This is a genomic window from Bordetella hinzii LMG 13501, from assembly GCF_001548475.1.
Taxonomy (GTDB): Bacteria; Pseudomonadota; Gammaproteobacteria; order Burkholderiales; family Burkholderiaceae_B; genus Bordetella; species Bordetella hinzii.
This window is the reverse complement of the sequence record NZ_LRUJ01000002.1, coordinates 56,316-112,704: the sequence shown is the minus strand read 5'-3', so window position 1 is coordinate 112,704 and position 56,389 is coordinate 56,316. Positions and strand designations below refer to the sequence as shown.

The 56,389-nt window shown below is 65.9% G+C and carries 54 protein-coding genes and 1 tRNA gene (2 of these 55 only partly in view); 24 read left to right on the top strand and 31 right to left on the bottom strand.

The annotated features are described in order from the left end of the window. Window positions 1-1,255, top strand: the 3' portion of a protein-coding gene (locus AXA74_RS01935; RefSeq protein WP_029579641.1) for an FMN-binding glutamate synthase family protein. 404 nt of this gene lie to the left of the window's left edge; only the last 1,255 of its 1,659 coding nucleotides appear in the window; the start codon falls outside the window, past its left edge; its stop codon occupies window positions 1,253-1,255. A 9-nt stretch (window positions 1,256-1,264) separates the two neighbouring features. On the opposite strand, the gene cls is transcribed toward AXA74_RS01935, so the two are convergent. Both cls and AXA74_RS24600 read right to left on the bottom strand, forming a co-directional pair. Beyond that, the gene (cls, locus tag AXA74_RS01930) at window positions 1,265-2,635 is read right to left on the bottom strand and encodes a cardiolipin synthase (protein ID WP_032964528.1); all 1,371 of its coding nucleotides are present in this window, start codon (window positions 2,633-2,635) and stop codon (window positions 1,265-1,267) included. Then, window positions 2,623-3,189 carry a hypothetical protein gene (locus AXA74_RS24600; RefSeq protein WP_029579643.1) on the bottom strand — a complete coding sequence of 189 codons (567 nt, stop codon included), beginning with the start codon at window positions 3,187-3,189 and terminating at the stop codon, window positions 2,623-2,625. Before AXA74_RS24600 ends, cls begins: the two co-directional genes overlap by 13 nt. Before the next feature lie 261 nt (window positions 3,190-3,450). On the opposite strand from AXA74_RS24600, the gene egtD reads away from it, so the two are divergent. From egtD to AXA74_RS01890, 7 genes are all read left to right on the top strand, one after another. Then, the gene (egtD, locus tag AXA74_RS01920) at window positions 3,451-4,461 is read left to right on the top strand and encodes an L-histidine N(alpha)-methyltransferase (RefSeq protein WP_032977643.1); all 1,011 of its coding nucleotides are present in this window, start codon (window positions 3,451-3,453) and stop codon (window positions 4,459-4,461) included. Between the two features lie 10 nt (window positions 4,462-4,471). Beyond that, a complete protein-coding gene (gene egtB / locus AXA74_RS01915; RefSeq protein ID WP_032977632.1) occupies window positions 4,472-5,791 on the top strand; it encodes an ergothioneine biosynthesis protein EgtB in 1,320 nt (439 codons plus the stop codon). A gap of 99 nt (window positions 5,792-5,890) precedes the next feature. Continuing rightward, a tRNA-Met gene (locus AXA74_RS01910) sits at window positions 5,891-5,967 on the top strand. Window positions 5,968-6,169: 202 nt separating this feature from the next. After that, a complete protein-coding gene (locus tag AXA74_RS01905; RefSeq protein ID WP_032977629.1) occupies window positions 6,170-6,547 on the top strand; it encodes a YkvA family protein in 378 nt (125 codons plus the stop codon). A gap of 127 nt (window positions 6,548-6,674) precedes the next feature. Next, window positions 6,675-7,091, top strand: coding sequence for a gas vesicle accessory protein GvpU (gene gvpU / locus AXA74_RS24535; protein ID WP_029579647.1), 417 nt, complete (start codon window positions 6,675-6,677; stop codon window positions 7,089-7,091). A 691-nt stretch (window positions 7,092-7,782) separates the two neighbouring features. Then, window positions 7,783-8,940, top strand: coding sequence for a GGDEF domain-containing protein (locus AXA74_RS01895; RefSeq protein WP_126623591.1), 1,158 nt, complete (start codon window positions 7,783-7,785; stop codon window positions 8,938-8,940). A gap of 39 nt (window positions 8,941-8,979) precedes the next feature. Then, a complete protein-coding gene (locus AXA74_RS01890) occupies window positions 8,980-10,338 on the top strand; it encodes a diguanylate cyclase (RefSeq protein WP_029579649.1) in 1,359 nt (452 codons plus the stop codon). Here the strand turns inward: AXA74_RS01890 and AXA74_RS01885 are convergent. The 5 genes from AXA74_RS01885 to AXA74_RS01865 form a co-directional block, all read right to left on the bottom strand. After that, window positions 10,335-10,712, bottom strand: coding sequence for a hypothetical protein (locus AXA74_RS01885; protein WP_029579650.1), 378 nt, complete (start codon window positions 10,710-10,712; stop codon window positions 10,335-10,337). The genes AXA74_RS01890 and AXA74_RS01885 overlap by 4 nt on opposite strands. 63 nt (window positions 10,713-10,775) lie before the next feature. Continuing rightward, window positions 10,776-11,357 (bottom strand): spermidine N1-acetyltransferase, encoded by a 582-nt coding sequence (gene speG / locus AXA74_RS01880; protein WP_029579651.1) that lies wholly within the window; start codon window positions 11,355-11,357, stop codon window positions 10,776-10,778. Window positions 11,358-11,376: 19 nt separating this feature from the next. Continuing rightward, complete coding sequence (locus tag AXA74_RS01875; protein ID WP_029579652.1) at window positions 11,377-12,012, bottom strand: nicotinamidase; 636 nt, start codon at window positions 12,010-12,012, stop codon at window positions 11,377-11,379. Window positions 12,013-12,038: 26 nt separating this feature from the next. Next, the gene (locus tag AXA74_RS01870) at window positions 12,039-13,145 is read right to left on the bottom strand and encodes an AI-2E family transporter (RefSeq protein WP_029579653.1); all 1,107 of its coding nucleotides are present in this window, start codon (window positions 13,143-13,145) and stop codon (window positions 12,039-12,041) included. Beyond that, complete coding sequence (locus AXA74_RS01865) at window positions 13,142-13,927, bottom strand: DUF3053 family protein (RefSeq protein WP_032977626.1); 786 nt, start codon at window positions 13,925-13,927, stop codon at window positions 13,142-13,144. The genes AXA74_RS01870 and AXA74_RS01865 overlap by 4 nt, the downstream gene beginning before the upstream one ends. 664 nt (window positions 13,928-14,591) lie before the next feature. On the opposite strand from AXA74_RS01865, the gene AXA74_RS01860 reads away from it, so the two are divergent. Both AXA74_RS01860 and AXA74_RS01855 read left to right on the top strand, forming a co-directional pair. Then, window positions 14,592-14,873, top strand: coding sequence for a hypothetical protein (locus AXA74_RS01860; protein WP_029579655.1), 282 nt, complete (start codon window positions 14,592-14,594; stop codon window positions 14,871-14,873). Between the two features lie 57 nt (window positions 14,874-14,930). Beyond that, entirely contained in the window at window positions 14,931-15,605 is a 675-nt protein-coding gene (locus tag AXA74_RS01855) for a cytochrome b/b6 domain-containing protein (protein WP_029579656.1), read from the top strand. Between the two features lie 68 nt (window positions 15,606-15,673). Here the strand turns inward: AXA74_RS01855 and AXA74_RS01850 are convergent, their stop codons facing one another. Beyond that, window positions 15,674-16,117, bottom strand: a complete 444-nt coding sequence (locus AXA74_RS01850; RefSeq protein WP_029579657.1) for a c-type cytochrome — start codon at window positions 16,115-16,117, stop codon at window positions 15,674-15,676. Window positions 16,118-16,178: 61 nt separating this feature from the next. After that, entirely contained in the window at window positions 16,179-17,555 is a 1,377-nt protein-coding gene (purB, locus tag AXA74_RS01845) for an adenylosuccinate lyase (RefSeq protein ID WP_029579658.1), read from the bottom strand. A gap of 145 nt (window positions 17,556-17,700) precedes the next feature. On the opposite strand from purB, the gene AXA74_RS01840 reads away from it, so the two are divergent. Next, window positions 17,701-18,309, top strand: a complete 609-nt coding sequence (locus AXA74_RS01840; RefSeq protein WP_029579659.1) for a glutathione S-transferase — start codon at window positions 17,701-17,703, stop codon at window positions 18,307-18,309. A 64-nt stretch (window positions 18,310-18,373) separates the two neighbouring features. On the opposite strand, the gene AXA74_RS01835 is transcribed toward AXA74_RS01840, so the two are convergent. From AXA74_RS01835 to gcvA, 3 genes are all read right to left on the bottom strand, one after another. Continuing rightward, window positions 18,374-19,195, bottom strand: a complete 822-nt coding sequence (locus AXA74_RS01835) for a sulfite exporter TauE/SafE family protein (RefSeq protein WP_029579660.1) — start codon at window positions 19,193-19,195, stop codon at window positions 18,374-18,376. Between the two features lie 87 nt (window positions 19,196-19,282). After that, window positions 19,283-20,395, bottom strand: coding sequence for a tRNA 2-thiouridine(34) synthase MnmA (mnmA, locus tag AXA74_RS01830; RefSeq protein ID WP_029579661.1), 1,113 nt, complete (start codon window positions 20,393-20,395; stop codon window positions 19,283-19,285). 8 nt (window positions 20,396-20,403) lie between these two features. Continuing rightward, the gene (gene gcvA, locus AXA74_RS01825) at window positions 20,404-21,324 is read right to left on the bottom strand and encodes a transcriptional regulator GcvA (RefSeq protein WP_029579662.1); all 921 of its coding nucleotides are present in this window, start codon (window positions 21,322-21,324) and stop codon (window positions 20,404-20,406) included. Between the two features lie 146 nt (window positions 21,325-21,470). Here gcvA and AXA74_RS01820 point away from each other — a divergent pair, with 146 nt between their 5' ends. The 5 genes from AXA74_RS01820 (at window position 21,471) to AXA74_RS01800 (ending at window position 26,446) form a co-directional block, all read left to right on the top strand. Beyond that, window positions 21,471-22,454: a tripartite tricarboxylate transporter substrate binding protein BugE gene (locus AXA74_RS01820; protein WP_029579663.1), complete on the top strand. Its 984-nt coding sequence runs from the start codon at window positions 21,471-21,473 to the stop codon at window positions 22,452-22,454. A gap of 59 nt (window positions 22,455-22,513) precedes the next feature. Next, on the top strand, window positions 22,514-23,380 hold the full coding sequence (locus tag AXA74_RS01815) for an N-formylglutamate amidohydrolase (RefSeq protein ID WP_029579664.1): 867 nt from the start codon (window positions 22,514-22,516) through the stop codon (window positions 23,378-23,380). Between the two features lie 189 nt (window positions 23,381-23,569). Then, window positions 23,570-24,688 carry a Re/Si-specific NAD(P)(+) transhydrogenase subunit alpha gene (locus AXA74_RS01810; protein WP_029579665.1) on the top strand — a complete coding sequence of 373 codons (1,119 nt, stop codon included), beginning with the start codon at window positions 23,570-23,572 and terminating at the stop codon, window positions 24,686-24,688. 1 nt (window position 24,689) lies between these two features. Beyond that, window positions 24,690-25,004, top strand: a complete 315-nt coding sequence (locus AXA74_RS01805; protein WP_029579666.1) for an NAD(P) transhydrogenase subunit alpha — start codon at window positions 24,690-24,692, stop codon at window positions 25,002-25,004. Next, window positions 25,001-26,446: an NAD(P)(+) transhydrogenase (Re/Si-specific) subunit beta gene (locus tag AXA74_RS01800; RefSeq protein WP_029579667.1), complete on the top strand. Its 1,446-nt coding sequence runs from the start codon at window positions 25,001-25,003 to the stop codon at window positions 26,444-26,446. Before AXA74_RS01805 ends, AXA74_RS01800 begins: the two co-directional genes overlap by 4 nt. Here AXA74_RS01800 and glcF read toward each other — a convergent pair. The 6 genes from glcF to tldD form a co-directional block, all read right to left on the bottom strand. Next, a complete protein-coding gene (gene glcF / locus AXA74_RS01795; protein ID WP_060833133.1) occupies window positions 26,443-27,687 on the bottom strand; it encodes a glycolate oxidase subunit GlcF in 1,245 nt (414 codons plus the stop codon). The two genes, AXA74_RS01800 and glcF, sit on opposite strands and share 4 nt — an antisense overlap. 10 nt (window positions 27,688-27,697) lie before the next feature. Beyond that, window positions 27,698-28,801, bottom strand: coding sequence for a glycolate oxidase subunit GlcE (gene glcE, locus AXA74_RS01790; RefSeq protein ID WP_029579669.1), 1,104 nt, complete (start codon window positions 28,799-28,801; stop codon window positions 27,698-27,700). A gap of 11 nt (window positions 28,802-28,812) precedes the next feature. Beyond that, the gene (locus AXA74_RS01785) at window positions 28,813-30,312 is read right to left on the bottom strand and encodes an FAD-linked oxidase C-terminal domain-containing protein (protein WP_029579670.1); all 1,500 of its coding nucleotides are present in this window, start codon (window positions 30,310-30,312) and stop codon (window positions 28,813-28,815) included. A gap of 124 nt (window positions 30,313-30,436) precedes the next feature. Next, window positions 30,437-31,846: an FAD-binding oxidoreductase gene (locus AXA74_RS01780; RefSeq protein WP_029579671.1), complete on the bottom strand. Its 1,410-nt coding sequence runs from the start codon at window positions 31,844-31,846 to the stop codon at window positions 30,437-30,439. Window positions 31,847-31,960: 114 nt separating this feature from the next. Beyond that, window positions 31,961-33,034: a 3-deoxy-7-phosphoheptulonate synthase AroG gene (aroG, locus tag AXA74_RS01775; protein WP_029579672.1), complete on the bottom strand. Its 1,074-nt coding sequence runs from the start codon at window positions 33,032-33,034 to the stop codon at window positions 31,961-31,963. 259 nt (window positions 33,035-33,293) lie between these two features. Further along, complete coding sequence (tldD, locus tag AXA74_RS01770) at window positions 33,294-34,754, bottom strand: metalloprotease TldD (RefSeq protein WP_029579673.1); 1,461 nt, start codon at window positions 34,752-34,754, stop codon at window positions 33,294-33,296. 558 nt (window positions 34,755-35,312) lie between these two features. Here tldD and AXA74_RS01765 point away from each other — a divergent pair. Continuing rightward, window positions 35,313-35,675: an H-NS histone family protein gene (locus tag AXA74_RS01765; RefSeq protein ID WP_029579674.1), complete on the top strand. Its 363-nt coding sequence runs from the start codon at window positions 35,313-35,315 to the stop codon at window positions 35,673-35,675. Between the two features lie 58 nt (window positions 35,676-35,733). On the opposite strand, the gene AXA74_RS01760 is transcribed toward AXA74_RS01765, so the two are convergent. After that, window positions 35,734-36,384: a DUF4136 domain-containing protein gene (locus AXA74_RS01760; RefSeq protein WP_029579675.1), complete on the bottom strand. Its 651-nt coding sequence runs from the start codon at window positions 36,382-36,384 to the stop codon at window positions 35,734-35,736. 139 nt (window positions 36,385-36,523) lie between these two features. Between AXA74_RS01760 and pepN the strand changes: the two genes are divergently transcribed. Beyond that, entirely contained in the window at window positions 36,524-39,232 is a 2,709-nt protein-coding gene (gene pepN / locus AXA74_RS01755) for an aminopeptidase N (RefSeq protein WP_029579676.1), read from the top strand. Between the two features lie 8 nt (window positions 39,233-39,240). Then, window positions 39,241-40,260 (top strand): class 1 fructose-bisphosphatase, encoded by a 1,020-nt coding sequence (locus AXA74_RS01750; RefSeq protein ID WP_029579677.1) that lies wholly within the window; start codon window positions 39,241-39,243, stop codon window positions 40,258-40,260. A gap of 53 nt (window positions 40,261-40,313) precedes the next feature. On the opposite strand, the gene AXA74_RS01745 is transcribed toward AXA74_RS01750, so the two are convergent. The 4 genes from AXA74_RS01745 to alaC all read right to left on the bottom strand — a co-directional run bounded on the left by AXA74_RS01745 (window position 40,314) and on the right by alaC (window position 44,630). Further along, window positions 40,314-40,535, bottom strand: coding sequence for a YgdI/YgdR family lipoprotein (locus AXA74_RS01745; protein WP_029579678.1), 222 nt, complete (start codon window positions 40,533-40,535; stop codon window positions 40,314-40,316). A 200-nt stretch (window positions 40,536-40,735) separates the two neighbouring features. Then, entirely contained in the window at window positions 40,736-42,145 is a 1,410-nt protein-coding gene (gene thrC / locus AXA74_RS01740; protein WP_029579679.1) for a threonine synthase, read from the bottom strand. Then, a complete protein-coding gene (locus AXA74_RS01735; RefSeq protein WP_029579680.1) occupies window positions 42,142-43,446 on the bottom strand; it encodes a homoserine dehydrogenase in 1,305 nt (434 codons plus the stop codon). The genes thrC and AXA74_RS01735 overlap by 4 nt, the downstream gene beginning before the upstream one ends. Beyond that, window positions 43,443-44,630, bottom strand: a complete 1,188-nt coding sequence (gene alaC / locus AXA74_RS01730; RefSeq protein WP_029579681.1) for an alanine transaminase — start codon at window positions 44,628-44,630, stop codon at window positions 43,443-43,445. Before alaC ends, AXA74_RS01735 begins: the two co-directional genes overlap by 4 nt. A gap of 223 nt (window positions 44,631-44,853) precedes the next feature. On the opposite strand from alaC, the gene AXA74_RS01725 reads away from it, so the two are divergent. The 5 genes from AXA74_RS01725 (at window position 44,854) to AXA74_RS01705 (ending at window position 49,631) form a co-directional block, all read left to right on the top strand. Then, window positions 44,854-45,315: an Mth938-like domain-containing protein gene (locus tag AXA74_RS01725; protein WP_029579682.1), complete on the top strand. Its 462-nt coding sequence runs from the start codon at window positions 44,854-44,856 to the stop codon at window positions 45,313-45,315. Next, window positions 45,312-45,776, top strand: coding sequence for a peroxiredoxin (locus tag AXA74_RS01720; RefSeq protein ID WP_029579683.1), 465 nt, complete (start codon window positions 45,312-45,314; stop codon window positions 45,774-45,776). The genes AXA74_RS01725 and AXA74_RS01720 overlap by 4 nt, the downstream gene beginning before the upstream one ends. A 49-nt stretch (window positions 45,777-45,825) precedes the next feature. Then, entirely contained in the window at window positions 45,826-47,478 is a 1,653-nt protein-coding gene (locus tag AXA74_RS01715) for a PhoH family protein (protein ID WP_029579684.1), read from the top strand. 128 nt (window positions 47,479-47,606) lie between these two features. Further along, window positions 47,607-48,584 carry a 4-hydroxythreonine-4-phosphate dehydrogenase PdxA gene (gene pdxA, locus AXA74_RS01710; RefSeq protein WP_029579685.1) on the top strand — a complete coding sequence of 326 codons (978 nt, stop codon included), beginning with the start codon at window positions 47,607-47,609 and terminating at the stop codon, window positions 48,582-48,584. Between the two features lie 87 nt (window positions 48,585-48,671). After that, window positions 48,672-49,631 (top strand): bile acid:sodium symporter family protein, encoded by a 960-nt coding sequence (locus AXA74_RS01705; RefSeq protein ID WP_029579686.1) that lies wholly within the window; start codon window positions 48,672-48,674, stop codon window positions 49,629-49,631. Window positions 49,632-49,691: 60 nt separating this feature from the next. Here AXA74_RS01705 and AXA74_RS01700 read toward each other — a convergent pair whose 3' ends face one another. From AXA74_RS01700 to dxs, 8 genes are all read right to left on the bottom strand, one after another. Beyond that, window positions 49,692-51,065, bottom strand: coding sequence for a replicative DNA helicase (locus AXA74_RS01700; RefSeq protein ID WP_029579687.1), 1,374 nt, complete (start codon window positions 51,063-51,065; stop codon window positions 49,692-49,694). Further along, the gene (locus tag AXA74_RS01695; RefSeq protein WP_032977623.1) at window positions 51,062-51,898 is read right to left on the bottom strand and encodes a BUD32 family EKC/KEOPS complex subunit; all 837 of its coding nucleotides are present in this window, start codon (window positions 51,896-51,898) and stop codon (window positions 51,062-51,064) included. Before AXA74_RS01695 ends, AXA74_RS01700 begins: the two co-directional genes overlap by 4 nt. A 113-nt stretch (window positions 51,899-52,011) precedes the next feature. Continuing rightward, entirely contained in the window at window positions 52,012-52,467 is a 456-nt protein-coding gene (rplI, locus tag AXA74_RS01690) for a 50S ribosomal protein L9 (RefSeq protein ID WP_029579689.1), read from the bottom strand. A 14-nt stretch (window positions 52,468-52,481) separates the two neighbouring features. Further along, the gene (gene rpsR / locus AXA74_RS01685) at window positions 52,482-52,754 is read right to left on the bottom strand and encodes a 30S ribosomal protein S18 (RefSeq protein ID WP_029579690.1); all 273 of its coding nucleotides are present in this window, start codon (window positions 52,752-52,754) and stop codon (window positions 52,482-52,484) included. An 83-nt stretch (window positions 52,755-52,837) separates the two neighbouring features. After that, on the bottom strand, window positions 52,838-53,161 hold the full coding sequence (priB, locus tag AXA74_RS01680; protein ID WP_029579691.1) for a primosomal replication protein N: 324 nt from the start codon (window positions 53,159-53,161) through the stop codon (window positions 52,838-52,840). A 74-nt stretch (window positions 53,162-53,235) separates the two neighbouring features. Beyond that, the gene (rpsF, locus tag AXA74_RS01675) at window positions 53,236-53,610 is read right to left on the bottom strand and encodes a 30S ribosomal protein S6 (RefSeq protein WP_029579692.1); all 375 of its coding nucleotides are present in this window, start codon (window positions 53,608-53,610) and stop codon (window positions 53,236-53,238) included. 315 nt (window positions 53,611-53,925) lie between these two features. Continuing rightward, complete coding sequence (folE2, locus tag AXA74_RS01670; RefSeq protein ID WP_029579693.1) at window positions 53,926-54,723, bottom strand: GTP cyclohydrolase FolE2; 798 nt, start codon at window positions 54,721-54,723, stop codon at window positions 53,926-53,928. A gap of 155 nt (window positions 54,724-54,878) precedes the next feature. Then, window positions 54,879-56,389 carry the 3' portion of a 1-deoxy-D-xylulose-5-phosphate synthase gene (gene dxs / locus AXA74_RS01665; protein ID WP_029579694.1) on the bottom strand. It continues 361 nt past the right edge of the window, so only the last 1,511 of its 1,872 coding nucleotides appear in the window; its start codon lies off the right edge, out of view; the stop codon is at window positions 54,879-54,881.

Sequence of the window (56,389 nt, the reverse complement as noted above, 5' to 3'; positions counted from 1 at the left end):
TATCGCCGACCCGGATTTCCGCGTGCAGGTCGGCGGGCCGGATTGCGCACAGCCCTATTCCATGTCGGCCTTCAATGTGTCGGCCATGAGCTTCGGCGCCCTGTCGGCCAATGCGGTGCTGGCGCTCAATGATGGCGCGCGCATCGGCAATTTCGCCCACGACACCGGCGAAGGCGGCATCAGCCGCTACCACCGACAGCCGGGCGGCGCGCTCATCTGGAACATCGGCTCGGGCTATTTCGGTTGCCGCGACGAACAGGGCCGTTTCTCTGAAGAGGCCTTTGTGCGCAACGCCTGTACGCCGCAGGTCAAGATGATAGAGATCAAGCTGTCGCAAGGCGCCAAGCCGGGCCACGGCGGCATCCTGCCCGCCGGCAAGGTCACACCCGAAATCGCCGAGGCGCGCGGCGTGCCGGCCTGGCAGGACTGCAACTCGCCTTCCAGCCACAGCGCCTTCGATACGCCGGTGGGCCTGCTGCATTTCGTGGCGCGCCTGCGCGAACTGTCCGGCGGCAAGCCCGTGGGCTTCAAATTGTGCGTGGGCCATCCCTGGGAATGGTTCGCCATCGTCAAGGCCATGCTCAAGACTGGCATCACGCCCGACTTCATCGTCGTCGACGGCGCCGAGGGCGGCACGGGCGCGGCTCCCGTCGAGTTTGTGGACCATGTGGGCACGCCGCTGCGCGAAGCCTTGCGCCTGGTCCACAACACCCTGGTGGGCGTCAACCTGCGCGACCGTATCCGCATCGGGGCGTCGGGCAAGATCATCACGGCCTTCGACATGGCCCGCGCGATGGCCATGGGCGCGGATTGGTGCAATGCCGCGCGCGGCTTCATGTTCGCCATCGGCTGCATCCAGGCCCAGGCCTGCCACACCGGCAAATGCCCTACCGGCGTCACCACGCAAGACCCCTTGCGCCAACGCGCCCTCGTCGTGCCCGACAAGGCCCAGCGCGTGGCGCATTTTCACAAGAACACCCTGCACGCGCTGGCCGAACTGCTGGAAGCCGCCGGACTGACCCATCCCAGCCAGTTGCGCACCCACCATATCGCCCGGCGCATTTCCTCCAGCGAAGTGCGGCTGCTGTCGGCGCTGTTTCCCGAACTCACGCCCGGTGAACTGCTGCGCGGCGAGTTCCGGCACAACATCTTCAAGGTGGGCTGGAGCATGGCCACGCCCGATTCCTTCCAGCCGGTCACCGACATCACGACCGCCCTGGCCGAACTGCACCACGCCCAGGCCCAAACCGCCTGAGCCGGCGCCCTACAGCCAACGCTCGAACAGGCGCGAAAAAAACTCCATGAAGCGGTCGCCCACCGGGCGATCGCCCCAGGCCGCGGCATCCACCCGCACTGAGGCGGCCACGTCGCGCTGGAACAGGGCTTCCATTTCCTGGGCGAAGGCCGGCCCCAGCACCACGGCGTTGATCTCGTAGTTCAAGCCGAAACTGCGCCAGTCCATATTGCTGGACCCCACGGTGGACCAGACGCCGTCCACGATGGCCGTCTTGGCGTGCAGCAAGGTGTCGCGGCGCTCGTAGATCTTCACGCCGGCCCGCAGCAGGGTCTCGTAATGGGAACGCCCCGCATGCCAGACCACGGAGCTGTCGCTGAAACCCGGCAGGATCAGCACCACGTCCACGCCGCGCCGCGCAGCTTGGGCCAGCGCCTGCACGAAGGCCGGGTCGGGCACGAAGTAGGCCATGGTGATATGGATCGAACGCCGCGCGCTCTCGAAGGCCGACATCAGCGTGAGGTAAACCGTATAGCCATCGGCGCTCTGCGGATCATTGGCCAGGATACGCACCACCATATCGCCCTGGCGCGGCGTCACACGCAGAAAACGGCCGCCCTGCAGGGCCGGCCCGCCTTGGGATTCCCATCCAGCCAGCAGCACCTCCTCGATCTGGGCCACGGCTGGCCCGCGTATTTCCATATGGGTATCCCGCCAAGGCGCCTGCCCCTGGCCGTCCCCGAACGAGCTGCCCGAGGCGTAGACGTCGCTGACGTTGATGCCGCCGAGAAAGCCCACCTCGCCATCGGCCACCAGCAGCTTGCGATGATTGCGCTGGTTGGGCGACCAACCCTTGCGCGAACGCGCCGGATTGACCGGATTGAACACCGCCACCTGCACCCCGGCATCGCGCAGCCGCTCGAAAAGGGCCTCGGGGGTTTGCAACGTGCCCACGGCATCGACCATGACGGCGACATCGACGCCGCGCCCGCGCGCCGCGATCAGCGCGTTCACGAAATCCTCGCCGGCCTTTCCGGCGTCGAAGATATAGGTTTCCATATGCACGTAGTGCCGCGCCTGCCCAATGGCGCGCAGCATGGCGCGGTACGTCGCCTCGCCGTCGGCCAGCAGCTTGACCTGGTTGCCCGCCACCAGGGGGGCGCCCGAAATAGCGCTCTCCACGGCCAGATGCTGCTTCAGGAAATCGCGCTGGTCGTCGCCGCCCGTCCGCGCGGCCAGGTCCTGGCCCTTGAGCTGGCTGCTGCGCGCCGAGCGCGCCGACAGCGCCGCCTGCTCACGGCGCTCCTGCAATACCTGGGGGCCGGGCACGGAGGCGCAGGCCCCCAGCAGCGCCAGGAGCAGCGGCAGGCAGCGACGCGCAAACGTTCTCAGCTTTGCCATTGTGTGCGCCGGGTCCGGCCCATGCCACGGTCGCGCGGCGTCCACCTGGCCGGCGCGCGGCCCATATGCTGCTGGCGCTGGATGTGCCTGCCGCCTGCATCATTGAGCAGCCCCAGGACGGCCGCTTCCTCGTCCGGATGGATCTGCACGGCCAGCACCACGCCGCGGCTGACGGCCTCCTCCTCGGCCTCGGTGGCCCGGCGGCGCGCGCGGCGCACGCCACGCAACACCCAGACGGTGCCGATGACGGCTCCGAGATAGGCGCCGGCCGCCGCACCGACCAGCATCAGCCCGGCGCCGTCCTCATGCAATAGCAAGAGGGCGAATGCCCCGAGCATCGCGCCCAGCGTGGCCAGGGCCGCGGCGCTGGCAATGGCGCCGTACCATGCTGAGGGCGAATTGAGGTCCGGCCCCCGGTGGCGGCGCACCGGCTGGCTGCCTTCTTCCAGCAACAGGCTCACGGCCTGCTCGCTGATTCCCTCGGCGACGAGGGCGTGCGCCGCACTGCGAGCCGACGCCATACTGTCAAAACGCGCGAGCACAATGCGAGTCATATGGCCTCCGTGGCGGCATTACCTGACCCTCATTTTGTCGTTCTCGCCGGCCTCAGTCCTCTGGTTTGGCAACCAGCCGTAAAGCCTTATTTCCAGGGCCCGGACAGGCCCGCGCCCTGCAAGACCGTGTTGCAGCATGCTACGCCTGCGCAACCCCGGGCTTTTCGTAAAAGTCCATTGCAATCAGCGCTTTAGTATTGACAGTCCCCTGGCCGCTCCGCCCACAATGGCACTCCAGCGCGACTTCAAAGGGAATCCATCATGGCCCACCCGCAGAAGCACCCGCAGCCGGCGCGGCCGCTCCAGGCCGCTGCCCCGGCGCCTCACGCAGCCCGCCTGCGCCTGGTCGAACAAGCGCGCGCGGGCAGGCAGGCCGAACACCTGGCCCTGGAGGCCGGCCTGCTGGCCCCGAACGCCCACATCGAGCCCAAATACCTCTACGACGCCCTCGGCTCGACGCTGTTCAGCGCGATCACGCTGCTGCCGGAGTACTACCCCACGCGGTGCGAAGCGGAGATCCTGGCCGGGCATGGCCAGGACATCGCCGCGCGCGCCCGGCCCGTGCGCACCCTCATCGATCTGGGCGCGGGCGATTGCGTCAAGGCCGAAAGACTGCTGCCGGCCTTGCAACCGGCATGCTATATGCCGGTGGACATCTCCGCCGACTATCTCCGCCAGGCCGTCCAACGCCTCAGGCGCGGCCACCCCGACCTGGACATCCTGCCCATCGAGCAGGACTTCAGCGCCGGCCTGCAACTGCCCCCGGTGGTCCCCAGGGATGGCCGGCTGGTGTTCTTTCCCGGCTCCAGCATCGGCAACCTGGACCCGGCGCGCGCCCTGGCCTTGCTGCGCAACCTCGCCGGGCTGGATGCCCAGCTCCTGATTGGCGTGGACCGCGTCAAACAACGCAACATCCTGGAGCTGGCCTACGACGATGCCCTGCACCTGACCGCCGCCTTCAACCTCAACCTGCTGCGCCACGTCAACCACGTGCTGGGCAGCGATTTCGACGCCCGCGACTGGGAACATCACGCGCGCTACAACGAGGCCGAACAACGTGTGGAAATGCATCTGCGCGCCTTGCGCGACGTGCGGGTAGCCTGGCCCGGCGAGCGCCGCCACTTCACGCCCGGCGAAACCATCCACACCGAGAACTCCTACAAGTACACCATCGAAGGTTTCGAGGGCTTGCTGCAAGAGGCCGGCTACCGGGACATCCGGCACTGGTCGGATGCGCGCGACTGGTTCACGGTCTTTCATGCCCGCCGCTGACAGGCCAGCCATGACGCCCGCCCGCTATTTCGCCGCCGACACGCCGGCCTGCGCGCTCACCCATCCCCAGGCCAGCGTCCAGCCCACCGATCTGGCCGACCGGCTGCTGCAGTTGCGCGCCGTCACCAAAGCGCTGGCCGCGCCCTTGTCCGCCGAAGACTGCCAGGCCCAGTCCATGCCCGATTGCAGCCCGGTCAAATGGCATCTCGCGCATACCACTTGGTTCTTCGAGACCTTTGTGCTGGGCCGCCACGACCCGGGCTACCGGCCACGCCACCCGGAGTACCGCGTGCTGTTCAATTCCTACTACCAGGCCGTGGGCGAGCGCCATCCGCGCCCGCAGCGCGGCCTGCTCACCCGGCCCGGCCTCAAAGAGGTGATGGATTACCGGCACGAAATCGAACAGACCGTGGCCGCGCTCCTGGCGCGGCGCGGTGATGACAGCGCCCTGCGCGAGATCGTCGAACTGGGCATGAACCACGAAGAACAGCACCAGGAGCTCATCCTCACCGATCTGAAGCACCTGCTGTCCTGCAACCCCACGCTGCCCGCCTACCAGCCCGCCGCCCCGGTCGCGCTGCCGCCCGGCACGCCGGCCGGCTGGACCCACTATGCGGCCGGCCAGACACGCATCGGCCACAGCGGCCCGGGCTTTGCCTTTGACAACGAGACGCCCGCCCATGACGTGCTCTTGCCGCCCTTTTATCTGGCCAATCGGCTGGTCACGCAGCACGAATACCTGGAGTTCATCCAGGACGGCGGCTATCGCCGCCCCGAACTCTGGCTCTCGCAGGGTTGGGACACGGTCTGCGCCCAAGGGTGGCGCGCCCCCCTCTACTGGCAAGGCCAGAAAGACGACTGGCAGGTCTTCACCCTCGCGGGCCTGCAGCCACTGGATCTGCAAGCCCCCGTCTGCCATGTCAGCTACTTCGAGGCCGATGCCTATGCCCGCTGGGCCCGTGTGCGCCTGCCGCGCGAAGCTGAATGGGAACTGGCCGCCCGCCGCCACGCGGGTGCGCGCGCCAACCTGCTCGAAAGCGGCCGCCTCGCCCCCTGCCCCGCGCCGCGCCCCGGCGTGGCCGGCGGCCCCGTGCAGTTCATCGGCGACACCTGGGAATGGACCGCCAGCGCCTACGACGCCTATCCCGGCTTCAAGCCCGCGGCCGGCGCCATCGGCGAATACAACGGCAAATTCATGTGCAACCAGTACGTCCTGCGGGGCGGCTCCTGCGTCACCCCCCAGCGCCACATCCGCCCCAGCTACCGCAACTTCTTCCCGCCCGAGGCGCGCTGGCAATTCAGCGGCATCCGCCTGGCGCGCGACAGCTGAACGGGACTTTTTGCCGGTGTTCTTGCAAACGCAAAAATCTTTGTGCTAGAATTTTGTTCTTCGCTGATCACGCAGTTTTTTACGGGATCAACGCGAGATGGCGCATTAGCTCAGCCGGTTAGAGCGACGGAATCATAATCCGCAGGTCCCCTGTTCGAATCAGGGATGCGCCACCAAGGAATACCAAGGCCCGCAAGCAATTGCGGGCCTTTTGTTTTTTTGCTTTTTGGTTTTGCTCTTGTTTTGCGCCGCGATCCCGGAGGCGCCGAGCAATTATCATAGGCACTGCCCTTGCGGCGCGCTTCGGCCTGGACAGCGTCGGCAAGCGCTGACGCGCCCGGCCAATGCTTCCCTCGCCCGCCCTCTACCTGGAATCGCATGCGCAACACCCTCAATGCCTGGGCCAAAAGCATCAAGCGCGACGGCTTGACGCTCTGGTTCGCGGTCAAGCATCCCGGCACGCCCTGGTATGCCAAGGCCGTCGGCCTGTTCGCGGTCGCCTATGCCTTGAGTCCCATCGATCTGATTCCGGACTTCATTCCGATCCTGGGCTATCTGGATGACGCCATCCTGCTGCCCTGCCTGATCTGGCTGGCGGTGCGCCTGCTGCCCAGGGACGTGCTGGCGCAGGCGCGCCAGCAGGCCGATGCCTGGATGCAGTCCAAGGCCAGCAAACCGCGCAGCCGGGCAGGCGCCGTGATGATCGCGCTGCTCTGGCTGGCCATCGCGGCGGCCGCCTGGGCCTGGCTTGCCTGAGCTCGCGGCGGCGAAGCCAGCCGCCGCGAGCGGCGCGGACTGGCCGGCAATTCCCTGTCTGATCGGTGTATTGGCCCGGGGCCTGGCGCTTCGATAATGGCGCATCTCCAACCACATGAGGCCAGGCATGTCCTCCCTGCCCAACACCAACGCGCCGCACGCCGACGCCTTCCTGCAGTTTCTCGTCAATCTTGTGAACAACGGCGGCGCCCTGCATGGCATCGGCGTGACGCTGCAGATGGGCGGCATCCTGGTGGGCGGCACTATCATTTCGGGCGCCGCCTATTTCGACCGCTTTGCCGATGCCTTCGCCAGCGAGGTGGATTCGGCCACGGACCGGCAGGCCGTCAGACGCGCCTTGGCCGAGCTGGGCGATGTGTTCCGCCAGCCGCAACCCATCGATCCCTTGCCCAACTACATTCATCTGGATGGCGCGCTCTTTTTCACGACGGATGGCGAGCCCATCAGCCTGCAGCCGACACTCTGGCGCGGCCGGCTGGCCGAAGTCGATGGCTTCGTGCTGGGCAAATTGCAGCCGCAATAAGCCACGGCGGATGTCAGTTTTGCGACATCCAGGGATAACCCCGATATCGCCGCCGCATGCCGTCATAACAATTCAAATAATGATCGGTTAATTCTCATATTTTCATTTCAATGCAGACAATTGCATTATCTTGCGAGCCAAAATGAAAACATCGGCGGCCGGTATTCATGCCTTCCTCCCTGAGTGAAACTTTTGAAATTTTTCACGCAAAAGCAAGGGGTTACATTACTTACTGCGCACCTTAAAAAGCAGCAAATTTAATATAGGCTTCAACCATCTATATAAATCCGGGAGCGACTGCGTTACGATTAGCAGCTGCGCTTCTGCCGCCGGTGGGAAATCGTTATTTCGAAGCCGGCCAACAAAAAAACATTCGATGCCCTGGGGAATCCCCGCGCCGCCTGTCACGCGCCGGCCTTGCCGGTTGCTGCGGACACCGGCGCTCCCGCCGTAGTCGCGGGGCAGATTGGGCATCACGGTTGGCTGACACCACCAAGCAAGCTCGCCTATCTCTCCCGGGAGTCGTTGATGGATCGTAATCCGCTGGTTCTGCTGGACTTGGCTTGCGCGCCGCGCGCGCGGTTTCTGGATCACCGGGCCTGCCGGCAGCTGTCGGCCGACGCCATCACGAAGACCTAGTATTTCCGCAGCCCCGCCACGCCCCGCGTGGCGCTCTCCCTGGCTCGCCGCCGTGACTCTGAACCTAAGCGCTACCCAGGTGCTTACCTTGGGCAGCCCCGCCATCGCCTTGGTCATCTCGGGAAGCTTCTTGTGCATCTGGAAGTTCCTGGATCGCCGCGCCTATCTCGCCTTGCTGGCCTGCGCCTTTCTGCTGTATGCGGCGGGCGCGGCCATGCAGATCCTGCAATGGCCGCAGGACCGGGACCTCAACGCCACCATCCCCGCGGCCATCTATCTGCTGAGCATCGCCTGCATGACCGAAGGGCTGTTGCGGCGCTACGGCCAGCACGCGGGCTACCCCCTGGCGCTTGCCTGCCTGGCCATTTGGATGACAGTGGCGTATTTCTGCTATGTCTCGCCCGATGCGGATGCGCGCAGCTATGTCCTGAATTTCGGCATCGGCGCCATCCTGTGCGCCGCCGCCTGGCGCATCCGCGGCGCCCGGCGCGCCAGCCACATCGACAAGACGGTCTATTGGGTTTTTGCGCTGTTCGCGCTGAGTTTCTTTGCCCGCACGCTGCTCACGCTGGCCCTGCCCGTCTATTTCGTGCCCCAGCTCCTCGGCAGCCTGGCGTTCTGGTTCGTCCTGCAGCTGACGCTGGTGCTCACCGGACTGGTGCTCGCCTTGCTGCTGTTCGCCGCCAGCTTGGCGGACATGATCGCGCGGCTGCGCGACGATAGAGACCTCGACGGCCTGACCGGCCTGTGGAACCGGCGCGCCCTGGACGAGCGCCTCGAAGCCCTGATCGCGCGGGCCGGGCAGCGGCCCTACGCGCTGCTGCTCATCGACATCGACCACTTCAAGTCCATCAACGACCGCTATGGCCACGCGGTGGGCGATCATGTGCTGCGCGTGGTCAGCAGCCTGATCCGCGATTGCGCGGGCAATGACGCGCTGACGGGCCGGGTGGGCGGCGAGGAGTTCGCCATCGTCGTGCCGGCCGAACTGTCCGCGGCCTATCTGCTGGCGCAGCGCCTGAGCCGCGTGCTGGCCGAGACCCGCATCGCCGAACTTGACGAGGATCACGTGATCACCGCCAGCACCGGCCTGACTATGCTACAACTCGGCGATACCGTTTCCCTCTGGATGCGGCGCGCCGACACCCTGCTCTACCAGGCCAAGCGCGACGGCCGCAACCGGGTGGTGCTGCAGCCGGCCGCCGCCTGAACGCGCCGCGGCCTTTCTTCTTTTATCTACGCCCCCGTCTTGAAACTCCCTATCGATACGTTCGTGCTGCGCTGGAAGGAAACCTGCGCGCCGTACTCAAGCGACATCCTCGCCCTGGCCCATGAGCGCGTCGACCGGCAGGCACACGAGCTCGCCGATGCGTTCTACGAAAGCATGCTGGCCGACGAAGCGGCCGCGTATTTCCTGTCCGACCAGTTGGTCCACCAGAAGCTGCATGCTTCCCTGCAGGCCTGGCTGCGCTCGGTGTTCGGCGCCGCCGTCCATCATGATTACGAGGCGGCAGTCGCCTTCCAGCAGCGCGTGGGCCAGGTGCACGCGCGCCTCGACATCCCCATCCACCTGGTGATGCAGGGCACGCGGACGCTGATACGCCGCATGCGCGCCACCTTGGCCGACGACACCAGCGTCGCGGACGCGCTGCGCTGGCCCCTGTCCAGCTACCTGGGCGAAATCATGCTGTTCGCCATCGAGCTCATGTCGCTGGCCTATGCCAGCTCGCACGATCGCAACGCCCGTGCCGAGGAAGGCTACCGGCTGCTGAGCCTGTCCCAGAACATCGGCACCGAGAAAGAGCGCCAGCGCGCCGCGCTGCTGGACTGGGAAAACCAGTTGCTCTTCGGCCTGTCGGTGGGCGACAGCGCCCAGAGCCTGCCGCGGCTGCGCAAATCGGAGTTCGGCCTGTGGTTCATCCACAAAGCCGAACATGCTTTCGAGGGCGCCAAAGAGGCCGAGGACGCGCGCGCGCAGATCGAGGCAGTGGACCGCCTGCTGGATGAGCATCCGGCGCCGCCGGACCGTATCCGCCTGCTGCACGCCGTGCGCGACGCCACCAAGACGATCGCCTATCTGCTGGACATCCTGTTCGAAAAGGCCAATCACCTGGAGTCTGGGCGGGACACCCTGACCCATCTGCTCAACCGGAAATTCCTGCATGTGGTGATGAGCAAGGAGGTCGCCTATGCGCGCAAGACCGGCTCGCCGCTGGCGGTGCTCATGGTCGACATCGACTACTTCAAGAATGTCAACGACGAGCATGGGCACGATGCCGGCGACTTCGTGCTGCAACAGGTCGCCACCCTCATTTCGACGTACAGCCGGGGCGGCGACTACACCTTCCGCCTGGGTGGGGAAGAGTTTCTGGTGGTGCTGGTCGATGCCAATGCCGACCAGGCGCGGCATGTGGCGGAAAACCTGCGCCAACGCCTGGCCGGCAGGATGCTGGCCCTGCCGGACGGCTCACAGCGGCGCGTGACCATGAGCGTGGGCGTGGCCGCCCACGACGGCCATCCCGACTACCAGCGTCTGCTCAAGCGGGCCGACGGCGCGCTCTATGCGGCCAAGGCGCGCGGCCGCAATACCTGCGTGCTGGCTGATTAATTGGTGCTGGCGCGCCAGGCGCCCGAGGGCTGCTGGCAGAACCAGAACGTCCAGTCTTCCTTGCCCGTGCCCTGGGCCACGCGCGCCTCGAGCTGGCGGCAGCGGTTGGCTTTCGAGGTCGTGCTCGTCTGGCGCGGCGTCAGGCTCACCTCGATGGCGGGCTGCCGGCGCGTGGCCGTGCTGGTCCAGCGGGTGGTCTGGCCGTCGGCCGACTGATCCAGCGCAGCGGCCACCGCCTCCTGGAACTGCGGGCGGTCGCTCTTGGGGATGTTATTGATGATGGTGTGGTTGAGGAACACGGGCGGAGCCGCCTGAGCCACCGTCATCCCCGCCAATCCCAATATCGACACCGCGACAAAACGCGCAACGCACATATTCTTCTCCTGGGGACAATTCCCACTGCGCAATATACCAATAGCGCCCGGCCGGTGGGCCGCCTAGGCCGGCGGCGGCAGCCAGTCGCGCAGCACCGAAGCATGCTCCGGGATACTGCCATAAGCACGAAGATAATCGGCCTGCAGAATGCTCATGCGGTAGGCATCGCGATAGCGGCCATTGGAGAAGAACTCCTCGCGCAGCTCCCCTTCGACCGAAAAGCCGCAGGCCCGGTAGATATGCACGGCCGCCAGGTTCTCCTTGTCGACCACCAGATAGACTTTATGCAGGTTGAGGACCCGGAAGGCGTAGCCGATCGCCACCCGCGTGGCGGCCTTGGCATAGCCATGCCCCTGGAAGCCAGGCGCGATGATGATCTGGAACTCCGCGCGACGGTGGATATGGTTGATCTCGACCAGCTCGACCAGTCCCACCATCTGGCCGGCCTCGCGCTCGACGATGAAACGCCGCTCGAACTGGTCGTGGATATGCCTGTCGTAGAGCGCCATCAGCTCGTCGTAGGCCTCGTAGGGCTCTTCGAACCAATAGCGCATGATGGCGTCGTTGTTGTTCAGCGCGTGCACGAAGTGCAGATCGCCGCGTTCGAGCGGCCGCAGCTGGATGTCGCTGGCAGTGGCTGTCATGCCATTCTCCTTGTTGTCGTCAAGGCCGCCGCAGCATCTCCGCGCGTTCGAGCGTGCGCACGCCGGCGCGGGCGAACATCTCCAGGGTCTGGCGCGCGGTGTCCGGCGCGATGGCTCGGCAGGCGGCGAGGTTGACGATCACCTCCAGGCCCGCGCGGCGCAGCTGCAGCGCCGTGCGCTTGACGCAGTAATCGAGCGCCAGGCCGCCGACGATGACGGCCTGCACGTCCTGGCTCCTGAGGAACTCGAGCACGCCGGTCGATCGGCGCTCGGCCAGATCATGGTAACAGGCTCCGTAGGGATGCATATCGGGCTCCACCCCCTTCCAGACGAAAAAGTCGTAGTCGGCCGGCCGCGGCAGGCCCTCCAGCAATTCGAAGCCCGTCGTGCCCGGCACGCAATGCAGGTTCCAGTGCGTGTCCGCATGCGGCGCATCCAGGGGCGTGAACATGGGTTTGTCCGTGGTCGCGCGCCAGACGGCGTGAGGGCTGTGTGCATCCTTGGAGCCCAGGCGCCAGCGGGCAAAGCGCGCCTGGGCATTGAGCTCGGCGACGATTTCATCGCCGCGCGGCACCGGCAGCTCATCCGGGCACAACGGCGTGAAGCCCTTCTGGGCGTCTACATCGAAAGCCGCCACGCGGCCCGGCAAGCGCATCCGAAACCTCCTAGGCACCGGGTGTGTCAGGACTTGGCCCGGTCGCGCACCTGCGGCAGGCTCTCGGCGTCCTTGGCCAGATCGTCGGGATCCGGCGGCGAAAACAGGTCCCAGCAAGCCACGAACAGCGCGGCGATGAGGGGACCGATGACAAAGCCGTTCAGGCCGAACAAGGCCATGCCGCCCAGCGTCGAAATGAGTATGACGTAGTCCGGCAGCTTGGTGTCCTTGCCCACCAGGATGGGCCGCAGCACATTGTCGACCATGCCGATGACCAGGATGCCGAAGAGGATGAGCACCACGCCTTGCCAGATGGCGCCCGTCACGAGGAAATAAACGGCCACCGGCGCCCAGATCAGGCCGGCGCCCACGGCGGGCAACAGGGACAGGAATCCCATGATGACGCCCCAGAGCAATGCCCCCTGGATGCCCAGCGCCCAGAAGATGATGCCGCCCAGCGCGCCCTGCACGGCGGCCACGGCGATATTGCCCTTGACCGTCGCGCGCACGACGGTGGTGAACTTGCGGAACAGGTGTTGCTTGTAGCCCTCGTCCAGCGGCGCGGCCCGGCGCAGCCTGCGCGACAGGCGCGGCCCGTCGCGCAGGAGAAAGAACAGCAGATAGAGCATGACACCGAAGCTCACCAGGAATTGCGCGGTGTCCTGCCCGATATTGACCAGCTGCGTGGCCAGAAACTGGCTCAGCTGCATGGCGCCGGCCGACAGCTTTTCCTGGATGCTGCCCAGGTCGGCCAGGTCGAAGCGCGCCAGCACGTCGTGCACCATGGGCGGCATCGCGTCCATGACCTGCTGGAAATAGGCGCCAAAATTCAGGGAGCCCGAACGGATGCGCTGATAGAGATTGGCGCCCTCCTGCACCAGTGAGCCGGTGATCAGGATCAAGGGGATGATCACCACCAGCAGCACCAGGAACAGCGACAGCAGCGCGGCCAGATTGTTGCGCGGCGCCAGGCGCCGCGCCAGCTTGCGGTGCAAGGGGGAGAAGATAATGGCCAGGATGGTGCCCCAGAACACCGCGCCATAGAAAGGCCACAGCAGCCAGAGGAACGCCAGGGAAACGGCGATCAACAGCACGATGAAAGTCCGGCTGTGCAAAAGAGGCGATTGCGTCATGAGTCGTCCTGAAAACGGGGCGCGGGCGCCATTGTAGGCGATGCCCCGGCCGGCTCGGCCGGACACCAGGCCAGGGCGGCGCACAGCGCGGCGGCCCGCTCCAGGGCGCGCGACTGCGCATTGAGCGCCGTCAGCAGCGCATTGAGCGCATCGCGCACCGAAGGATCGCGCACCTGGGTCAGTGAGCCGAAAGTGGCGATCTGGTCCTGGTGCACAGCGGCAAAGTCGGCCACTTTCAGCGACAGGGACAGCGGCGCTTCCAGCAGATCCCAAAGCGGCCCGATGGCCGCCTGCCGCTCGACCACCAAGCGCTCGAAGGCCTGGTCGTAGGCCCGCTTGAGATCGGCGGCCTGCAGCAGGTCCGCACGCTGGGAGAGCGCCTGCCGATAGGCTTGCTCCAGGTCCTGCTGGTCGCGATGCAGGCTGGCGCGCAGGGCCAGCAGCCGCTCGCGCCGGGCAGAGAGGTCTTCCAGGGCATGCACGGGCAGCTCCGTGAGCGCCTGGCGGATCGTCCCGGCCGCGCGGCTCAAGGCCTGCTGGTAATCGCCGATCACCGCGTACTGCCCGGCGTAGTCCCCAAAACCCTTGAGGGTTTGCGCGTCAGGCGCCGCCCCGCCGCTCTCGCGCAGCCAATGGATGAGCGCGGCTCGCTCCTCGGGCTCGTGCTGGGTGCAAGCCTGCGCGCCCAGGGCCAGGCAGGCCGCCAGCACGGCGCGCAGCGCCCCACGCCGGGCGGGCCCGGAGAGCCCCCGAGGCAGAGGTGAAGAAAAAAGGGACAGCAAGTAGGCGTCTATCCGAGAAAAGGAGATTCCTGAGATTAGCCTAACCCGTCCCCGTGGCCGGGGGCAGCGGGCATTTTGTTGCCAACGAAGCCTGGTGTCACAACAAGGCTTGACAAAACAATAACTTATCCATATTATCAACAGATTGGCCATGCGCAATTGGTCGGCTGGAAGGCAAAAAAGCTTGGTAAGGCGTTAATCCATAAGGCCTTGCCCCATTGGCTTTCTCCCAGCCCCCAAGCTGTCAGCCGCTCCTTTGAGCCGCTTTTAAGCGCATGATTTCAGCAGCCCTGCCGGGCGCTGGATGGCATTGCCCCGGATCGGCCCTTGCATGATCCCCTCGCAGCTGCCGCGCCAATCCAGGTCGATGCCGGCCCGCCACATCCAATATTCATACAGGCGGCCTTTGCATCGATATCGCCCCAAGGCTGGCCATGCCTGCCGCTCAGAGCGCAGGCGCTTTCGTCAACCCGCGGTTTGTCCGCCCGCGGCCACAGTGTGGCCCGGCGTGTTCCGCGCACGACCCCTCCGGGAAACTCACGTCCCGCAACCGTCCGTCCACCAAAGACGGATTCCGACGCATCTGACGTGCGCCGGCATAGAAGTACGCTGTCCGGGCAACCGGAGCCGTGTTTCCATAAAACAACTTGAACGAGGAAAACATATGAATACGCTGTTCAACATCCATGACCTGGTGCGCCGTCCGGCCCATTCCAAGCTGGACGACATGCCCATCAACGTGGGCGACGTGGTGCACCTGAAACTGGCCGACGGCAAGGCCATCCGCGCCGCCGTCATCTACAACGCGCCCATCAACGGCACGACCACCTATACGACCGAGGTCGTCCGCCCTGGCGGCACGAATCGCGGCGAGCGCATCCGCTTCCGCCACGAGCATGTGCATCGCATCGAGCCGGTGGCCCGCCAGCGCAGGCTGTCGGCCTGATCGCCGTGGCCGGGCGTGTTACAGTGGCCGCGTCCGAAACCGTCCGCCTCAAGCCCCATGCCCTCCACGCTGCGCATCTGGGACCTGCCGACCCGATTGTTCCACTGGGCCCTCGTGGTCTGCGTGCTGGGCGCCTTTGTCACCGTCAAGCTGGGCGGCCTGTACATGGAATGGCATGTGCGCTTCGGCTTGGCGACCGCGGGCCTTATCCTTTTTCGCGTGCTGTGGGGTCTGTTCGGCTCGCGCTATGCGCGCTTCTCGCAATTCCTGCGCGGCCCGCGCGCCCTGGCCGCCTATCTGGGCGGCCGCCTGCGCACCGCCGGCCATAATCCGCTGGGCGCCCTCTCGGTCATCGCCATGCTGCTGGCCTTCGGCTTCCAGGCTGTCAGCGGCCTGTTCGCCAGCGACGACATCATGATCCAGGGCCCGCTCTATGACCGCGTCGACGAAGGCCTGGCCTCCACCCTGACCGGCCTGCACAAGGCCAATGAATGGGTGCTGATCGCCTTGGTCGGGCTGCATCTGCTGGCCCTGCTGTGGTATGCCGGCATCAAGCGCCGGCCGTTGCTGCGGGCCATGGTCACGGGCGATGCGCCCGCCAGCGACCAGCCCCCCGGCGCGGCGCCGGCCCGCGACGACCTCGGCATGCGCTTGCGCGCCTTGGTCATCGCCTTGGGCTGCGCCGCCGTGGTGATCTGGCTATTCAGCCAGGAGGCCGCGCCCGCCTTCTAGACCCCGGACGGCCACAAAAGCCATAACGCCCCGCAAGGGGCGTTATGGCTTTGCCGGACGCAGCGGCTTTATTTCTTGCGGTAGACGTCGTGACAGGCCTTGCAGCTGGCGCCGACATCGCCGAACGCGGCGCGCACCTTGGCCAGGTCGCCGCTGTCGGCCGCCGCCGACAGCTTGCCGACATTGTCGACCAGGCGCTGCTGCTTGTCCTTGAAGTCGGCCGCATTGCTCCAGACTTCGGGCTTGGCATCGCCGCCTTCGGTGCCCGGACCGAAACCGGCCCAGGGCAGCGCGGCCAGCGTCTTGAGGATGTCGACATTGGCCTTGATCTGCGCGGCGTCATAGGGCGCCTGGCCGCGCACCACCGGCTGCATGCGGCTGAAGTGGGAGGCCATCACCGTCAGGGCGGCCTGGCGGTACTTGACGGCATCTTGGGGCTTGGCGAACTGCGCGGCGGCCGGCATGGCCACGGCCGCACAGGCCAGGGCGATGAAGGCGGTCAACTTCTTCATGGGGATCTCCTGAGGCGGGGCAAGTCGCCGGTGTGCTCAGGGCCGCACCGGCGTGCGCACACTATACCGCCCGCGCCAGCTCGACGGCCAGCCCCACATAGGACCGCGGCGTCATGTCGAGCAGGCGCTGCTTGGCGTCGGCCGGCAAGGCCAGGCCGGCGATGAACTCGCGCAGTGCGCTCTCGGTGATGCCCTTGCCGCGGGTCAGGGCCTTGAGCTGCTCGTAGGGTTGCGGCAGCCCATAGCGGCGCATCACCGTCTGCACCGGCTCGGCCAGCACTTCCCAGCAGGCGTCGATGTCGGCGTCGATGGCCGCCGCGTTGACCTCCAGCTTGTTCAGGCCGCGCAGGCAGGCATCCCAGGCCACCAGGCAGTAGCCGAAACCCACGCCCAGGTTGCGCAGCACCGTCGAGTCGGTCAGGTCACGCTGCCAGCGGGAGACAGGCAGCTTGTCCGAGAGGTGGCGCAGCACGGCATTGGCCAGGCCCAGGTTGCCCTCGGAGTTTTCGAAGTCGATCGGGTTGACCTTGTGGGGCATGGTCGAGGAACCGACCTCGCCTTCCTTCAGGCGCTGCTTGAAGTAGCCCAGGGCGATATAGCCCCAGATGTCGCGGTCCAGGTCGAGGATGATGATATTGGCGCGGGCCACGGCGTCGAACAGCGCCGACATCCAGTCGTGCGGTTCGATCTGGATGGTGTGGCGGTTCTGGGTCAGGCCCAGGCCGGCCAGCACCTTGCGGCTGAATTCCGGCCAGTTGATTTCCGGATAGGCCGACAGGTGGGCATTGTAGTTGCCGGTCGCGCCATTGAGCTTGGCCAGCGGCTCGACCGCCTCGATGGCGGCGATGGCGCGCGACAGGCGCGCGGCCACGTTGGCGAACTCCTTGCCCAGGGTAGTCGGGCTGGCCGGCTGGCCATGGGTCCGCGACAGCATGGGCTGGCCGGCATTGGCCAGCGCCAGCTCATTGAGCTTGCCCAGCACTTCGCGCAGGCGCGGCAGAACGACCTGATCGCGGGCGCGGCTGAGCATCAGCGCATGCGAGGTGTTGTTGATGTCTTCCGAGGTGCAGGCGAAATGGATGAATTCCGCGGCGCGCGCCAGTTCGGCATCATCGGCCACGCGCTCCTTGAGCCAATACTCGACCGCCTTGACGTCATGGTTGGTCACGCGCTCGATTTCCTTGATGCGCTCGGCATCGGCTTCCGAGAAGTCGCTCACCAGCCGGGCCAGGCGGGCACGGGCGCTGGCCGAAAAAGCGGCCAGTTCGGGCAGGCCGGCATCCGACAGCGCCACCAGCCAGGCCACCTCGACTTCGACCCGGTGCGCCATGAAGCCGGCCTCGGACAGCAGCCCCCGCAAGGCATCGCCGCGCGATGCGTAGCGCCCATCCAGTGGCGAAAGGGCATTGAGTTGGGTAAGCTGGTCGGCAATCTGCATGATCGGAAAAAATGGCGGTTGAAAGCGGGTTCCGATTTTATCATCCGCGGTCATGTAACACTGTGACGCCCCCGCCTCCCCCGGCCCCGCGAGGGCGGCCCAGCCTGCTATACTGCGGCCGCTTTCCGACTCCACCTATCACTCCATGAAACTTATCGGTTCGCTTACCAGCCCCTACGTGCGCAAAGTCCGCGTCGTGATGGCCGAGAAAAAGCTGGACTACCAGCTCGAACTCGAAAACGTCTGGTCCCCCGATACGCAAATCCAGCAATTCAATCCGCTGGGCAAGGTGCCCTGCCTGGTCATGGAGGATGGCGGCGCGCTGTTCGACTCGCGCGTCATCGTTGAATATCTGGACACGCTGTCGCCGGTTGCCCGGCTCATCCCGCAATCCGGCCGCGAGCGCGCGGCGGTCAAGTGCTGGGAAGCGATCGCCGACGGCCTGCTCGACGCCTGCGTGACCATCGTCAAGGAAAACCAGCGGCCGGAAGCCCAACGCAGCGCCGAATGGATCGAGCGCCAGTACGGCAAGATCCGCGCCGCCCTGCGCGCCATGGACAGCAGCCTGGGCGAAAACGCTCACTGCATGGGCGTGAACTACACCCTGGCCGATATCGCCGTGGGTTGCGGGCTCGGCTACCTGGACCTGCGCTTCGCCAGCCTGAACTGGCGCGCCGAACACGCCAACCTGGCGCGCCTGTACGACAAGCTGTCGGCCCGCGCGTCCTTCGCTGACACGCTGCCGCCAGCCTGAAAACGGCCCCGCCAGGCCAGACAAGCCCCGGGCAATGGCCCGGGTTTTTTTTGCGCAGCCGGCCTCAGGCCATGAAGGCCTGCCAGGCCTTGAGCAGCATATAGGCCGCCAGGCAGAACAACAGCCCGGCGAAGACGCGCTTGAGCGTGGCCACGGGCAGGCGGTGCGCCAGGCGGGCGCCCACGGGCGCGGTCAGCACGCTGGTGCAAATGAGCGCCAGCAGGGCCGGCCAATAGATGAAGCCCAGCATGCCCGGACGCTGCACGCCTTCGGCCAGGCCGGACACCACATAGCCGACGCTGTTGGCCAGCGCGATCGGGAAACCCAGCGCCGCCGACGTCGACACGGCCGCCAGCAGCGACACATTGCACCAAACCATGAAGGGCACGGACAGGAAACCGCCGCCCGCGCCCACCAGGCCCGAAATAAAGCCTATCCCGGCGCCGGCCGCCGTCGTGCCGGCGATGCCTGGCATCTGGCGGCTGGGCTTGGGCTTTTTGTTGCGCAGCATGTTCCAGCCCGAATAACCGACGAACACGGCGAAAAACAGCGACAGCCAGGCGGTGCTGATCGCGGCAAAGGCCGCGCCTCCCGAGAGCAGTCCGCCGATGATGATGCCCGGCGCCATGGCGAAAACGATCTTCCAGTCGATGGTGCCCTTTTTCTGGTGGGCGCGCACGCTGGAGACGGACGTAAAGAGAATCGATGTCATGGACGTCGCAATCGCCGCATGCACGATCATGTCCGCGGGCATGCCGCCCTTCCAGCTGAACAACATGGTCAGGAAAGGCACCAGCACCATGCCGCCGCCTATGCCCAGCAGGCCGGCGGCAAAGCCGACCACCCCGCCCAGAATCAGCAGGCAAATCACCATCGTCACATCCACTTCGTTCTCCTCTCGTTTTAATGGAACCGGCGCGAGCGCAGCGGCGCCCGCCTCCCCCGAGGTCCGGACGCCGGCGGCAAGAAAGCATCAGCTGATAATGCCGCCCCCCAGGCAGACATCGCCGTCGTACAGCACGGCGGACTGGCCCGGCGTGACCGCCCATTGGTCCTGGGCGAAGGACAGCGAAAAGCCCTCGCCGTCAGGGCTCAGGCGGCAGGCCGCGTCGGCCTGGCGATAGCGCGTCTTGGCCGCGAAGTCGCCGGCCTCGGGCGCCTGTCCGTCTATCCAGCTGACGTCCTGCGCGCGCAGGGTCTTGGACAGCAGCCAGGGATGATCATGACCTTGGACGACATAGAGCGCGTTGTTCTTCAAGTCCTTGCGGGCGGTGTACCAGGCGTCGGCGGTGCCGTCCTCGCGCTGCCGGCCCTTGACCCCCCCTATGCCCAGGCCCTTGCGCTGGCCCAGCGTATAGAAGGCCAGGCCGTGATGCTGGCCCAGGCGCCTGCCCTCGGGCGTGAGGATGGGGCCCGGGGCGGTGGGCAGGTAGCGGTTGAGAAATTCGCGGAAGGGCCGCTCGCCGATGAAACAGATGCCCGTGGAGTCCTTCTTGGCCGCATTGTGCAGGCCGATTTCGTGGGCGATGCGGCGCACCTCCGTCTTGTGCAGCTCGCCCAGCGGAAACAGCGTGCGCGCCAGCTGGGCCTGGTTCAGCCGGTGCAGGAAATAGCTTTGGTCTTTGGAGCCGTCCAGCGCCTTGAGCAGCTGGAAGCGCCGGCCGCGCCCGCTGTCAACGGCGCGCACGCGGGCATAGTGGCCCGTGGCGATATGCTCGGCGCCCAGCGCCATGGCATGGTCCAGGAAGGCCTTGAACTTGATCTCGGCGTTGCACAGCACGTCCGGATTGGGCGTGCGGCCGGCGGAATACTCGCGCAGGAAATCGGCGAATACGCGGTCCTTGTACTCGGCCGCGAAATTGACGTACTCGAATTCCACGCCGACCCGATCGGCCACGCTGGCCGCGTCCAGCAGGTCCTGGCGGGTCGAACAGTATTCGGAATCGTCGTCATCCTCCCAGTTCTTCATGAACAGGCCGACGACCTCGTAGCCTTGCTGCTTGAGCAGCCAGGCGGTGACCGAGGAATCCACCCCGCCCGACATGCCGACCACGACGCGGCCTTTCTTGTGTGATGTCTGAACCATGATGCTGCTTATTTTAAGGGCGCCGCGTCATCCGGCACCGGTTCGGCCGCGCGCGAGACTTCCATGAGCCAGGAGCGGAAGGCCTGCAAAGTGGGCGAACTGGCTTTCTGTTCCGGATAACAGAGGTAATAGCCCTGGCGCGCGCGGATCGGCAGCTGGATGGGAACGATGAGCTTGCCGTCGCGCAACTCGTCTTCGATCAGGCAGCGCGGGATCAGCGCGATCCCGAAACCGGCCGCCGCCGCCTGCGACAACAGGGAATACTGGTCAAAGCGCGCGCCCTCCAGGGCGCGCCGCGTATCGCAGCCGGCCTGCTCGAACCAATCGCGCCAACCCTCCAGCGCCGAGGTGTGGTGCAACAACGGATAGCGCATCAAATCGCCGGCCTCGCCGCAGGCCTGGGGAATCAGCCGCGGACTGCAGACCGGCAGGATTTCGCGGCCGACGATGTAATCGGCCCCGCTGCCGGGCCACACCCCTTCGCCGAAGCGCACCGCCGCATCGAGCTCGGGCGTGGAAAAATCATAGCCCTGGCGGTGCGGCAGGAATTCCACATGGATGTCCGGCCGCAGCCGGCGGAAAGCCGTCAGCCTGGGGATGAGCCAGCGCGCCCCGAAGGTCGGCATGGAGGTCAGCCGCAGCGTGCCCCCCTTGCCCTGGTGGGCGATGAGTTCCACGGTCGCCGCCTCGATCTGGCTCAGGCCCGCCTGCACCTGCTTGAGGTAGCTGCGCCCCGCCTCGGTCAGGACCAGGCCTTGCCTGATGCGCAGGAATAATTCAACGCCGACAAATTCTTCAAGATGTTTCACCTGTTTGCTGACCGCCCCCTGGGTCACGCAGAGTTCCTGGGCGGCGCGGGTGAAACTGCTATGCCTGGCGGCCACTTCAAAGGCCTGCAGGTCGGTGAGCGAAGGGCAGAACCGGCGCATGGGCGATACCTTGGCCAGAAATACTTACACCCCTGGCATGAAAAAAAGTAATAGCTTACGGAGAATCTTTCGTTTGCGCAAACCCGCCCCGGGCTTTCAGAATCTCGGAGTCAGTCTTAAAGACCCACGCCTATTCAGGGGAATTCATGCAACGTCGCAACCTCATCCTGGGCCTGTCCCTGGCCGCCGCCGCGCTGGCGGCTCCGTTCACCGCCGTGCACGCCGAAGACAGCTACCCGAGCAAGCCCATCCGCCTCATCGTCCCCTTCCCGCCCGGAGGCACGACCGACATCGTCGGCCGCCTGTTCGCCGACAAGCTGGGCAAGGAACTGGGCCAGACCGTGGTGGTGGAAAACCGCGGCGGCGCCGGCGGCTCGATCGGCTCGGCCTTTATCGCCAACAGCGCGCCGGACGGCTACACGCTGGGCATCGCCACCGTCTCGACGCATGGCATCAATCCGGCCATCTATTCCAATCTGGCATTCGACGCCGAGAAGGACTTCACGCCCATCTCGAATCTGGCGGCCGTGCCCAATGTGATGTCCATCAATCCCAAGGTCGCCGCCAAGACCATGGAAGAGTTCGTCAAGCTGGCCAAGAGCCAGCCGGGCAAGATCACCTACGCCTCGGCCGGCAACGGTTCGGTCTCGCACATGATGGGAGAGCTGTTCAAGATGTCCGCCGGCGTGGACCTGATGCATGTGCCCTACCGCGGCGTGGGCCCGGCCCTGAACGACACGCTGGCCGGCCAGGTCGACGTGCTGTTCGACAACCTGCCCTCTTCGCTGCCCCACATCCAGTCCGGCGCCCTGGTCGCCCTGGCCGTGGCCGCCCCGCAGCGCGTGGCCAACCTGCCCAATGTCCCGACCTTCGCCGAAGTCGGCCTGGCCCCGGTGAATGACTCCTCCTGGTTCGGCCTGGTCGGTCCGGCCAAGCTGCCGCAGGCCGTCACGGACAAGATCTACGCCGCCGTGGCCAAGGTCAGCGCCGACCCCGACGTCAAGGGCCGCCTGGACAGCCTGGGCGCCGCGCCCGTGGGCAACAAGCCCGCCGAGTTCGCCAAGCAGATTTCCGACGAAATCGCCAAGAACAAGCGCATCGCCAAAGAAGCCAACGTGAAGATCGACTAAGCGGTCTTCGGTCCCCGCCCGCCGCGGGGACCCCTCTTATTTTCGCAGCACCCCTTGTCATGCCTATCATCAATCCCCTGTCCTACCGCCTCGACCTGCCGCAGCGTTTTCCGCAAGCCGCGCCCCTGGTGCTCGATTCGCCCCACAGCGGCACGGCCTATCCGCCGGATTTCGCACCCTCGGTCGACCTGGGCGCCCTGCGGACCGCGGAAGACACCTGGGTGGATGACCTCTGGGGCGATGCCATCGAGCTGGGCGTGCCGCTGATCGCGGCCAGTTTTCCGCGCGCCTATATCGACGCCAACCGCTCGGCCGACGAAGTCGATCCGCTGTTGCTCGACGGCCCCTGGGATGGCCCGATGAGCGATTCGCCCAAGGTCAGGCTGGGCAAGGGCCTGATCTGGCGCATGCTCGATGACGGCACGCCGCTCTACGACCGCAAACTCTCGGCCGATGAAGTGCGGCATCGCATCGAAGCTTGCTGGAAGCCCTATCACGCCAAGCTGTCCGAAGTGCTGGACCAGGTCCATGCCCATTTCGGCAAGGTCTGGCATATCAATTGTCATTCCATGCCCAGCGTGGCCGGCGCCTTCGCCACCGACCGGCCGGGCCTGGTGCACCCCGATTTCGTGCTCGGCGACCGTGACGGTTCGACCAGTGATCCGGCCTTCCGCGAATTCGTCGCCCGGTGGCTGCGCGAACGCGGCTACAACGTGACGGTCAACGATCCCTACAAGGGCGTCGAGCTGGTGCGCGTCTTCGGCCGCCCGGCCCAAGGCCGCCACAGCCTGCAGATCGAGATCAACCGCAAGCTGTACATGGATGAAGTCAGCCTGCGTCCTAACGAGGGCTATGCCCGGCTCAAATCAGACTTGCGCGGACTGACCGCCGCGCTGGTCGACTGGACGCGCGCGCAGACGGCCTGACGCCGGACGGATGCGCGCACGGGATGGAACCGGCGGCCATCGCCCCGGTCATCCGTTCACCCCCCGAGGTCCACAAGACTCCGGGGGATTTTTTTTGTCTTGAGGCGCGGCCTCGGGACGGCCCGACGCCTGCGCGGCCGCGGGGGGCTTTCGTGTATAACTACGCAAGCCTTCGGAGGAGGAGCGCAGATGCAAATCGGGATACCCAAAGAAACCCGAGACGGGGAGACTCGTGTCGCCGCAACACCTGAGACGGTCAAGAAGTACGTGGCCGCCGGACATGCTGTCATCGTGGAGCAAGGCGCGGGCGCAGCGGCCCGCTACCGCGATGAAGACTACCAGGCCGCCGGCGCAAGCCTGGCCGATGCGGCCGCCGCGCTCGGCGCGCAGCTCGTGCTCAAGGTGCGCGCGCCGTCCGAGGCCGAGCTGCCGCGCATGCGCCGCGACGCCGTCCTGGTGGGCATGCTGGACCCTTTCGACGCCGAAGGGCTGGCGCGCATGGCCCAGGCCGGCCTGACCGCCTTTGCCTTGGAGGCCGCGCCGCGCACCACCCGCGCGCAAAGCCTGGACGTGCTGTCTTCGCAGGCCAACCTGGCCGGCTACCAGGCCGTGCTGCTGGCGGCCAGCCACAGCGGCCGCCTGTTTCCCATGATGATGACCGCCGCCGGCACCCTGAAGGCGGCGCGGGTGGTCGTGCTCGGCGCCGGCGTGGCCGGCCTGCAGGCCATCGCCACCGCCAGGCGCCTGGGCGCCGTGGTGGAAGCCTCCGATGTGCGCCCTGCCGTCAAGGAACAGATCGAATCGCTGGGGGCCAAATTCATCGACGTCCCCTTTGAAACCGAAGAAGAACGCGAAATCGCCCAGGGCACGGGCGGTTATGCCCGCCCCATGCCCGCCGCCTGGATGGCGCGGCAGGCCACGCTGGTGGCCCAGCGCTGCCAGCAGGCCGACGTCGTGATCACCACGGCCCTCATCCCGGGACGCCCCGCGCCCGTGCTGATCAGCCCCGAGACCGTGGCGGGCATGAAGCCCGGCGCGGTCCTGGTCGACCTGGCCGTCGAGCGCGGCGGCAACTGCCCGCTGACCGAAAAAGGCCAGGTGGTCGAAAAGCACGGCGTGACGCTGATCGGCCTGACCAACCTGCCCGGCAGGCTGGCCACCGACGCCTCGGCGCTCTATGCGCGCAACCTGCTGGATTTCATGAAGCTCATCACCGGCGAAGGCGGCGCGCTCGATATTCGGCGCGACGACGACATCGTCGCGGCCTGCCTGGTCTGCGAAGGCGGCCAGGTCCTGAGGAGGTCATAAGATGGAAGGCATCAGCCCCACCCTGATCAATCTGATCATTTTCGTGCTGGCGATCTATGTCGGCTACCACGTGGTCTGGAATGTCACGCCCGCCCTGCATACGCCGCTCATGGCGGTCACCAACGCGATATCGGCCATCATCATCGTGGGCGCCATGCTGGCCGCCGCGCTGACCGAGGGCGGCTTGGCGCGCGCCATGGGCGTGCTGGCCGTGGCGCTGGCCGCGGTCAATGTGTTCGGCGGTTTCCTGGTCACCCGCCGCATGCTCGAGATGTTCAAGAAAAAAGACCGTCCGGCCAAGGAGCGCAGCCAATGATCTCGCTGAACCTGGTCACGCTGTTCTACCTCATCGCCTCGGTCTGCTTCATCCAGGCGCTCAAGGGCTTGTCTCACCCGGCCACCTCGCGCCTGGGCAATGGCTTCGGCATGGCGGGCATGGCGATCGCCGTGCTGACCACCGCCGCGCTCATCGTCGGCTTGGCGCGCCAGGATGGCCCGGGCGCCGGCATCGGGCTGGGCTGGGTGCTGCTGGGCCTGCTCGTCGGCGGCAGCGTCGGCACGCTCATGGCCAAGCGCGTGGAAATGACCAAGATGCCCGAGCTGGTCGCCTTCATGCACAGCATGATAGGCCTGGCCGCCGTGGCGATCGCCATCGCCGTCGTGGCCGAGCCGCATGCCTTCGGCATCGCCGCGCCGGGCCTGCCCATCCCGACGGGCAACCGCCTGGAGCTGTTCATCGGCACTTTCGTGGGCGCCATCACCTTCTCGGGCTCGGTCATTGCCTTCGGCAAACTGTCCGGCAAGTACAAGTTCCGGCTGTTCCAGGGCGCGCCGGTCACCTTCGGCGGCCAGCACCTGCTGAACCTGCTGCTGGCCATCATCATGCTGGCCAGCGGCTTCTGGTTCATGGCCACGCAGTCATGGACGCCCTTCGTGATCATGACCGTGCTGGCCTTCATATTGGGCGTGCTCATCATCATTCCCATCGGCGGCGCCGACATGCCCGTGGTGGTGTCCATGCTCAACAGCTATTCGGGCTGGGCCGCGGCCGGCATCGGGTTCTCGCTCAACAACCCCATGCTCATCATTGCCGGCTCGCTGGTCGGTTCCTCGGGCGCCATCCTGTCGTACATCATGTGCCGCGCGATGAACCGCTCTTTCTTCAACGTGATCCTGGGCGGCTTCGGCGGCCAGGCGGCCGCGGCCGGCGCCGCCGGCGAACAGGTCCAGCGCCCGGTCAAATCGGGCAGCCCGGAGGACGCGGCCTTCCTGCTGTCCAATGCCGAGACCGTGATTATCGTGCCGGGCTACGGCCTTGCGGTGGCGCGGGCCCAGCACGCCCTGAAAGAGCTGACCGACAAGCTGAGCGCCAAAGGCATCACCGTCAAGTACGCCATCCATCCCGTGGCCGGCCGCATGCCGGGCCATATGAATGTGCTGCTGGCCGAAGCCGAGGTGCCCTACGACCAGGTCTTCGAAATGGAAGAAATCAATGGCGAGTTCGGCCAGACCGACGTGGTCCTGGTGCTGGGCGCCAACGACGTGGTGAATCCCGCGGCCAAGAACGATCCGGCCTCGCCCATCGCCGGCATGCCCATCCTCGAAGCCTACAAGGCACGCAACATCATCGTGAACAAGCGTTCGATGGCGGCCGGCTATGCCGGCCTGGACAACGAGCTTTTCTACATGGACCGCACGATGATGGTCTTCGGCGACGCCAAGAAGGTCGTCGAGGACATGGGCCGGGCCATCGACTAGGCCCGGCGCGGCGGCTGCGCGGCGCGCAGCCGCTCATCGACGGCCTCCACCCAGTGGCGCACGGGCGTGCCCGTGCCCGCCTGGAGGTGGCCGATGCAGCCGATGTTGGCCGACAGGATGACCTGGGCCCCGGTGCCGGAAATGGCGGCCAGCTTGCGGTCGCGCAAGGCCTGGGAGATGCCGGGATTGAGCACCGAATAGGCCCCGGCCGAACCACAGCAAAGATGGGTGTCGGCAAAGGGCTGCAGCGCAAACCCCAGTTCGGCCAGCAGGCGCTCGCTCAGCGGACGCAGCCCCTGCCAATGCTGCAGGGTGCAGGGCGGGTGGAAGGCCGCGCGCGGCGCCGGGCCGAGTTTCCCGGCCAGCTCGGCCGCATGCGGCGCAAGCAGTTCGGCGACGTCCTTGACCCGCTCCACGACATAGGCGGCCTTCTCGGCATAGGCGGGATCATGCCGCAGATGATGCGCATAGTCCTTGACCATGGCGCCGCAACCCGAGGCATTCATGACGATGGCCTCGGCCCGCCCCTCCTTCAGCAAGGGCCACCAGGCGTCGATATTGGCGCGCATCTGCGCCAGGGCTGCCTCCTGGGCATCGAGGTGGAAATTCACCGCGCCGCAGCAGCCCGCCCCGCCGGCCTGGCGCACGCTTATGCCCACGGCGTCGAGCACGCGCACCGTGGCCGCGTCGATGGCCGGCATCATGCTGGGCTGCACGCAGCCGGCCGGCATCACGACCTGGCGCGCGTGGCGCGTGGCATCGGGCAGCAGGCCGGGCGCGCGCCACGCCGGCACTTTCGATCGCAGCGCGGCGGGCAGCAGCGGCCGCAAGGTCTGCGCCAGACGCATGGCCGGGGCGAACAGGGCCGAATTCATGCCTTTGCGCAGCAGCCAGCGGCGCAGGCGATCCGGCCAGGCACGCGCAACGCGCTCGTCGACGACCTTGCGGCCCAGATCGATGAGATGGCCGTACTGCACGCCTGAAGGACAGGTCGTCTCGCAGTTGCGGCAGGTCAGGCAACGGTCCAGGTGCAATTGCGTGGCGTGGGTGGGCGCCGCCCCCTCCAAGACCTGCTTGATGAGGTAGATGCGTCCGCGCGGACTGTCGCGCTCATCGCCCAGCACCTGGTAGGTCGGGCAGGTGGCGGTGCAAAAGCCGCAATGCACGCAGCGGCGGAGAATGGCGTCGGCTTCCTGACCAAGGTCGGTGCCGCGCGCCCAGGAAGCAAGCTGAGTCTGCATCAGGGTCTGCCTATAGGTCCAGCACCATGCGGCCCGGATTGAACAATCCCGCCGGGTCCAGCTCCTGCTTGAGCCGCCGCGTGATCTGCGCCACGCCAGGACTCAAGGGATGAAACACGCCGTCGTCCGGGACCGCGCCGCCCTGGGCGCGGAACAGGGTGGCATGCCCGCCGGCGGCCTGGGCCGCCTCGCGCACGGCACGGGCATCGGCACGGGCGCTCAGCCACCGCTGGCCCCCGCCCCACTCGACCAGCATCGGCCCCAGCGCCAGCGGCGGCGCGGTCGGCGCCACGGCGAGACGCCACAGCGGCACGCCGCCCTGGAAGAAGGCATGCGTCTGCTCCCGCAGAGCCTGCCAGGCGGAGCGCGCCACGGCCGGATCCAGTTCGGTGCCGCCCACGCGCTGGCGCGCGGCGCGCAATGCCGGCGCCGTGCCCGACAAACGTGCCATCCAGCGTCCGCCTTCGCCGCCGTCGCCGTCCGGCACCCAGGCCGTGGCGGACACCGGCAAGGGCTGACCGCGCCATTGGGCGAACTGCTGCAGCGCCTCGGCCTGCGTGCCATGGCCCACCAGCGTGACCTCCTCGGCCGGCAGCGGCACCACCTTGAGCGAGACCTCCAGAATGGCGCCGAAAATCCCCAAAGAACCACTCAACAGGCGCGAGACATCGTAGCCGGCGACGTTCTTCATGACCTCGCCGCCAAAGGACAGGACGCGGCCCTGGGAATCCAGCAGGCGCGTGCCCAGCACGTAGTCGCGCACGCCGCCGCATGCCTGGCGCCGCGGGCCGGCCAGCCCGGCCGCTACGCAGCCGCCCACGGTCGCGCCCGCCTCGAAATGAGGCGGCTCGAAGGCGAGCATCTGGCGTTCTTCGGCCAAGGCGGCCTCCAGCTCGGCCAGGGGCGTACCCGCGCGCACCGTGACCACCAGCTCCGAGGGCTGGTAATTCACGATGCCGCGATAGGCAGTCATGTCCAGCACATAATGGCCGGGCGCGGCATGGCGCGGGTTGCCATAAAAGCGCTTGCTGCCGCCGCCCGCGATGATGAGCGGCTTATGGCCGGCGCGCGCCGTCATGACCTGGTCGCATAATTCCGACAGGACGAATTCCATCAGGAGTCGCCTCAGAAGCGGGCCAGGTCGGGGAATCGCATTTCACCCGCGTGCACGTGCATCTTGCCGTACTCGGCGCAGCGGGCCAGGGTGGGGATCACTTTTTCAGGATTGAGCAGGCCGGGCGGGTCGAATGCCCGTTTGACCGCGAGAAAGGCGTCAAGCTCGTCACGCGAAAATTGCACGCACATTTGATTTATTTTCTCCATACCCACACCGTGCTCTCCCGTCACGGTGCCTCCGACTTGCACGCACAGCTCGAGGATGGCGGCGCCGAATTTCTCGGCGCGCTCGACCTCGTCCGGCTTGTTTGAATCGAACAGAATCAGGGGATGCAGGTTGCCGTCGCCGGCATGGAACACATTGGCGCAACGCAGGCCGAACTCATCCTCCATCTGCTCAATGGCATTGAGCACGCGCGCCAGGTGCCGGCGCGGAATCGTGCCGTCCATACAGTAGTAGTCCGGCGAGACGCGCCCCGCCGCCGGGAAGGCGTTCTTGCGGCCGGCCCAGAAACGCAGGCGCTCGGCTTCCGATGACGACACCTGGCAGCGCGTGGCGCCGGCGGCCCGGAAGATGGCTTCCATGCGCTCGATCTCGTGGGCCACCTCTTCGGGCGTGCCATCGGATTCGCACAGCAGGATGGCCTGGGCGTCCAGGTCATAGCCGGCCTGCACAAAGGGCTCCACCATGTGGGTGGCCTGCCGGTCCATCATCTCCAGCCCGGCCGGGATGATGCCGGCCGCGATGATCTGCGTGACCGCATTGCCGGCCGCCTCGACGCTGGCAAAGCTGGCCATGACGACCTGGGCGCAGACCGGTCTGGGGATGAGCTTGACCGTGACTTCGGTCACCACGCCCAGCATGCCCTCGGAACCGATGAACAGGGGCAGCAGCTCCGGGCCGGGCGCATCCGGCGCCTCGCTGCCCAGCTCGACCACGTCGCCATCGATGGTGATAAGGCGCACCTTGAGCACGTTGTGCACGGTGAGGCCGTATTTCAGGCAGTGCACGCCGCCGGAGTTCTCGGCCACATTGCCGCCGATCGAACAGGCGATCTGGCTGGAGGGATCCGGCGCATAGTAAAGGCCGTAGGCCGAGGCGGCCTCGGAAATGGCCAGGTTGCGCACCCCGGGCTCGACCACCGCCAGGCCGGCGGCCGGATCGATGCGCTTGATGCGGTTGAACTTGGACAGGCCCAGCAGCACGCCTTGCGCATGCGGCATCGATCCTCCCGACAGGCCCGTGCCGGCGCCGCGCGCCACCACGGGCACGTTCAGGCGCTTGCAGACCCGCAGGACCTCGCGCAGCTGTTCCTCGGTTTCGGGCAGCGCCACGGCCGCCGGCAGCGCGCGGAACAGGGACAGCCCGTCGCACTCGTAGGGGCGAGTATCCTCCTCGCGATACAGCACGCAATGCGCCGGTAGAACGGCCTGCAGTGCCTGCACCAGCGTTCGCGGAGAAAATGGCGCCTGGGTATGGCTCAGGCCGGCTTCGACGAGTGAAGTCATGAACGGAAAGATAGCGTGCGTAACTGCTTTGTTCATGCCGGGATTTACCCGCAGAGCGGGTTTTCCACCAGCAAAGAAAAAGGCGCCCGACACGGGCGCCTTGCGGCCTCGGCCGACGGCGGCCCTACCAGGCGAGAATCTTGCCCGGGTTGAGGATGTTGTTCGGGTCAAAGGCATGCTTGAGGCTGCGCATCAGCGCCAGGGCGTCCTCGCCATGCTCCTCGGCCATGAACTGCATCTTGTGCAGGCCGACGCCGTGCTCGCCCGTGCAAGTGCCGTCGGCGGCGATCGCACGGCGGACCAAATTGTGATTAATGGTTTCCGACTCCTGCCATTCGGCCTCGCTGTCGCCATCGAGCAGCATCAGCACATGGAAGTTGCCGTCGCCCACGTGGCCCACGATGGTGTACGGAAAACTGGCGCGGTCCAGTTCGTCGACCGTCTCGCGCACGCAGTCGGCCAGCCGCGAGATCGGGACGCAGACGTCGGTGGTGCTGGCGCGGCAGCCGGGACGCAGCTGCAGGCCGGCAAAATAGGCGTTGTGCCGTGCCGTCCAGAGGCGGTTGCGGTCCTCGGGGCGCTCGGCCCACTCGAAATCCATGCCGCTATGCTCGGCGGTGATGGCCTGCACCGTCTCGGCCTGCTCCTGCACGCCCGCCGGGCTGCCGTGGAATTCGAACACCAGCATGGGCGTCTCGCGCAGCGAGAGCTTGCTGTGCAGGTTGACCGCCTTGACGGCGGCCGCATCCATGAACTCCACGCGCGCCACCGGCACGCCCATCTGGATGATTTCGATCACGCTCTGGACCGCGTCATCCAGGGTCGGGAAATTGCAGACCGCGGCCGATACGGCCTCGGGCTGCGGATACAGGCGGACGGTCACCTCGGTGATGATGCCCAGCGTGCCTTCGCTGCCCACGAAAATGCGTGTAAGGTCATAGCCGGCCGAGGACTTGCGCGCGCGGCCCGCGGTGCGTACGACACGCCCATCCGCCGTCACCACGGTCAGCGACATCACGTTCTCGCGCATCGTGCCGTAGCGCACGGCATTGGTCCCGGAGGCGCGCGTGGCGGCCATGCCGCCCAGGCTCGCATCGGCGCCCGGATCAATCGGGAAAAACAACCCGGTGCTGCGGATTTCTTCGTTGAGCTGCTTGCGGGTGACACCGGCCTGCACGGTCGCCGTCAGGTCTTCGGCATTGACGGCCAGGACCTGGTTCATCTGCGACAGGTCCAGGCTGATGCCGCCCTGGATGGCCAGCAGATGCCCCTCCAGCGAAGAGCCCGCGCCATAGGGGATCAGGGGCACACGGTGCTCATTGCACAGCCGCGCCACCTGGGCCACTTCTTCGGTGGACTGCGCGAAGACCACCGCGTCGGGCAGCATGGGGGGATAAGGCGACTCATCCCGGCCATGGTGCTCGCGCACCGCCGCCGACACCGACAGGCGATCGCCAAACAGCGCCTTGAGCGCATCCAGACAGGCGGCGGGCACGGGACGGCGCAGGGTTTCGGAATGCAGGGGAGCGTTCATGGTGAGCAGGGATAGAGGTTGGTATCCAGCCATTCTACGCCGACAGACCGCCGTGCTGGCCGGGCCCGCGCATGAAAAATCCGGTCCTGGACCGGGCGTTTCGGCAGCACCGCGTCACTTGCCGCTGACCAGCGCCGCGCGCCGGCGCTCGCGCACGCCCTGGGCCAGGCGTTCCAGCGTCTGGACCGAAGCGTCCCAGTCAATGCAGCCATCGGTGATGCTCTGGCCATAGGTCAGCGCCTGGCCCGGCACGAGGTCCTGGCGGCCGCCCACCAAGTGGCTTTCGATCATGATGCCCACGATGCGCGAGTCGCCGCTTTCCATCTGGCGCGCCACGTCCTCGGCCACCAGGGGCTGGTTTTCGGGTTTTTTGCTGCTGTTGGCGTGGCTGGCGTCGACCATGACACGCTGCGCCAGGCCCGCCTTGGACAGGTCCTGGCACGCCGCCTCGATGCTGGCCGCGTCGTAGTTGGGCGCCTTGCCCCCGCGCAGAATGACATGGCAGTCCTCGTTGCCGGCGGTCGATACGATGGCCGAATGGCCGCCCTTGGTCACCGACAGGAAATGATGCGGCTGCGAGGCGGCCTTGATGGCATCGACCGCGATCTTCACATTGCCGTCCGTGCCGTTCTTGAAACCCACCGGGCAGGACAGCCCGGAGGCCAGCTCCCGATGCACCTGGCTTTCCGTCGTGCGCGCCCCGATCGCCCCCCAAGCCACCAGGTCCGCAATATATTGCGGCGTGATCATGTCCAGGAATTCACACCCCGCCGGCAAGCCCAGGCTGTTGATCTCCAGCAGCAGCTCGCGCGCCACGCGCACGCCCTTGTTGATATCGAAACTGCCGTCCAGATTGGGGTCGTTGATCAAACCCTTCCAGCCCACGGTGGTGCGCGGCTTCTCGAAATAGACCCGCATCACGATTTCCAGGTCTGCCGAGAGCCTGTCGCGCAGGAGCTTGAGCCGGCTGGCGTACTCCAGGGCGGCGCGGGTGTCATGGATGGAACACGGACCGATGACGACGATCAGACGGTCATCCATGCCGTGCAGGATGCGGTGCATGGCATTGCGGGCGGCAAATACCGTTTCCGACGCTTCCTTGGTGCACGGGAACTCGCGCATGACGTGCGCGGGCGGATTCAGCTCTTTGATTTCACGGATGCGAAGATCGTCGGTATTGTGTGACACGGTTGTACTCCTGGGGTGGGTATGGCTTGCTTGGGTCATTCCCGCAAACCCACCAGGCTGACGGCAACAAAAAAGCCGCCATTACGCTGGCGGCTTTTTCGGGGGGATTCTGTACTAGGTTAAGCGCGTCCCTTCCTCCGCCAGCGGCTTCAGAAAACCAAAAAAATAAAAGTAAAAAGCGGGGGACGCGAATTTCATAGGCAAAAACTCTAGCACAAAAAAAGCCGCCCGTCATCCCGCGGGCGGCCCGGCCGGCCGTTCAGGCGGTGCCGCCCACGGTCAGGCCGTCCATGCGCAACGTGGGCATGCCCACGCCGACCGGCACGCTCTGCCCCTCTTTGCCGCAGGTGCCTACACCGGAGTCCAGGCGCATGTCGTTGCCTATCATGCTGACGCGGTTCATCGCGTCGGGGCCATTGCCGATCAGGGTGGCGCCCTTGACCGGATAAGTGACCTTGCCGTTCTCGATCATATAGGCCTCGGAAGCCGAAAAAACGAACTTGCCGCTGGTGATATCCACCTGGCCACCGCCGAAGTTGACCGCATACAGGCCTTTCTTGACCGAGGCGATGATTTCCTCGGGCGCCTTGTCGCCGCCGAGCATATAGGTGTTGGTCATGCGCGGCATGGGCAGATGGGCGAAGGATTCGCGCCGGCCGTTGCCCGTGGCCTGGGTCTTCATAAGACGGGCATTGAGGGTGTCCTGCATATAACCGCGCAGGATGCCGTCCTCAATCAGGACATTGCGCTGCGAGGCGTTGCCTTCGTCATCGATATTGAGCGAGCCGCGGCGGCCCTCCAGGGTGCCGTCATCGATGACGGTCACGCCCTTGGACGCCACCCGCTGCCCGACGCGCCCGGAAAACACGCTCGAACCCTTGCGGTTGAAATCCCCTTCCAGTCCGTGGCCCACCGCCTCGTGCAGCAGGATGCCGGGCCAGCCCGAGCCCAGCACGACCGGCATTTCGCCGGCCGGCGCCGGACGCGCCTCCAGATTCACCATGGCCTCATGCACGGCCCGTTCGACGTAATCGCGCAGGATCTCGTCGGTGAAATAAGCCAGGCCGCTGCGGCCGCCGCCGCCGGCATGGCCCATTTCGCGCCGGCCGTTGCGCTCGGCGATGACCGTCAGCGACAGGCGCACCAGCGGCCGGACATCGGCCGCCAGGCGGCCATCGCTGCCGGCCACAAGTATGACGTCATACTCCGCCCCCAGGCCCGCCATCACCTGAATGACATGCGGATCGCGCGCCCGCGCCATGCGCTCGAGGCGTTCGAGCAAGGCGACCTTGTCGGCGGCGCTGAGCGTGGCCAGCGGGTCGATGTCGGCGTAAAGGCTGCGGCTGTCCTCGGGCGGCCGGTGGGCGGCCACCTTGACACGGCCCGCTCCCTGGCGCGCGATACCGCGCACGGTGCGCGCCGAAGACAGCAAGGCCTGCGGCGATAAGGTGTCGGAATAGGCGAAGGCGGTTTTCTCGCCGCTGATGGCGCGCACGCCCACGCCCTGACCGATGGAGAAACTGCCGGTCTTGACGATCCCCTCCTCCAGGCTCCAGCCCTCGCTGCGCGTGTACTGGAAATACAGGTCGGCGTAGTCGACCTTGTGAGCGAAGATTTCGCCCAACGCCCGGGCCAGGTCGGCTTCGGTCAGGCCCCAGGGGTCGAGCAGGAGGGATTTGGCGGTCGCCAGGGATTGAATCGCGGGATCGATCAGTTTCATGGAATTCCGTATTTAGGGCCCGCACTATGTCGGCGGGAGGCCTCGCGAACCGTCTCGAGGCGCGCAACCGTTATCGTAACGCCGAACGGCCCGGCCCAGCGCATGACTGCCCGAGCGCGCCAAAATGGTGCAGCAAAAGTTTTCACTTTCTCAAACATTGCCGGTCGGCCTGACTCATCATATGACCGCCGAAACCTGGGGTATCCGAACAGGCCATTTCGCAGAAGGGATAAAACCCGGCGCGCAGGGGCTAATGCCGTTGTTTTTCCCGGGCATGTCGGCGGGGACAGGTCCATAAAAAAGCAGAACATCGCCGGCGCCACGTCGATTCAGAACCTGCTGACTTTAGGCACCGCCCGCGCAAGCCGGACAGGCGCTGTGTTGCCAGCCCGGCCATGCTTCTGATTCTGTCATCAAGCTGTCCAGAATGTCAGTCATCTGAAACAATTATCTGCCGATAAAGTTAAAGACTGTCGAAGACAATTTATGTATTATTGAAATACAACAACTATATATACAAGCAAGCCGGCGAATCGAAGTCCATAACCAGGAAGAAACATGCCCCGAGAGACTTACGCAGCACAGCAAGCCAAGATCGAGAAAGAAATCAACCGCCTGCAAAAGCGCGCCGAAGCGCTGCAGACGCGGCGCCGCAAACCGGTCATCGCCTCCATAGTGAAGTCGATGCGCGAATACAATATCACTCCCGAAGAAATCGTCGCCGCGCTGGGCAGCGCCAAATCGCCGCGTAGCGCCTCGCCGCGCCGCAAGGCCGCCGCCGACGGCGCCAAGCGTGCCGTCGCCCCGAAATATCGTCACCCGGAATCGGGCGAAACCTGGAGCGGCCGCGGCAAAGCCCCGCGCTGGCTTGTTGCCGAAGAAAGCAAGGGCGCGAGCCGCGAGAGCTTTCTCATAAAATGATAATCAAGGTTTATTGAATAACGGCGCCCGCAGGCGCCGTTATTTATTTGGGGACGCACTAACGATTTAAGGGATATTCGACTTCACGTTCTGCGCCATTATTCCCCGGGAAGTGATCGAAAATGGCTCGCACCAGATAGGGCATGGCCCGCAAAAGGTCTTCACGCTGGCTGACAATATAGGCGCTGGAGCGGTAGACCTCCGCATTGCCGCGCGCCGTATCCCGGATTTGCAGATTCAGGCCATTGCGAAAAGCCACTGTCGGAACGTCCACCCACTCCGGGCCCCAGAAAGGCCCGGGCCCCCAGGGACCGCCCCAGACTCGCGGGCCGTAATAGCCGCCATACCCGCCGTAGAAATACGGATCATAGGCGCGGCGCACCATGACCTGGGTCTGTGTCGCCCCATAGGTAAAGCTCACGACGAAACGCGCGGACTGCCCATCGCGCGCCTCGACCAGGCCAGTCGGCCCGATACCGGCCCGCACCATGTCCTGGAAGGACTGGTATTCGAGATTGTTTTCCTGGCCGGCGTTGGCCGTCTGGAAGCGGTAGGTCTGCCCTTCCACACCCGTGGGCCATTGCTGGAACGATGTGACGCGGGCGGCCACGGTGGGGGCGGCGCAACCGCTGACCAGGGCCGCCGCGGCCACGGCGAGCGACACCGCCGCAAGACGGCCCCACCGGGCTGCACCCATAGAACTGAACATTTCGCGACTCCTCGGACTTGCGCAGCAATGATAATTGGACCGGTGCCCGCAAGGAAAGGTTGCATATCGTCCCGCACGGCCTGCCCCTGCCCGCCAACCACTACAATAGTGCGGTTGTCTACCGCCTATAAGGGATCTCATGCGCACCGACACGCCAGTCACCGTATATCGCAAGGATTATCAGCCCTATCCTTACGCGATTCCCGAGGTCGCGCTGACTTTCGATCTCGATCCCGAGAGCACCCTGGTCACCGCCACGCTGCGCCTGGAGCGCAAGCCCGAGGCGCCGGCCGACGCCGCGCTGGAGCTCGACGGCGAGGAGCTCGAACTGGTGTCGCTGCGCGTCGATGGCCAGGACTGGCCCGCGGGGCAATACCGGCTCGATAAACATCGTCTGCAGGTCGGCGGCCTGCCGCCGCTGTGCACGTTGGAGATCGCCAGCCGTTGCCGGCCTTCGGCCAACTCCACCCTGATGGGCCTTTATGTGTCCGGCGGCAATTTCTTCACGCAGTGCGAAGCCGAGGGTTTCCGGCGCATCACCTGGTTTGCCGACCGGCCCGATGTCATGTCGCGCTACCGGGTCACGCTGCGCGCCGACGGGCGCTATCCCGTCCTGCTGTCCAACGGCAACCTGCTGGCCACGCGGCAACTGCCCGACGGCCGTCAGGAAGCGGACTGGGAAGACCCCTTCCCCAAGCCCTGCTACCTGTTCGCGCTGGTGGCCGGCAATCTGACCCATCGCGAAAAGCGCGTCCGCACCCGCAGCGGCCGGGAAGTGCTGCTGCAGGTCTATAGCGACCCGGGCTCGGAATCGCGCACCGAGTGGGCGCTCGAATCGCTGGAGCGGGCGCTGCGCTGGGACGAGACCCGTTTCGGCCTGGAGCTGGACCTGGACCGCTTCATGGTGGTCGCCGTGCGCGACTTCAATATGGGCGCCATGGAAAACAAGGGCCTGAACATCTTCAATGCGGCCTATGTGCTGGCCGACCCGCAGACGGCGACCGACGTCAATTACGAAGGGATCGAGTCGGTCATCGGGCACGAGTACTTCCATAATTGGACGGGCAACCGCGTCACCTGCCGTGATTGGTTCCAGCTGAGCCTGAAAGAAGGCCTGACGGTGTTCCGCGACCAGGAATTCAGCGCCGACATGATGGCCCGCGGCATGGACGCGGCCGCCGCGACCAGCGCCCGCGCCGTCAAGCGCATCGACGACGTGGTCACGCTGCGCGCGGCGCAGTTTCCCGAGGACGCGGGCCCCATGGCCCACCCCATCCGGCCGGACAGCTACCAGGAGATCGGCAACTTCTATACCGCCACGGTCTATGAAAAAGGCGCCGAAGTGATCCGCATGCAGCACACGCTGCTGGGCGAAGAGGGCTTTCGCGCGGGCATGGACGAGTACTTCCGCCGCCATGACGGCCAGGCCGTGACCTGCGATGATTTCGTCAACGCCATGGACGCGGTCTATCGCCAGCTCCATCCCGGGCGCGACCTGGGCGTCTTTCGCAACTGGTACCGGCAAGCCGGCACGCCGCGCGTGGCCGTGACGCTCAAGCACGATGCGGCGCAACGGCGCCTGACGGTCACGCTCAGCCAGCGCTGCGCGCCCGTGGGCGTGGAAAAACGGGCTGGCGCCCCCGCCAAGCAGCCCTTTCACATTCCCTTTGCCCTCGGCCTGCTGGATCGCCAGGGCCGCGCCCTGCCCTTGAAGCTGGCCGGCGTGCCGGCCGCCCGCGACACCGTCCTGCTGGAACTGCGCGAGGCCGTCGAAAGCTGGGTGTTCGAGGACATCGCCGTGCCGGTTGTGCCATCGCTGCTGCGCGGATTCTCGGCGCCGGTGATCGTCGAGTACGACTGGACCGACACCGAACTGGCCTTGCTGTCTGCCCATGACACCGACCCCTTCGCCCGCTGGGAGGCCGGTCAGGAGCTGGCCAGCCGCCAATTGCTGGCCCTGGCCGCCCGCCACCAGGCCGGCCAGCCCCTGGCCGCCGATGCGGCCTTCATCGAAGCCTGGCGCGCGCAACTGACGGACCCCTCGCTGGATGCCGCCTATCGTGCCCGTGTGCTGGCGCTGCCCTCCGAGAAGACCCTGGCGGAACGCATGCAGGCCATCGACCCGCCCGCGCTGGCCGCGGCGCGCGACTTCTTGCGCGCCGAGCTTGGCCGGCAACTGGCCGCAGAGTGGCTGGATGCCTTCGAATCCAACCAGACCGGCGGCGCCTACAGCCCGGCGCCCGGACCGGCCGGACGCCGGGCGCTGAAAAACCAGGCGCTGGCGCACCTGATGGCCGCCGGCGTGGCCGATGCCCAGACCCGCGCCGCGCGCCAGTACGAGCAGGCCGACAACATGACCGACAGCCTGGCCGCGCTGGGCTGCCTGGTCAATTACGCCGACCGGCCCGCCGCCCAGGCCGCGCTGGACCGCTTCCATGCGCGCTGGAAGGATGACCCGCTGGTGATAGACAAATGGTTTACCCTGCAGGCCACGGCCCGCTCGACGGGCCTGGCCCAGGTGCGCGCGCTGATGCAGCACCCGGATTTCACGCTGCGCAACCCCAACCGTGCCCGCGCCCTGGTATTCCAGTTCTGCCTGAACAATGCGCGCGGCATGCACGTGGCCGACGGCTCCGGCCATGCGTTCTGGGCCGAGCAGGTGCTTGCCCTGGACGCTCTGAATCCCGAGATCGCCGCCCGGCTGGCGCGTGCCATGGACAACTGGTCCCGCTTCACGCCGGCCTTGCGCGACAGCATGCGCGCCGCGCTGCAGCGCGTGCGCGGCCACGACGGCCTGTCTCGCAACGTCGCCGAGATCGTATCCAAAGCCCTTGAGTTCTCCGCATAGGAATCCCGATGAAACGTAAAACCCTCACCCAATACCTGGTCGAACAGCAACGTTCGGCCCAGGCGCTCGCGCCCGAAGTGCGCCTGCTGATCGAAGTCGTGGCGCGCGCCTGCAAGGCCATCAGCCATGCGGTCAGCAAGGGCGCGCTGGGCGGCGTGCTGGGCAGCCTGGACAGTGAAAACGTGCAAGGCGAGGTGCAGAAGAAGCTGGACGTGCTGTCCAATGAAATCCTGCTCGAGGCCAATGAATGGGGCGGCCACCTGGCCGCCATGGCTTCGGAAGAGATGGAAACCATCCATCGCATCCCGAACCGTTATCCCAAGGGCGAGTACCTGCTGCTGTTCGATCCGCTGGACGGCTCGTCCAATATCGACGTCAACGTCTCGATCGGCACCATTTTCTCGGTCTTGCGCGCCCCGCATCATGTCTCGGGCGCCGAGGTGAACGAGGCCGATTTCCTGCAGCCCGGCCGCGACCAGGTAGCCGCCGGCTATGCGGTCTACGGGCCGCAGACCATGTTGGTGCTCACCATAGGCAATGGCGTGGTCGGCTTTACGCTGGACCGCGAAATGGGTTCCTGGGTGCTCACCCACGAAACCATGAGCATTCCCGCCGACACCAAGGAATTCGCCATCAATATGTCGAACATGCGCCACTGGGCCGCCCCGGTCAAGCGCTATATCGACGAATGCCTGGCTGGCAAGACCGGCCCCCTGGGCAAGGACTTCAATATGCGCTGGATCGCGTCCATGGTGGCCGACGTGCATCGCATCCTGACCCGCGGCGGGATTTTCATGTACCCCTGGGATGCCCGCGAGCCGGGCAAGGCGGGCAAGCTGCGCCTGATGTATGAAGCCAATCCCATGAGCTTCATCGTCGAACAGGCCGGCGGCGCCGCCATCAACGGCGAGCAGCGCATCCTCGACATCCAGCCCGAACAGCTGCACCAGCGCGTGAGCGTGATCCTGGGCTCCAGGAACGAGGTCGAGCGCGTGGGCAGGTATCATGCCGAGGCCCAGGCCAAATAAGGGCCCAAATAAGAAAAGCCCCGCGAGGGGCTTTTCTTATTGTCCGGGACGCATTAATTGATCTGCTCGATCGACTTTATGTCGTCCTTGTTGATCTGCACCTTGCGCCCATCCTGGTCATATTCATACATGCCCGATTTCTTGTTGTATTGGGGCTCATCGGGGGTGATGACCTGGCTGCCGTCGGACTTGTGCACGACCGACGGCGACGAGCATCCCGCCAATACGCCGAATCCAGTGACGGCCAGCGCGAGAGTCAGGTGTTTAAGGCTCATGGTTATCCTCCGTTAGTCAATCACAAAGCGGTCATTCCACTTTATGTCCCCAGCCCGACCGATACAGTGACGGGATGTCGGCAAAATGCGTGGGACTGTAATTGCCGCAACCACGGGCCGCCAAAAATGTAACAGAGCTGATGAAAAATCCCCCGGAGCCCTAAGCCGCGGGGGATTTTCGGCCGCCTGTGTTGCGCGGATCAGACCTTGGCGTGCGCCTCGATGAAGGCACGCACCTGGCCGGCGTCGCAGTCCATCACAGTGACGCGCTGCGGCAAGGACTCAAGGCCCGCCAGTTCGGCCGGAGGCGGAACCGGACGGCCCAGGGCCGCTTCGATGGTGTCGGAGAACTTGGCCGGCAAGGCGGTCTCCAGCACCAGCATGGGAACGCCCGGTTCGACGAAGTCGCGCGCCACCTTCACGCCATCGGCGGTATGCGGGTCGACCAGCACGCCGGTCTCGTCGAACACCGTGCGTATGGTGGCCAGGCGGTCTTCGTGCGTGCTCACGCCGGAGACAAAACCATAGCGGTCGGCAAATGCGCCGCGCTGGGCCGACAGGTCGAAGCTGCCCTTGTCAGCCAGTTCGCTCCACAGCGCGCGCACGCGGGCGGCGTCGCCGCCCACGAGGTCGTAGACGAAGCGCTCGAAATTGGAAGCGCGCGAGATGTCCATGGACGGGCTGGAGGTCGCGTAGGTCTGCTCGGGCGCGCGCGGACGATAGATACCGGTGCGGAAGAACTCTTCCAGCACGTTGTTTTCGTTGGTGGCCAGCACCAGGCGGCGAACCGGCAAGCCCATGCTGCGGGCGATATGGCCCGACAGGATGTTGCCGAAATTGCCGGAAGGCACGGCAAACGACACCTCCTGGCCCGCCGAGCGGGTGGCGCGCAGCCAGCCATGGAAGTAATACACCACCTGGGCCGCGATACGCGCCCAGTTGATCGAGTTCACCGCGCCGATGCGATAGCGCGTCTTGAATGCCAGGTCCGCGGCCAGGGCCTTGACGATGTCCTGCGCCTGGTCGAACACGCCCTTGACGGCGATGTTGTGGATGTTCTCGTCCTGCAGCGAATACATCTGCGCGCGCTGGAAGGAGCTCATGCGGCCGTGCGGCGACAGCATGAACACGCCCACGCCGCGCTTGCCGCGCAAGGCGTACTCAGCCGCCGATCCGGTGTCGCCCGAGGTGGCGCCCACGATGTTCAGGGTCGTGCCGCGCTTGGCCAGCACGTACTCGAAGACCTGGCCCAGGAACTGCATGGCCATGTCCTTGAAGGCCAGCGTCGGGCCTTCGGACAGGCCCAACAGCTGAAGGCCGCCGGACAAGGGCCGCAGGGGCACGATCTCGTCGCTGGAGAAGACTTCGCCGTTGTAGGCGGCATGCGCGAGCCGGCTCAGGTCTTGCCGCGGGATGTCGGTGGCGAACAGCGACAGGACTTCGACGGCCAGGTCGGCATAGGACAGGCTGCGCCAGGCCTCCAGGGTCTGGGCATCGACCTTGGGCAGCTGCTGCGGCACCGCCAGCCCGCCGTCGGGCGCCAGGCCCTCGAGCAGGATATCGGAGAAATCCTGGGGAGCCATGCCGCCACGAGTCGAGACGTACTTCATGTGAGGTTCTCCACGCGCAGGCGGGTCACCTTGGAGCGCACGAAAGGCAGCGACTCGATGTGCTCGATCGCCTGGGTGACATTGCCTTCCAGCGCCTCATGCGTCAGGAAGATGATATCGGCGCCGCCGATATGCGACGGCTGCTGGATCATGGAACCGATGGAAATGCTGCGATCGGCCAGGATGCGGGCGATATCGGCCAGCACGCCCGGCTGGTCGTCCACGCGCAGGCGCAGGTAGTAGGACGTGCTGATCTGCTCGATGGGCAGAATCGGCGTGTCGGCCATGGCATCGGGCTGGAAGGCCAGATGCGGCACGCGGTTGCCCGGATCCGCCGTGTGCAGGCGTGTCACGTCGACCAGATCGGCGACCACGGCCGAGGCGGTCGGCTCTTCGCCGGCGCCCTGGCCGTAGTACAGCGTCGGGCCCACGGCATCGCCGCGCACCAGCACGGCGTTCATCGCGCCCTCGACATTGGCCAGCAGGCGCTCGGCCGGCACCAGGGCCGGATGGACGCGCAGTTCGATGCCTTCGGCGCGGCGCTTGGTGATGCCCAGCAGCTTGATGCGGTAGCCCAGGCGCTCGGCATGGGCGATGTCTTCCTGGGCCAGCTGCGAAATGCCCTCGATATAGGCGCGCTCGAACTGCACCGGGATGCCAAAGGCCAGCGAGGCCAGCAGCGTCAGCTTGTGGGCCGCGTCCACGCCCTCGACGTCGAACGTGGGATCCGCCTCGGCATAGCCCAGGCGCTGGGCCTCGGCCAGCACCTCGGCAAACGGCAGGCCGCGCGAACGCATCTCCGACAGGATGAAATTGGTGGTGCCGTTGATGATGCCGGCCACCCATTGGATGCGGTTGGCCGTCAGGCCCTCGCGTATCGCCTTGATGATGGGGATGCCGCCGGCAACCGCCGCCTCGAAGGCCACCATGACGCCGCGTTCGGAGGCCGCGGCGAAGATCTCGTTGCCGTGCTTGGCCAGCAAGGCCTTGTTGGCCGTGACCACGTGCTTGCCCTGCGCGATGGCCTGCAGCACCAGCTCGCGGGCCAGGGTATCGCCGCCGATCAGCTCGACCACGATGTCGATCTCGGGGTCGCGCACCAGGGCGTGCACGTCGGTCGAGACCTCGATGCCCTCGCCCACGCGCGCGCGCGCCTTGGCCACATCGCGCACGGCGATGCGGCTGACCTCGATACGCCGCCCGGCGCGGCGCGCAATTTCTTCGGCGTTGCGGGCCAGCACGCTCCACGTGCCGCCTCCCACCACGCCCAGGCCCAGCAGGCCTACCTTCATCGGATTCATTTCAACAAACCGTCCTTGCGGAACATATCTTTGATGCCGCGCACCGCCTGGCGGGTGCGCTGCTCGTTCTCGATAAGAGCGAAGCGGACATAATCGTCGCCGTACTCGCCGAAGCCGATCCCGGGGGACACGGCCACCTTCGCATCCGACAGGACACGCTTGGCGAACTCCAAAGAACCCATCGCCCTGTAGGGTTCGGGGATCTGCGCCCAGATGTACATGGACGCCTTCGGAATCTCCACATTCCAACCTGCTTCATGCAGACCGCGGGCCAGCACGTCGCGCCGGCTCTGGTACTGCTGCACGATTTCCGACACGCAATCCTGCGGACCGTCCAGGGCGGCGATGGAAGCCACCTGGATGGGCGTGAACGTGCCGTAATCGTGATAACTCTTGATGCGCGCCAGCGCGCCGACCAATTCGCGGTTGCCCACCATGTAGCCGATGCGCCAGCCAGCCATGTTGTAGCTCTTGCTCATGGTGAAGAACTCGACCGCCACGTCGCGGGCGCCGGGAACCTGCATGATGGACGGCGCCACATAGCCGTCAAAGCAGATGTCCGCGTAGGCCAGGTCATGCACCACCAGGATGTCATGCTCCTTGGCCAGGGCGACCACGCGCTCGAAGAAGGACAGGTCCACGCACTGCGCGGTCGGGTTGCTGGGAAAGCCCAGGATCATCATCTTGGGCTTGGGAATGGATTCGCGCACCGCGCGCTCCAGCTCCTCGAAGAAGTCCACCCCGGGGGTCATGCGCACCGAGCGGATATTGGCCCCGGCGATGACCGCGCCATAGATGTGAATGGGGTAGCTGGGGTTGGGCACCAGCACGGTGTCGCCGCGGTCGAGCGTGGCCAGCATCAAATGGGCCAGGCCTTCCTTCGAGCCGATGGTGACGATGGCTTCGGAATCCGGGTCGAACTCGACCGCGTAGCGGCGCTGGTACCAGTCACAGATGGCCTTGCGCAGGCGCGGGATGCCCTTGGAGACGGAATAGCCGTGCGTGGTCGGGCGCGCCGATGCCTCGATCAGCTTGTCCACGATATGCTGCGGCGTCGCGCCATCGGGATTGCCCATGGACATGTCGATGATGTCCTCTCCCCGCCGACGTGCCGCCATCTTGAGCTCACCGGTGATATTGAAAACATAGGGCGGCAAACGCTCGATGCGCGAGAACTTCCTCATGATGGACGGATCCTAATTTGGCGAGGGCGGGGTCGGAGGGATGGTGCGATGCACCAGAAAAAGAGGCGCTGCAGGCTTGCGGTGCAACAAAACCTTGTAATCTATCGCAAGCACGCCTGCCGGGCAAATGCGCACCGTTCTGTCCCCCCTCTCACAGTGGATACCCTGCAACATGGGTAAAGTCCGATGCGCTATCATCGGACGTGTATAGCCGGAGTGTTTATTGAAGCTGCATACCGATCCTGCGACGGCCCTCAATACCGTCACCGCCTACGGCGAAGGCTACATTGAGGTCAACCAGGTTAGATTTTCCCACGCGGTCGCCTTCGGCCCCGAAGGCGACGTCACCGAATGGCCCGTGCGAGCACCGGCCGACATCTCTTCCGCCCATCTGCAGCAGGCCGCCGGCCTGGTGGCCGCCAAGCGCGACCCGCTGGCCTTCCTGGACGAGCCCGAATCTCCCGCCCTGCAGCGTTCGGCCGACACGCCGGAAGTCCTGATCGTCGGCACTGGGCTCAGGCAACGCCTGCTGCCCCCGGATGTGCTACGTCCCTTATTGATGGCCGGCGTTGGCGTCGAGGTCATGGATACCCAGGCCGCCGCGAGAACCTACAACATTTTGATGGCCGAGGGCCGGCGCGTGGTCGTCGCCCTTCTGCCCACCGACGGAGATCCCCCCGCATGACCGCCATCATCGGCAAGCCCGCCCCCCAGTTCACGGCGGAAAGCACCATCGGCCCGATCAGTCTCGAGCAATGCCAGGGCCGCGCGGTGATCCTGTATTTCTATCCCAAGGACAACACGCCGGGCTGCACCACCGAAAGCCAGGACTTCCGCGACCTGCACGCCGACTTCCTGGCCGCCAGCGCCGTCGTGATCGGTATTTCGCGCGACTCGATCAAGTCGCACGAGAACTTCAAGACCAAGCACGAGCTTCCTTTCCCTCTCATCTCCGACGCCGACGAAACCGTGTGCAATCTGTACGGTGTCATCAAGCAGAAGAATATGTATGGCAAACAGGTGCGCGGCATCGAACGCAGCACCTTTCTCATCGATGCCTATGGTGTCCTGGTGCAGGAGTGGCGCGGGGTGAAGGTGCCCGGCCACGCCAAGGAAGTGCTCCAGGCCGCAAAAAGCATCGGTTGACCTTCGGGCAACCGTTACAGGTACCGGCTTACACAGGAGACCCACCCTTATGCCGCTTCCGAAGATGCCTACCCGACCGGCAGCCATCCTCAGCTTTCCCACCGGCGAGGCCGCCACGGCCCGGGCCGCCAGGGACGACGAGGACGACATCGCTCCGGTGCAGCCGGAACTCGACGGGATCAAGCCCGCCGTGATCGCCCGCGCCCCGCAGGCCAAGGCGCCCGTGGCGCCCGGCAAGCCCGCGCCGGCCGGCAAACCCGCGCCGCAGCCGCGCGCGGCCAAGACCGCCGGCAAGCGTGCCGGCAAGTCCGGCGCCGACAGCGCCAGCAAGCTTTTCGTGCTGGACACCAATGTCCTGCTGCACGATCCGTCCTCGCTGTTTCGCTTTGAGGAGCACGACATCTTCCTGCCGATGATGACGCTGGAAGAGTTGGACCATCAGAAGAAAGGCATGTCTGAAGTGGCGCGCAACGCGCGCCAGGTCAGCCGTTCGCTGGATTCCCTGGTGCAGGACACGACGCAGCTCGACGCGGGCATAGCCCTGAGCAAGCTCGGCAACAAGGAAGCCACCGGCCGGCTGCTGTTGCAGACCACCGCCATCCACAGCACCCTGCCCTCGGACCTGCCCATGGGCAAGGCCGACAACCAGATCCTGGGCGTGGTGCGCGCCCTGGCCGAAAAGTACCCGCAGCGCGAGGTCGTGCTGGTGTCCAAGGACATCAACATGCGCCTGAAGGCGCGGGCGCTGGGCCTGGCGGCCGAGGACTACTACAACGACCACGTCCTCGAAGACACCGACCTGATGTACTCGGGCGTGATGCCCTTGCCCGAGGACTTCTGGAACCGCCATGGCAAGGATGTCGAGTCCTGGCAACAGGGGGGCACGACCTTCTACCGCATCCGCGGTCCCCTGTGCTCGCAGTTCGTCGTCAACCAGTTCGTGTACTTCGAAGGCCAGATGCCGCTGTACGCGCAGGTGCGCGAAGTCAGCGGCAAGACGGCCGTCCTGGCCACGCTGCGCGACTACACCCATGGCAAGAACAATGTCTGGGGGATCACGGCGCGCAACCGCGAGCAGAACTTCGCCCTCAACCTGCTGATGAACCCGGAATGCGACTTCGTGTCGCTGCTCGGGCAGGCCGGTACCGGCAAGACGCTTCTGGCGCTGGCCGCCGGCATCACCCAGGTGCTGGAGACCAAACGCTACACCGAAATCATCATGACCCGGGTCACGGTTCCGGTGGGCGAGGACATCGGCTTTCTGCCCGGCACGGAAGAAGAAAAAATGTTGCCCTGGATGGGCGCGTTGGAGGACAACCTCGACGTGCTCAACATGGGCGACGGCGAAGGCAGCGGCGATTGGGGCCGCGCGGCGACCATGGACCTCATCCGCTCCCGGATCAAGGTCAAGTCGCTCAATTTCATGCGCGGACGCACCTTCCTGAACAAATACCTCATCATCGACGAGGCGCAGAACCTCACGCCCAAGCAGATGAAGACGCTGGTCACTCGCGCCGGCCCCGGCACCAAGGTGGTCTGCCTGGGCAATATCGCCCAGATCGACACGCCCTACCTCACCGAGGGCAGTTCCGGCCTGACCTTCGTGGTCGACCGCTTCAAGGGCTGGCCGCATGCGGGTCACGTCACGCTGCAGCGCGGCGAGCGCTCGCGGCTGGCCGATTACGCCGGCGACGTGCTCTGACCGCCGCCGCATCCCATCCCGTCCCCGCCTCGCGCGGGGCTTTTTTCTTGCGCGGCGCCTTGCGCGGCACCCTCGCGCCGCGCCGGGGTGTAGCATGAAGGCCTGGCCGTTCTCTTCGCACCTGACTCATGAACACCCCTGTCGGCTTCACCCTGGGCGATGCCGCCGGCATCGGCCCGGAAATCATCGTCAAAGCCTTTGCCCACGGACTGAAGGCGCCCGCCATCGTGTTCGGCGACACGGGCGCGCTGCAGCGCGCCGTGCGGCAGCTGGGCGCGCGCCTGGACGTGCGCCGCATCGCCTCGCCGCGCGAAGCCAGCGGCCGGGCCGATGTCATCGAAGTGGTGCAGGCCGGCGCGGCCCTGCCCGCCAGCCTGCCCCTGGGCCGCGTCAGCGCCGAGGCCGGCCAGGGCGCCTATGACTATCTCTGCCGGGCCATCGATGCCGCCATGGCCGGCGAGATCCGCGCCATCGTCACCGCGCCGCTGAACAAGCACTCCATGCACCTTGCCGGCATCGACCAGCCCGGCCATACCGAAATCCTGGCCGAGCGCTCGGGCACCGAGCACTACGCCATGATGCTGGCCAACGATGAACTGCGCGTGCTGCTGGTGACCATCCACATGGCGCTGGCCGACGTGCCGGCGCGCATCACGCGCCAGGCCGAGTTGCGCGCCATCCGGCTGGCCGAGCGCGCCTGTCGCCAGATGGGCATCGCCCGGCCGCGCGTCGCCGTGGCGGGCCTGAATCCGCACGCCGGCGAAGACGGCAAGTTCGGCCGCGAGGACATCGAGGCGATCGCCCCGGCCATCGCCGATGCGCGCGCCGAGGGCATCGACGCCAGCGGCCCCTGGCCGGGCGACACCATCTTCATGCGCGCGCGGCGCGGCGAGTTCGATATCGTCGTGGCGCAGTATCACGACCAGGGGCTGATCCCGGTCAAATACCTGGGCATCGACCACGGGGTGAACGTGACGGTGGGCCTGCCTTTCGTGCGCACCAGCGTCGATCACGGCACGGCCTTCGATATCGCCGGCCAAGGGGTGGCCGACGCCAGCTCGCTGCTCGTGGCCTTCGACCTGGCGCTGGCGATGACGCCCGGCTGACGGGACGCTGACCGCGGGGCGGCGGGAAAACTGGATCCAGTCCGACTACAATAGCCGCGCTGTCCTGTTTCCACCTCTATCCTATCTATGCGCTTCCTGCCCGATCGCTTTACGCTGCTGCTGATCACGACCGTCATCATTGCAAGTCTTCTGCCCGCTCATGGCCAGGGTATCGAGATTTTCGGGTGGATCACCAACATTGCAGTCGCCCTGCTCTTTTTTCTCCATGGCGCCCGCCTGTCGCGCGATGCCATCGTCGCGGGCATCACGCACTGGCGTCTGCACCTGACGATTTTCTCGGCGACCTTCCTGGTCTTTCCCTTGCTGGGCGTGATCCTGAAGCCGGTGCTCGAACCGCTGGTCACCCCCGAGCTCTACCTGGGCATCCTGTTTCTGTGCTGTCTGCCGGCCACGGTGCAATCGGCCATTGCCTTCACCTCGATGGCGCGCGGCAACGTCCCCGCCGCCGTGTGCAGCGCCTCGGCCTCCAGCCTGTTGGGCATTTTCCTCACGCCGCTGCTGGTGGGCACTGTCGTGGCCAGCGCGGCCGCGGCCCCCATCTCCTTTGACGCGGTGGGCAAGATCATGCTGCAGCTGCTGCTGCCCTTTGTGCTGGGCCAGCTGCTGCGCCCCTGGATAGGCGCCTGGGTGCACAAGCGCAAGTCCATGCTCAAGTGGGTCGACCAAGGCTCCATCCTTCTGGTGGTCTATACCGCCTTTTCCGAGGCGGTCAACGAAGGGCTGTGGCGCAACACGCCGGTGCCCGCGCTGCTCGGCCTGGTCGTGGCCTGCTGCCTCATCCTGGCGCTGGCCCTGGGCGCCTCGCAGCTGCTGGGCAAGGTGTTCAAGTTCAATCTCGAAGACCGCATCACGCTGCTGTTCTGCGGCTCGAAGAAGAGCCTGGCCAGCGGCATCCCCATGGCCCAGGTGATCTTTGCCGGCCAGGCCGTGGGCGCCATCGTGCTGCCGCTGATGCTGTTTCACCAGATCCAGCTCATGGTCTGCGCGGTGCTGGCCGCCCGCTATGCGCGCCGCCCCGAAGAATAAGGCGCGTGGCCCATGAAAAAGCCCAGGCCATGGCCTGGGCTTTTTTTTGTCGGCCGCGCCTCAGTATTGCGGCGCGGCGGTGAAATTGAGAAAGCGCGTGCTCATGCCCTGGAAAGTCAGGCGCACCGTGCCGATGGGGCCGTTACGCTGCTTGCCGATGATGATCTCGGCCGTGCCCTTGTCGGGCGAATCAGGGTTGTAGACCTCGTCGCGGTAGATGAAAAGAATCACGTCGGCGTCCTGTTCGATGGCGCCGGATTCGCGCAGATCGCTCATCACAGGCCGCTTGTTAGGACGCTGCTCCAGGCTGCGGTTGAGCTGCGACAAGGCGATCAGGGGGCAGTTCAGCTCCTTGGCCAGGCCCTTGAGCGAGCGGCTGATTTCCGACACCTCGGTCGCGCGGTTTTCGCCCGCCGAACTGGCCGACATCAGCTGGATATAGTCGATGATGATCAGGCCGAGCTGGCCGCATTGGCGTGCCAGGCGCCGGGCCCGGGCCCGGACTTCCATGGCCGACAGCGCCGGGGTTTCGTCGATATAGACCTGGGCGTCCTGCATGAGCTGCACGGCATGGGTGACGCGCGGCCAGTCATCGGCGATGAGCTTGCCGGTGCGCATGCGGTGCTGATCCAGCATGCCAACCGAACCCAGCATACGCATGGCCAGCTGCACCGCGCCCATTTCCATGGAGAACACCGCCACGGGCAGGCCCTGCTCGATGGCGACGTGTTCGCCGATATTCATCGAGAACGAGGTCTTGCCCATGGACGGACGGCCGGCCACGATGACCAGGTCGCCCGGTTGCAGGCCGGAGGTCATCTTGTCCAGGTCGGTAAAGCCCGTGGGCACCCCGGTCACATCCGATTCGGTATCGCGGTGGTAGAGCTCGTCGATGCGTTCGACCACCTGGGTGAGCAGGGGCTGGATCTCCTGGAAGCCGCCGGAGCCGCGCGCGCCCTCCTGGGCGATCTTGAAGACCTTGGACTCGGCCTCGTCAAGCAGCTGGCGCGCTTCCTTGCCCTGCGGGCTCATGGCGGCGGCCGAGATTTCATCGGCAATGGTGACCAGCTTGCGCAAGGTGGCGCGCTCGGCCACGATCTCGGCGTAGCGGCGGATATTGGCCGCCGACGGCGTGTTATGCGCCAGGGCGTTGAGGTAGGCCAGCCCGCCGACTTCTTCGGATTTGCCGGCGACCACCAGGGATTCATTGACCGTGATGACGTCGGCCGGCCGCGCCAGCCCGATCAGGCGCGCGATGTGCTGCCAGATCAGGCGGTGATCATGCCGGTAGAAGTCTTCCTCGGCCAGCACGTCGGCGATGCGATCCCAGGCCCCGTTGTCCAGCAGCAGGCCGCCGAGCACCGATTGCTCGGCCTCGATGGAATGCGGCGGGACCCGCAGGTATTCAAGTTGGGAATCGGCGGGAGTGTTCATTGCAATACTGACCTCAGGGTGTCGCTGACCTGGAAGAAGGTGCGCACATCGCGCCACGGCAGTTTGCCGCCCAGGGGTTTGAGGATACGGGCCAGGCCACAGATCGGGCGGGCCAGGCGCTTGAGCGCGGCGCGCACGGCCGGATCGGGATTGGCCTCAAAATAAGTCTCTAGGATCAGTTTACCTATGAGTGGGACATGTTCGCGCGGTATTTTGCTCAAGGACACCACCGAGCTCAAGGTCTGGAACACATCGTAGGCCTGGGCCAGCGGCAAGGACAGGGCCGCGCCGATGTTCTCCTCGAAATCGATGCGCCAGAGCTGGCCATCGTCGCGCAGCGTGACATTGCGCACCTGCGCGCCGCCATGCCAAAGCCCCCGCCGATGGAAGGCGGCCAGGTCGGCGGCCAGCATGCGGATCAGTTCCAGGCGACGCGCATCATCGGCGCGGCGCAAAAAGTAAGGCAGGTCATCCCCCACGTGCTCCAGCACCACCAGGCCAGGCTGCTGCCACCACACTTCGGGCACGCGGCAACCCGCCTGCAGCAGGCGCCGCAGGCGTTCTGCCTCGTAGGCCAGGCCGTTGCGCAGCAGGACACTGGGGCGCGGAAACTCGCCCAGGGCCAGCTTGCAGCCGATGGCCAGCATCAGCGCGCGCAGGTAGCGCAGCACGTAGCTGATGCCGCGGCCCAGGCCAGGTTCGCGCCGCTTGACGACGCAACGCTCGCCATCGACGACGACTTCCTTCACCGATGTCACCGCCGCCGCCTCGGGGCCCTCCAGCCAGGCGCGCAGGCCGGGCGGCGCATTGTGATGTAACGGCGTCTGTGTCACGCAATTCCTCGGGATGACTGGGGCGGCGCAAGACCGCGGGGACGATATCAAAGCGTATCAAGAAAAAAGCCGGCACCAGGCCGGCTTTCTTCGTACCGATGCGGGCGGACCGATCAGTTCATCTCGCCTTCGACGAGGATGGTCACATCGACCAGCACGTCGGCGTGCAGGGCGACCTGGACCGGGTACTCGCCGACGGCCTTGAGCTGGCCGTTGGGCAGGCGGACCTGGCCCTTTTCAACACCCTCGAAGCCGGCGGCGCGCAGGCCTTCGGCGATGTCGGCGTTGGTGACCGAACCGAACAGGCGGCCATCGACACCGGCCTTCTGGACGATCTTCAGCTGATAGCCGTTGAGGCGCTCGCCCAGCGCCTGGGCGACGGCCAGCTTCTCGGCCTGGGCCTTTTCCAGTTCGGCGCGGCGGGCCTCGAACTCTTGCAGAGCGGCTTCGGTGGCGCGGCGGGCCTTCTTCTGGGGGATCAGGAAGTTGCGGGCGTAGCCATCACGCACACGCACGACTTCACCGAGGTTGCCCAGGTTGACGACTTTTTCGAGCAGGATAACTTGCATGACGTTGCCCCGGATTAGTTGTGGTTGTCGGTGTAGGGCAACAGGGCCAGGAAGCGCGCGCGCTTGATGGCGGTGTCCAGCTGGCGCTGGTAGATTGCCCGGGTGCCGGTCAAACGAGCCGGAATGATCTTGCCGTTTTCTTGCACGAAGTCGCGCAGGGTGTCGAGATCCTTGTAGTCGATCTCTTCAACACCGGCAGCGGTGAAGCGGCAGAACTTGCGGCGCTTGAACAGCGGGTTCTGCTGGGTGAACTTGCGTTTCTCTTTGCGTTTTCCGAAGAAAGCCATGATATGTGCCTCTTAGTTTGTTTGGGACAGATCCAGCCATGGATCCTGTCGCCGTAATCTATGCCGGGCCGGGGCCAAGCGACTCAAGCAAGCATGGGATCGACCCCGGCGCTGCCGCCCGTTTTACGGGCGCGCTGCAAATGCAGCTTCAGCTTGACCGAATCTTTGCGGGCCGGGGCCAGAAAGCCCTCCACCTGCATCTCGGTCCCCAGTGCGATGCCTGCCAACATCTGCGCCAGATCCCCCAGGGCAACCGCGTGTATCGTCAGCTCGACCCGGCGCGGATGTCCCGCCTCGGTGACTTCGGACTCATGGCCCAGGAGCATTTCCAGGGCCGCCACTCCTGCCGGAGTATGGCGCAGCGGCTCGCATTCAAGAACGCGGACGCTGAGTTGCAGTTGATTCATGGGGTGGGCGATGTCGCCTGCTTGTATCGCTTGCCGGTTACTGCCTAACCGACCCTGCGATTCTGTACCGACTCTTACTCAGCCTGGGCAGCGGCGGCTTCAGCCGACGCCTTGCGGGCTTCTTCACGCTCGACCGACTTCATCATGATCGAGGCGCCAGCAGGGGCCTTCTTGGTCTTGATGACCAGGTGGCGCAGCACGGCGTCGTTGTAGCGGAAGGAATGCTCCAGCTCGTCCAGGGTGGCTTGGTTGCACTCGATGTTCATGCAAACATAGTGTGCCTTGACCAGCTTCTGGATCGGGTAGGCCAGTTGGCGGCGACCCCAGTCTTCCAGGCGATGCACCGAGCCGTTCTGGCCGGTGACAAGCGATTGGTAGCGTTCGACCATGGCGGGCACTTGCTCGCTTTGATCGGGGTGAACGATGAACACTACTTCGTAGTGGCGCATGTATTACTCCTTGTGGATGTCTTCGCGGGAAACATGTAAACCCGCAGAAGGGTCAGCCCGCCATCGAAATGGAGCGAGCAAGAAAGCTCTCGATTATCGCCCATGGAGCGGACAGATGCAAGCGCCATCCCATGGCGGGGCCTGCCGCCCAGCGCGGGCCAGTATTTGGGGACGGACATAGGCCCCGGACGGCCGACGGCACCCCGGGTCTTGCAGGAAAGTGAAACGGCCGCGTGGAACACGCGGCCGCCTTTTTATCGCGAGCGCCGGGCAGCAAGCGGGCCCGGCAAAGGGCCGGACCAACCGCCCGGGGACTCAGCCCTCGACCACGGCATAGGCCGAATGGTTATGGATGGACTCGAAGTTCTCGGCTTCGACACAGAAGCGCGCCACCGAGGGGTGGGCCTTCAGGCGGGCGGCGACATCGCGCACCAGGTCTTCGACGAACTTGGGATTGTCGTAGGCGCGTTCGGTGACGTATTTTTCGTCCGGGCGCTTGAGCAGGCCCCACAGCTCGCAGGAGCCTTCATCCTCGACCAGGCGGATGATGGCATCCATGGCGACCTCGCCCTCCAGGATGGCCGAGACCGTCACGTGCGAGCGCTGGTTATGCGCGCCGTACTCGGAGATGGCCTTGGAACAAGGGCACAGGCTGGTCACCGGCACCAGCACGCGCAGCTCGAACTCGACCTGGTCGCCGGCGGCGCGCGCCGTCCAGGTGACTTCGTAGTCGAGCAGGCTCTGCACGCCGGAGACCGGGGCGGACTTGTTGATGAAATACGGGAAGGAGGCGGTCAGGTCGCCACGCTCGGCATGCAGCAGCGGCAGCATGTCGCGCGCCATCTGCGCGAACAGGGCGGGCGTCATGGGCGTGCTGCGGTACTGCTCCAGCAGCGCCACGAAACGGGACATATGCGTCCCCTTTTCTTCGGCGGGCAGCGCCACCGTCAGCGTCCAGTTGGCCACCGTGGGCTGGGACGAGCCGTCGCCAGCGACGACCAGCATCGGGTGGCGCACGCCGCGGATACCCACACGTTGAATCGGGATATGGCGCGTGTCCGCCGAGCTCTGGACGTCGGGCATCACGATGGCGGGATCGATCGGGGAATTCATGTCGCTTACCTATCAGGGCATGGGATACAGCCATCCCTGGAATTAAGAACCGGAGGGGCATTATCGCCCAAACTGCCGGCCCGGGCCGGGAAAACCCTTTTAGTCGTGTGTGGACCGGACGAAACGCAGTGTTCCGCCTGGAATAAAGCGCCGGCTCATTGGCAATGCAGCAGCGCGCTGAAGCGCTCGCGCACCGAACGTTCGATGCCGACGGCATCCAGGCCCAGGCCGGCCAGCAGCGCGGCCTGGTCGCCGTGATCGATGAACTCGTCGGGCAGGCCCAGCTGCAGAACCGGCAGCGTCAGCCCCATGTCGTTCAGGGCTTCGGTCACGGCGCTGCCCGCGCCGCCCATGACCGCGGCCTCCTCGATCGTGACCAGCGCATCGTGGCCGGCGGCCAGCTCGCGCAGCAATTCGCGGTCCAGCGGTTTGACAAAACGCATGTCGGCCACGGTGGCATCCAGCTTTTCGGCCGCCGCCAGGGCGGCCGGCACCAGGGTGCCGAAGCCCAGTATGGCGATCTTGCGGCCACGGCGGCGCACCACGCCCTTGCCCAGCGGCACGGTGTCCAAGCCCGTGGCGACCTCGGCGCCGCGGCCCGCGCCGCGCGGGTAGCGCACGGAGGCCGGCCCCGGATAGGCATAACAGGTCGACAGCAACAGGCGCGCTTCGTTCTCGTCGGAGGGCGTGGCCACCACCATGTTGGGCACGCAGCGCAGGAAGGCGATGTCGTAGTTGCCGGCATGGGTGGCGCCGTCGGCGCCCACCAGCCCGGCGCGATCCAGGGCGAAGGTAACATCGAGGTTCTGCAGCGCCACGTCGTGGATCAGCTGGTCGTAGCCGCGCTGCAAAAAGGTGGAGTAGATCGCCACCACGGGTTTCTGCCCCTCGCAGGCCAGGCCGGCGGCAAAGGTGACCGCATGCTGCTCGGCGATGCCGACATCGAAATAGCGGGTCGGGAAGCGTTTTTCGAATTCGACCAGGCCGCTGCCCTCGCGCATGGCCGGGGTAATGCCCACCAGCCGGACGTCGGCCTGCGCCTGGTCGCACAGCCACTGGCCGAACACCTGGGTGAAGGTCTTCTTGGCGGGCGTCTTGGCTTTCTGGATGCCCACGGCCGGGTCGAACTTGCCGGGGCCGTGATACAGCACCGGGTCGGCCTCGGCCAGTTTGTAGCCCTGCCCCTTGCGCGTGACCACATGCAGGAATTGCAGGCCCTGCAGGGCCTTGAGGTTCTGCAGGGTGGGCACCAGGGCGTCGAGGTCGTGGCCGTCGATGGGGCCGACATAGTTGAAGCCGAACTCTTCGAACAGCGTGGCTGGCGTGATCATGCCCTTGGCGTGCTCTTCGAGACGGCGCGCCAGCTCGAGGACCGGAGGCACGTGCTGCAGCACCGCGCGGCCGACGTTCTTGGCCGCGGCATAGAAGCGGCCCGACATCAGGCGCGCCAGGTAGCGGTTCAGGGCGCCGACCGGCGGCGAGATCGACATGTCGTTGTCGTTCAGGATCACCAGCAGGTTGACATTGGGCGTGACGCCGGCGTTGTTCATGGCCTCGAAAGCCATGCCGGCCGACATCGCGCCATCGCCGATCACGGCGATGTGCTGGCGCGCCACGCCGGCATTGCGCGAGGCCACGGCCATGCCCAGCGCCGCCGAGATCGAGG

Coding starts and splice junctions, on each gene's coding strand:
- alaC (WP_029579681.1), bottom strand. CDS start 44,630: ATGAGGAAGTTCTCGCGCATCGAGCGTTTGCCGCCCTATGTTTTCAAT.
- rplI (WP_029579689.1), bottom strand. CDS start 52,467: ATGCAAGTTATCCTGCTCGAAAAAGTCGTCAACCTGGGCAACCTCGGT.
- AXA74_RS01850 (WP_029579657.1), bottom strand. CDS start 16,117: ATGAAGAAGTTGACCGCCTTCATCGCCCTGGCCTGTGCGGCCGTGGCC.
- egtB (WP_032977632.1), top strand. CDS start 4,472: ATGACGCCCGCCCGCTATTTCGCCGCCGACACGCCGGCCTGCGCGCTC.
- cls (WP_032964528.1), bottom strand. CDS start 2,635: ATGGCAAAGCTGAGAACGTTTGCGCGTCGCTGCCTGCCGCTGCTCCTG.
- AXA74_RS01905 (WP_032977629.1), top strand. CDS start 6,170: ATGCGCAACACCCTCAATGCCTGGGCCAAAAGCATCAAGCGCGACGGC.
- AXA74_RS01885 (WP_029579650.1), bottom strand. CDS start 10,712: ATGTGCGTTGCGCGTTTTGTCGCGGTGTCGATATTGGGATTGGCGGGG.
- mnmA (WP_029579661.1), bottom strand. CDS start 20,395: ATGGTTCAGACATCACACAAGAAAGGCCGCGTCGTGGTCGGCATGTCG.
- AXA74_RS01760 (WP_029579675.1), bottom strand. CDS start 36,384: ATGTTCAGTTCTATGGGTGCAGCCCGGTGGGGCCGTCTTGCGGCGGTG.
- rpsF (WP_029579692.1), bottom strand. CDS start 53,610: ATGCGCCACTACGAAGTAGTGTTCATCGTTCACCCCGATCAAAGCGAG.
- speG (WP_029579651.1), bottom strand. CDS start 11,357: ATGACAGCCACTGCCAGCGACATCCAGCTGCGGCCGCTCGAACGCGGC.
- AXA74_RS24600 (WP_029579643.1), bottom strand. CDS start 3,189: ATGACTCGCATTGTGCTCGCGCGTTTTGACAGTATGGCGTCGGCTCGC.
- AXA74_RS01840 (WP_029579659.1), top strand. CDS start 17,701: ATGAAACTTATCGGTTCGCTTACCAGCCCCTACGTGCGCAAAGTCCGC.
- AXA74_RS01735 (WP_029579680.1), bottom strand. CDS start 43,446: ATGAATCCGATGAAGGTAGGCCTGCTGGGCCTGGGCGTGGTGGGAGGC.
- AXA74_RS01805 (WP_029579666.1), top strand. CDS start 24,690: ATGGAAGGCATCAGCCCCACCCTGATCAATCTGATCATTTTCGTGCTG.
- purB (WP_029579658.1), bottom strand. CDS start 17,555: ATGCAGATTGCCGACCAGCTTACCCAACTCAATGCCCTTTCGCCACTG.
- AXA74_RS01870 (WP_029579653.1), bottom strand. CDS start 13,145: ATGACGCAATCGCCTCTTTTGCACAGCCGGACTTTCATCGTGCTGTTG.
- AXA74_RS01810 (WP_029579665.1), top strand. CDS start 23,570: ATGCAAATCGGGATACCCAAAGAAACCCGAGACGGGGAGACTCGTGTC.
- folE2 (WP_029579693.1), bottom strand. CDS start 54,723: ATGAATTCCCCGATCGATCCCGCCATCGTGATGCCCGACGTCCAGAGC.
- AXA74_RS01785 (WP_029579670.1), bottom strand. CDS start 30,312: ATGACTTCACTCGTCGAAGCCGGCCTGAGCCATACCCAGGCGCCATTT.
- AXA74_RS01875 (WP_029579652.1), bottom strand. CDS start 12,012: ATGCGCTTGCCGGGCCGCGTGGCGGCTTTCGATGTAGACGCCCAGAAG.
- glcE (WP_029579669.1), bottom strand. CDS start 28,801: ATGGAATTCGTCCTGTCGGAATTATGCGACCAGGTCATGACGGCGCGC.
- glcF (WP_060833133.1), bottom strand. CDS start 27,687: ATGCAGACTCAGCTTGCTTCCTGGGCGCGCGGCACCGACCTTGGTCAG.
- AXA74_RS01715 (WP_029579684.1), top strand. CDS start 45,826: ATGCCGCTTCCGAAGATGCCTACCCGACCGGCAGCCATCCTCAGCTTT.
- AXA74_RS01750 (WP_029579677.1), top strand. CDS start 39,241: ATGAAACGTAAAACCCTCACCCAATACCTGGTCGAACAGCAACGTTCG.
- AXA74_RS01855 (WP_029579656.1), top strand. CDS start 14,931: ATGCCCTCCACGCTGCGCATCTGGGACCTGCCGACCCGATTGTTCCAC.
- AXA74_RS01720 (WP_029579683.1), top strand. CDS start 45,312: ATGACCGCCATCATCGGCAAGCCCGCCCCCCAGTTCACGGCGGAAAGC.
- AXA74_RS01780 (WP_029579671.1), bottom strand. CDS start 31,846: ATGAACGCTCCCCTGCATTCCGAAACCCTGCGCCGTCCCGTGCCCGCC.
- gvpU (WP_029579647.1), top strand. CDS start 6,675: ATGTCCTCCCTGCCCAACACCAACGCGCCGCACGCCGACGCCTTCCTG.
- pepN (WP_029579676.1), top strand. CDS start 36,524: ATGCGCACCGACACGCCAGTCACCGTATATCGCAAGGATTATCAGCCC.
- thrC (WP_029579679.1), bottom strand. CDS start 42,145: ATGAAGTACGTCTCGACTCGTGGCGGCATGGCTCCCCAGGATTTCTCC.
- priB (WP_029579691.1), bottom strand. CDS start 53,161: ATGAATCAACTGCAACTCAGCGTCCGCGTTCTTGAATGCGAGCCGCTG.
- AXA74_RS01765 (WP_029579674.1), top strand. CDS start 35,313: ATGCCCCGAGAGACTTACGCAGCACAGCAAGCCAAGATCGAGAAAGAA.
- tldD (WP_029579673.1), bottom strand. CDS start 34,754: ATGAAACTGATCGATCCCGCGATTCAATCCCTGGCGACCGCCAAATCC.
- AXA74_RS01815 (WP_029579664.1), top strand. CDS start 22,514: ATGCCTATCATCAATCCCCTGTCCTACCGCCTCGACCTGCCGCAGCGT.
- AXA74_RS01860 (WP_029579655.1), top strand. CDS start 14,592: ATGAATACGCTGTTCAACATCCATGACCTGGTGCGCCGTCCGGCCCAT.
- rpsR (WP_029579690.1), bottom strand. CDS start 52,754: ATGGCTTTCTTCGGAAAACGCAAAGAGAAACGCAAGTTCACCCAGCAG.
- AXA74_RS01705 (WP_029579686.1), top strand. CDS start 48,672: ATGCGCTTCCTGCCCGATCGCTTTACGCTGCTGCTGATCACGACCGTC.
- AXA74_RS01745 (WP_029579678.1), bottom strand. CDS start 40,535: ATGAGCCTTAAACACCTGACTCTCGCGCTGGCCGTCACTGGATTCGGC.
- pdxA (WP_029579685.1), top strand. CDS start 47,607: ATGAACACCCCTGTCGGCTTCACCCTGGGCGATGCCGCCGGCATCGGC.
- egtD (WP_032977643.1), top strand. CDS start 3,451: ATGGCCCACCCGCAGAAGCACCCGCAGCCGGCGCGGCCGCTCCAGGCC.
- AXA74_RS01800 (WP_029579667.1), top strand. CDS start 25,001: ATGATCTCGCTGAACCTGGTCACGCTGTTCTACCTCATCGCCTCGGTC.
- AXA74_RS01820 (WP_029579663.1), top strand. CDS start 21,471: ATGCAACGTCGCAACCTCATCCTGGGCCTGTCCCTGGCCGCCGCCGCG.
- gcvA (WP_029579662.1), bottom strand. CDS start 21,324: ATGCGCCGGTTCTGCCCTTCGCTCACCGACCTGCAGGCCTTTGAAGTG.
- AXA74_RS01700 (WP_029579687.1), bottom strand. CDS start 51,065: ATGAACACTCCCGCCGATTCCCAACTTGAATACCTGCGGGTCCCGCCG.